We start from the raw sequence: 57,671 nt of genomic DNA, 5'->3' as shown, positions 1-57,671 counted from the left end.
AAGTAGTTCGTTCTCGGCGGCGATCGCTCGGTCCACGGCACGGGACAGGTCGTCGGGAGTGGTTCCTGCGGGCAGCCGGTGGCGTTGGATGGCGGCGAGGAAATGGCGGTGCAGACGCAGATTTCGTACGTCGCCGAGGAAGAGGGAGCCGCCCGGAGTGAGCAGGCGCAGGGCGTGGGTCAGGACCTCGTCGAGGTAGGCGCGGCTCGGGAAGTACTGGACCACCGAGTTGAGAATGATGGTGTCGAAGGAACTGTCGGGGAACGTTTCGAGCCGGTGTGCGGGTCCGGCGGACAGAGAGACCCGATCGCGCAGGGACGCAACCGTTTCCACCCGGGTGCGCAGATAGTCGATGGCAACGCCGGAAAGATCTGTGCCGGTGTATTTCTCGCAATGCGGTGCGACGTGGGCAAGAATATTGCCGCTGCCGACACCGATTTCCAGCGCACGGCGCGGGCGCAGGGCCAGGATGCGGGCGACGGCGGCGGCCCGCCATTCGCGCATGTGGGCGAGCGGGATGGCGGTGTCGTCGTAGCTGCTGTTCCAGCCGGTGAAGTCCTCGCCGATGACATCCCAGGAGCCGGTGTAGGCCGAATCGTAGAGGCGGCGCCAGTTCTCGATCCAATCCTGGTCCGCGCGACCATGATCGGTGGTGGCGCGCAATCGCTCGTCGGCGCGGCGCTGTTCGGTGTCCGCGTCCTCGATTTCGCTGTCCGGAACGGCATCCGGGAGGACGTCCTCGACGAAGCGCAGCGTCCGGTTGTGCCATGCGAGAGTGGTCCAGCCGGTGAGCAGCAGCCCGCAGACAGCGATCACCAGCGCGAGCCCCCGTCCGGGTCCGGTGCCGAGCACCGGACCGAGCGCATCCGCCAGCGCGCCACCGGGTTCCAGCATGGGCCGGAAGACGCGGTCGGCGAGCGGTCCGGTGACCAGATATCCCAGCGGCATCGCGACGGTGACGATCGTGATGAACAGCGCGAGCACCCGCCCCTGCAGTTCGAGCCCGACCTTGCGCTGGACGAGCGCGATCCAGTGCCCGTTGATGATCGACTCGGTGAACGCCATACCGAACATGCCGATCGCGATCAGCCATGGCGCGCCCGCGAATCCGATGAGTACCAGCCCGAAGTTGTTCGCGCCCATGAACAGCAGCATCCCGTCGGCGCGGCGGGCGGTGCCGCCCCAGATCCCCATGACCAGCGAGCCGGACAGCGCGCCGATACCGCCCGCGGCGAGCACGAACCCGAGCGTGTCGACACCGTAGTCGATCAGCACCAGCGGGGTGATCAGCGCGAAACCCGTTGCGTAGAGCAGATGGTCGACGACGAAGAAGCGCAGCATGGCGACCAGGCCCGGCCGCCGCAGCACATACCGCCAGCCGTTGACGATCTGCGCGCGCACCGTTTCCTCGCGCCGCTTGAACAGCCGATCGGGGAACCGGACGACGAGCAGCGTCACCGCCGCACCGGCGAAGGTGGCGGCGTCGACGAGCAGAATCGTCTGCAGCGGAACCAGTCCCAGCAGTCCCGCACCGAGCATCGGCGTGAACAGCGCACCCGCGCCGACTCCGAGCTGGCTCAGGCCGTTCGCCTGTCCGAGATAGGGTTTGGGCACGAGCTGCGCGATCGCGGCGAGGAACGCGGGCCGATGGAATGCCGCCGCGACCGAGGTCAGCGCGCACAGCGCGTACACCTGCCCCATCCCGGTGGCGCCGATATACATCGCGGCCGCCATCCCGGCGACGGCGAGACCGGACACCAGATCGCAGCAGAACATCACCGCGCGCCGGTCGTAGCGGTCGGCGATCGCGCCCGCCACCGGGCCGAGCAGGATGCCGGGCAGCAGCGCGATCGCCATCACGAACGCGAATTCGGTGATCCGCCCGGTCTGCTGGTACGCCCACAGGCTGAGCACCAGCTGGCTGAGGCTGCTGCCGACCTGCGAGGCGAACTGACTGATCGCGACGGCCGCGAACCGGCGCAGGCTCGGCCGCGGTCCCGGCGGCGCGGGGCGGATAGGTTCGGGTTCGGTCGGCGATGCGTCGCCGCGGGCCCAGTCCACCAGGATGTCGGCCAGCTGGCCGGTCTGATGTTTGAGGAAGCCGTGGCCCGCCTTCGGAATCACCCGCAGCTCAACGTGTTCGGCGTAGTGCTCCCATTCCCGGTAGCGCTCGGTGTACAGCTCGGTGACCCGATCCTTCGCACCGACGACGCTCAGCAGCGGCGCACGCAACCGCTGCGGTGACGGGTCGTCGAAGGTGCGCGCGAAGTAGTCCTCGGAGCCGCGCTCGTCGTGCCGGATGGCGCGCACCACGAAGGCGCGCTCCTCGGGATCGGTGAGTTCGCCGATGCCGCCGCCGAGTGCGCGGATCTCCTCGAGGATGGCGCGATCGGAGACGAGCCGGTCCATCGGCAGTGTGCGATGCAGCCAGTCGGACAGCCGGCCGGGGAGCCGGGCCATGGGGAACAGCGCGCCGATCGCGACACCGGCCAGTGGCAGCCCGGCCGCTTCGACCCGGCGGGCGAGTTCGATGGTGATCGCCGCGCCGTGACAGTGCCCGTACAGATACAGCGGTCCCGGCAGCTCGGCCAGTTCGGCGACGCATCGGTCGACGAGCGCGTCGAGCGGCAGCGCGGCCTCGTCCGGCCTGGTCCTGTCCCGGCCCGGCGGTTGCAGCGCGTACAGCGCCCAATCCGGCGGCAGCGCCGTGGCGAGCGGTTCGAACGCCACGGCTTGCCCGCCGGAGTAGGGAATTGCGATCACCGTGGCGACCGGGTTCCCTCGCGCGGGCGTAAACCTGTGCAGCAGAGACTGTTCCGTGCTCGACTCCGCGGAGTCGAGCTGCGCCGCGAGCCCGCGCACGGTGGGATTGCGGTACAGCTCGAGCAGTGCGACCTGAATACCGCAGCGCTGCCGCATGGCCCGCACCAGGCGAAGCGCGGTGAAGGAATCGCCGCCGAGTTCGAACAGTCCGTCGTCGAGTCCCACCGAAGAGCGATCGAGGATTTCGGCCCAGAGCGGCAGCAGCTGCTGTTCGAGCGCCGTCGCCGGTCCCACGGCCACCGCGGCGACCTGTTCCGGCGGCTGTGGCAATGCCGCCCGGTCCACCTTGCCGCTGGGGCCGAGCGGCAGCGCGGGCACGGTGATGGTTTGCGCCGGTATCGCATAGTGCGGCAACAACTTACCCAGCGTGCCGCGTATGTCCATGGCCGTCGTCGACGGCGCGACATAGCCGATCAGCCTGGCTACGCCGCGTCCGTCGACGCGCACCGCCGCGGCCGCCGCCTCGACGCCAGGCAGCGTCGACAGCGCCGCCTCGACTTCGGCGAGCTCGATGCGGTGACCGTGCAGCTTCACCTGATCGTCGAGCCTGCCGAGGAATTCGAGCACGCCGTCGGCGCGCCGCTTGGCGGCATCACCCGTGCGATACATCCGTGCCCCTGGCACCGAGGCGAACGGATCGGGCCGGAACCGCTCTGCGGTCAAGCCCGGGCGCCCGTGATAACCCCCGGCCACACCGGGACCGCCGATCCACAACTCCCCCGGCACACCGGGCGGTGCGAGCTCACCGTGCCCGTCGAGCACGTAGATCCTGGTACCCGCCAATGGCCGACCGATCGGCAGCGCACCCGGCCCCGCCGTATCGGCCGCGCCGTCGAAGGCGGTGCTGTCGATCGTCGCCTCGGTGACGCCGTAGCTGTTGAGCACCCGCCCACCCGCGCCGACCAGCGCACGCGCCCTTCGATATTCGTGCGGATACCAGACGTCCGCACCGCCGATCAGCAACCGCATGAACGACAGATCGGCGGTGTGCTGGATCAGGTTGCGCAGGACCGCGGGCGCGAGCTCCGCGACATCGACTTGTTCGTTCCGCATCAGCTCATCGAGCGCGGGCGGATCGAGCAGGGTTTCGCGCGGGCAGATGACGAGCCTGCCGCCGGTGCCGAGCGCACGCACGAGGTCTCCGACGAAGACATCGAACGACAGCGCCGCAGCCTGGAGATGGGACCAGCCGTCTTGCAGGCGAAACTCCGTGCGCCACATCGACAATGCGTGTGCCAGGTTGCCGTGGGTGACCACCACGCCCTTGGGCGCGCCGGTGGAACCCGAGGTGTAGCAGAGATACGCGGCGTCGTGCGGGGTGCGCAGCACCGGAACAACCGTGCCCGCGGGCGAATCCCAGGGAACCAGCCGGGCGTGCGCACCGAGCGCGCCGACGGTGGCATCGCCGGTCAGCACGATATCGACGCCGCTGTCGACGACCATGTGCCGCAGGCGTTCCGGTGGATAGTCGGGATCGAGCGGAACGAACGCGGCACCGCGCTTCCAGCACGCCAGTACCGCGGCCACCGCAGGCATCCCGCGGCGCACGCAGATTCCGACGCGATCGCCGCGACGGACGCCGTTCTCGTGCAGCAGCGCGGCGATCCTGTTCGCTGCCGCGTCGAGCTCGCCGTAGCTGCTCGTGCTGCCCGCGTGCGTGAGGGCCGGTGCGCCGGAATGGCTTTCGGCGTACGTCTCGAAGACATCGAGCACCCCGATATCGGCCGTGGCCCGTTCCGGATGCCTGAGGAGTTCGCGGCGCAGGGTGGCCGGGAGCAACGGCAGTTCGGCGATGGCGCGATCCGGCGTCGCCACCGCGGCATCGAGCAGTACCAGCAGATAGTCGAGTATCCGGTCGGCGCTCCCGGCGTCGAAGAGGTCGGTGGCGTAGTCGACCGTGAGCGTCGGCCCGGAATGGGGCAGATCGAGCGTGAGGGTGAGATCCAGTTGGGCGGTGCCGTTGCCGGTGTCACCGAGGTGTTCGACGGTGACGCCGCCCCTGGTCGCCGCGGCCACCGGGGTGTTCACCACGATCAGCATCACCTGGCTCAGCGGGCTGCGATTCGCGGAATGCGGAACCGCCAGCGCGGCAAGTAGTTCGGGGAACGACAGGTCTTGGTGACGCAGCGCCGCGAGTAACGACTCCCCCGCGCGGCGCAGCGCGGTGCGGAAGTCCGGACCGCCGGACAGATCGGTGCGCAGCGGCAGGACGTTGATGAACGCGCCGACGGTGCCGTCGTGTGCCGGATCGGTGCGGTGCGCGGTCGGCATCAGTACGGTGATATCGGTCCGCCCGGTCAACCGTGCGAGCACGGTCTGCACCGCGGCAAGCACGAACGCGGCCGAGGTGGTGACGGATTCGGTGGCCGTCGCCTCGATCCTGGTGAACAGTTCCCGGTCGAGCGGGCGCTCGATCCGCGCGCCCGCGAACGAGCGCACCGGGGGACGCGGCCGGTCGGCGGGCGGTTCGACGTCGGCATCGATGCCGGTGAGCCGGTCGATCCAGTGTTTTCGCGCGATCTCACGCGCCTGTTCGCCGACGCCTTGCGCGCGTAGGTGATCCGTGAACGGCGTCGCGGCAGGCAATGTTTCCTTGGCAAGCAGTGCTGCCAGATCCGTCGCGAACACCGACGCGGACCAGCCGTCGAACACCAGGTGGTGCACGGCCACGACCAGTTCCCACTCATCGGCCGCCAGACGCGACAGCGTCGCCGCCAGCAATGGCCCATTACGCAGATCGAAAACGGTGCGACCACGCGACGTGGCGAGCTCCGCCGCACGTGAAACCTGTTGCGCTGGTGCCAGTCCGGTTAGGTCATGAACGTCGACCTGCATATCGGACATCGTGCCGACGACCAGAACCGGCCCGGCATCGTCCTCGCGAACCGTCGAACGCAGCGCGTCGTGGCGATCGACCAACTGCCGCAACGCCGCAACGATCTCGTCGGCATCGACAGGCCCGCTCACCCGATACCGCAAACCGAGTGTGTACATCGGCGTATCCGGCTGCAGCTGCTCAGCGAGCCAGCACTCCCGCTGAAACCCGGTGAGCGACAGCGGTGCATCGGCGTCGACCGGCCGCGACACAGCCGGTCGGCGCACACCGGCATCGATCAGCTTGGCGATACCGCCGACGGTCGGCGTGGCGTGCAGATCCGCCAGATCCACCGTGACACCGAACTCGCGCCGAATGCGGGCCAGCAGCCTGATCGCGGTCAGCGAATGCGCCCCGAGCGCGAAAATCGACTCGTCGTCGTCCACAGCCGCCAACCCGAGCACATCCTCCACCAGCGCCGCAACGCGACGGACGCCACCTTCGGCTGCTCCGAGGGGCTCGATTGTCACTGCGGCTGATCCGGCAAGTCCGGTTGCCAGCACAACCGATCCGAGCGGTTCGACTGCCACCGCGACTGATCCGGCCGGTCCGGCGGGCCCGGTCGCCGACGCGAAGGATTCGGCCAGTGCGGCGCGGTCCACCTTTGCACCACGCGATGTCAGCGGGAATGCGGAAACCGCGACCAGCCGCGACGGGATCGCGTGTGCGGGGAGCAGTCCGGCTAGTCCGGCCCGAATCTCGGTCTCGTCGAGCGTGTTCCCTACCGGAACGACGTAGCCGGTGAGAGTGGCGCGCTCCTGGTCGTAGTGAACGACCGCGTCGTGCACGCCGGGTTGGGTACTCAAGGCGCGTTCGACCTCGGCTGGTTCGACGCGGAAGCCGCGCACCTTGACTTGCCGGTCCATTCGGCCGAGGTAGCCGAGCCGTCCCTGTGGCAGTGACCGGACGCGATCGCCGGTGCGGTAGTAGACCGTCCCATCCGGGCCGGGCACGAAGCGCTGACACGTCAGCCCCGGCATGCCGAGGTAGCCGTTGGCGACGCCAGGACCGCCGATCCACAACTCGCCGTTGTCATCGATGTGCGCGCGCACACCGGCCACCGGGTGACCGATGCTCGGGCCGTCCTCCGAATCCGGCGGCGCCAACGGCCCGGCCAGGTCGTCCCATGTGGCGACGACGGTGGTTTCGGTGGGGCCGTAGACGTTCACCAGGCGGATGTCGTCGAGCCCGATGGCTCGCCAGGTGCGCAGCCGCTCGGCACGCATCTCCTCGCCGCCGACGCTCACTATCCGCACGGCAGCGGGCAATTCGGCGTCACCCGCCGCCAGCGCGACCACCAATTCGTGCCAGTACGCGGTGGGAATGTGCAGGACCGTCAATTCGGTGGCGGCACACCAGTCGAGCAGCGCCGCGGGTGGCGGCACCGGCGCCTCGGGCCGGATCACGATGGTGGCGCCCGCGAACAGCGGCGGGAAGATCTCCTCGATACTGCCGTCGAAGGCGATCGAGGAGAACTGGAGCACCCGATCGCCGGGGCCGAGCCCATATCCCTCGGCGATGGCCCGGCTGAAGTGATCGAGTGCGCGCCGCGGCACACCGACCCCCTTGGGACGCCCGGTGGTTCCGGAGGTGTGGATGACGTAGGCCAGCGCCGCGGGCACCACCAAACCGGCTGCCGCGCTGGAACTTCCCTCGAGGGACCCGATCTCGGCACAGCGCAGCCCCGCACCGAGAAATGCCCCGTGCCACTGCGCGGGTGCGAGCACCGCCTCGACCCCCGCACCCGCCGCGACGGCCGCGAGCCGTTCCGGCGAATCCGCGGGGTCGAGCGGCACGAAAGCGCTACCGGCGCCGAGGATGCCGAGCATCGCCCGAATCGTGTCGGCGCCGCGGCGCGCGCACAGTCCGACCCGCGCGCCCGCATCGAGCCCCGCCGCGCGCAGCCCCTCGGCGACCGCGCGCGCAGCCGCACTCAGCTCCCGATACGTGACGACGACATCGCCGTCGACGATCGCGGCGGCCGAGCCGCGCTCGGCGGCATGCCGAGCCAGCGCGGACAACAGATCATCGTATGAATCAACGGACATGGCTGTGCTCCCTGATATTTCGGCCGCGCGCGGGGATCAGTCGGCGCGGCAGCGCAGCAGATAACCGAGTTCGAGGCCGGTCGAGTCGACCGCCTCGTCCGGGTGATCCAAGGCCGCGATCTCCAACCCCGCCTCGGCGAACAGCCGATCCCAGAATTCGCGGCGCTCCAACCGCTGCTCAGTGAGCGCATGCAGCAGGAAATACGGGTTGTAGTAGGCCTTTCCGAGCCCGTGCGCCATCGTGCGCGGATCGTCGAGCCGATAGTCGACCTCGACGACCAGCCAGTGCGCCCGCGGAAACGCACCCATCGTGTCGCGCAGCAGCGCGGCCACCGCGGGTTCGCCGTCCTGCTCCAGCATCTCCTGCAGCACGAAGGCGGTGAGGAAACAGAGCTGCCCGTCCGGCAAGTCGAGCAGGGAGACGTCGGCGGCGCGCCCGCGATGCACCGTCATCCGGTCCGAAAGCCCCTCCTGGACCACCCGTTCGAGCGCTAGCCCGCTGGAGATCGGATCCGGTTCCATTCCGATGCCGCGCAGCCGCGGCCGATGCCGCAGCAGGTCCGCCAGGAACGCACCGTCACCACAGCCGAGGTCGACGATGGTCAGTTCGCCCCCGGGCAGCCGATCCAGCAGTCGATCGACCATCGGCAGCACGTCGAGCCTGCTCATCCCGCACGACCCGGCGCCGACCTTGGCGCCGTCACGGCTCGCCCACGGCGCACCGGCCCGCAATGTCGCGCCGAGCTGGCCGAAGGTGCCCGCGTAGCCACCGATGAGCAGCGTGTACCACGGCATGAACGGTTCGAGCGCCTGCGCTTTCGCGGTGAGTCGCCAGCCGTCGTCGCTGGACAGGTAGCCCTCGTTGGCCAGATAGTGGCAGAGCGCTTGCAGGCGAGCGGGATCCATGTCGTGGCGCTTGGCGATCCACTCGGCCCCCGATCCCGGTTCGCCGCGGAGCGTTTCGTAGATGCCGGAGTCGAAGAGCACGTAGAGCGCCTGTGCCAGCGCGTGATAGCGGATGGGCTGGATGGCCTCGATGAGCCGCTGTTCGAAATCGCTCGCGGGCATCAGTATTCGCCTCCGGCGACCACCAGGTCGTCGCAGACCGCCAGCGCCGAGACCAGCCTGGTCAGATCCCCCGCCGTGCCGACCGTGATCCGCACCCAGCCGGGCAGGCCGAATTGAGCGCAGTCCTTGATCCACACCCCGAGCACGGCGAGCTGCCGGATCAACGTCGCCGCCTCGACGCCGGCGCCACATCGCGCGAGCACGAAATTGGCTTCGGTATCGCGCACTTCGGCGAATACCGGCACCTGCGACAGCGCCGCCACATAGCGCGGGCGTTGCGCGAGTACCAGATCGCGAATCCGTATCCGGTACGCGTCATCATCCAGCACACCGTCCACCGCGGCCAGCGTGATCGAATCGACGCCGTGAAACCTGCTGTGCGCGCGCAATGTCGCGATGAGCAGTGGCGCGCCGATCAGGACGCCGACCCGAATCCCCGCCAGGCCATACGCTTTGGAGAAACTGTAAAAGCGCACGACCCGTGGGTGCGCGCCGAGAGCATCGACGCGGGTGCCGTCGGCGACGAAATCCTGGTAGGTGGCATCGAGGAAGACGATGCCCGCCGTATCGGCGATCCGCGAAACCCATTCGGGCCGGAAGATATTGCCGGTCGGATTATTGGGCTGGGCCACGAACACGGCATCCTCCGGTCCCATCTCGTATTCGTGCGGCAGCCCGATCGGCTGCCAGTCCGCGTCGAGCGGAATCGACTCCGAGCCGCGCCGCAGCACCTCGGCTCGTGCCTGGTATCCGTCGAAGCCCGGCGTGACGAACCAGGCCGAGTCCACCAGCGTCAGCACCAGGTCGACCGCTTCGTCGACACCGGTGGTGAGCAGCACCGATTCCGGATCGACACCGTGGCGCCCCGCCACCTTCGCGGTCACCGACTCCAGCAGTCCGCGCGGGTACCGGTGCAACTCGGCGGCAGCGGCCCGCATCCGGCCGATCGCGGCCTGCGGCGGTCCGATCGGACTCTCGTTCCAATCCAGCCGTAATTCGGAGACACCTTCTACCGCGGTCATCGCCCGCACGCCCTTTCATGGATCTTGTCGTCACAGACAATTCGGGCGCGGATGACACTCGACGGTTGACGACGACGTTAACCTCACGTGCACAGCAGCCGACCGAAAACCCAACAATGTTGGTATAGAAGGGTTTTCGATCCGACGGCGGCACGCCGTCCCATGAATGTAGAAAACGCCTTTCGCACCGACCATCACTTTTTCGTCATTTTCCGAATGCGGCGACGTCATCGCCGAATAACTCGGCGGCATCGCCCTGACCGCGCCGATCGGCATGTCACGGATTTCGGTCGGCGTGGCGAACCGCTATCACGCCTGGTCGCCCATAGAATTCCGGCGAATTCCTGGCACCTGCTCCACCAATCGAGGCGAGACCCGAAGTGGTCTCGCGACCAACTGGCGTCGAGAGGGACAGACGGTGCGATGATCATCGATCCGAGTGGTCGAGGGCCGACGCGGCGGCAGCTGCTCGCGGCGGGCGCGTCCGGACTCGTTGTCCTGGCGGTGGTGCTCGGCTTCCTGATGGCGCGGTACGTCGGCTGGTTCGTGCCGACCATCGACGTCACCGCGAATATGACCTCGGTCGGCGACGGGCTGCCCGAGGACGCCGACGTGAAGTTCCGCGGTGTGCTGATCGGCGCGGTGAAGAACGTCTCGGTCACCGGCGCGGACAAGACCCAGCGGGTGCACATCGAGATGCGCCGCGACTTCGAGGGCAAGATTCCGGCCAATGTCACCGCCAGGGTGGTGCCCTCGAACCTGTTCGCGGTGAGCGCGATCGAATTCGTCTACAACGGGCCCGATACCCGATTCCTGCGCACCGGTTCGCGGATCGAACAGGACCGCAGCGACGGCACGGTGACCCTGCAGGCCACCCTCACCGCCGTGCAGGGCATTCTCGGCAAGATCGATCCGGTGCGGTTCGGCCGGGTGCTCGACACCCTGTCGACCGCGCTCGACGGCAGCGGGCGGCTGCCGGGATCCACCGTCGAGCGGGTGGATCGCTGGCTGCGTACGGTGCGCGCATCGATTCCGGACTTCGGCGGCCTGCTCGACGATTTCGCCACCTCGTTCCACGCGCTCGACGAATCCGCGCCGGAACTGATGGCGACACTGGCGGATTCGGTGCGCACGGCGCGCACCATCGCCGAACGCCGCGCCGCGCTCGCGGATCTCATCGTCGGCGGCACCGGCGTGGTGGACGAGGTCAACGACCTGTTCGCCCGCAATCCCGAGATCGGCAAGGAGGTGACGGCGGGCACCAGCGACACCTTCGGCGGGCTGGCCGCGGATCCCGGCGCCATCACCAGGGCGCTGGCGAACCTCAACGATTCGATCCGCAAACTGAATACGACCTTCCACTGGGGGCCGCAGCGCCAGCAGGTGTGGAACGTCGGGATCTCGTTCACGCCGTGGCGGCCGAACACCGTCGCGGACTGCCCGCGCTACGGCGCGCTCGCCGGGCCGAGCTGCTATACGGCGCCCGCGGTCGCCGATCCGGGCACGCTGCCGGAAAGTCTGCGGCCGCGGCACAGTGTGGCCGCGCAACTGCCTGTGCCACTGGATATTCCACCTAACCCGTTCGCCGGAACACCACTGGGATGGTTGTTCCCCGCATCGGCTCCCGTCGCATCCGCACCACGCACACTGACCGACGACGCCGCGATAGGCCCGTTGCTCGGCCGCCGCCCGACCACCGCCGAATGGCTGCTGCTGCGGCCGATGATGCGGGGCGTCCGGATCACCGAAAGCGTGGGCGCCCGATGAGCATTCGCAAGCCACTGCTCGGATTCGGCCTCTTCGCACTGGTTTCGGTGCTGGTGACCGCGGTGATCTGGAATACACTGGCGCGCCCGGTATCCGGCGCGACGAACACCTACACGGCGATCTTCAGCGATGTCCTCGGCCTGCGCGAGGGCGATGATGTGCGCATCGCGGGTGTGCGGATCGGCAAGGTCGGCCCGGTCGAGCTCGACCGCGACAACAACGCCAGGGTGACCCTGCTCGTGCAGCGCGACCAGCGGCTTTACCACAACTCGAAGGCATTGGTCCGCTATCAGAACCTGATCGGGCGGCGCTACATCGCGCTGACCCGCGCCGAGGGCGGCGACGCCGGCCCGCTACCGGCCGGCGCCGAGATCCCGCTCGCGCGCACCGAACCATCGTTCGATATCTCCACGCTGCTCAACGGATTTCAGCCGCTGTTCCAGGTGCTGACACCGCAACAGGTGAACAACCTGTCGGAAACACTCATCCAGGCGCTGCAGGGCGACGGAGTCTCGTTGAGCGCGTTCATCACCCAGGCCGCCACGCTGGCCGCGGACTTCCGCCGCCGCGACGCGCTGCTCGGCGACGTGATCGACAACCTCTCCGGGGTGATGGCGGGCCTGGCCAGGCGCGGTGCGGAGCTGGAAACCCTGGTGACGCAGACCCGGTCGCTGATCGGCGGACTCTACGAACAGGGACAATCGCTGCAGCGATCGACCGTGCAGATCGCCGCGGCGACCAGCTCGCTGGTCGACATGTTCGGCAAGGTTCAGCCGAAACTGCGCACCGCGCAGACCGCTACCCGCGACGCGCTGACCCTGCTGCTCGACAACGGCGCCAAACTCGACCAGGCCGCGATCGATCTCCCGGCAATCCTCTCCGACGCGGGGCGGTTCTCCTCGGAGGGCGCGTACACCAAGGCATATGTGTGCCGCCTCGATATCTCGCTGTACAACGTGCTCTTCCCGCGTGGGCTGATCTCCCAGATCGGCGGCAACGGCCAGTCGGCGGTGTGCAGGCCATGAAGAACAGGCAATTCTGGATCGGCATCGGCGGCGCCGCGCTTGTCGGCGTGCTGCTGTTCGTGCCGCGCTGCGCTCAAGAGCTCGGCGTCGGCGAGCAGTCCGTCGACGCCGAATTCGCGCAGGCCGCGGGCATCGAAGTCGGTGCGGCGGTGGATGTCTCAGGCATCCCGGTCGGCCGGGTGTCGGGGATGCGGCTCGATGGCGATCGGGTGGTGGTCACCCTGCGGATCGATCGCGATGTTCGCCTCGGGCCCGATGCCAAGGCATCGATCAAGATGGCGACGCTGCTCGGCACCCGCTTCGTCGACCTCGAACCCGGTGACGGCTCCGGGTTGAAGGACGGCCGAATTCCCAAGAGCAACACCGTCGTTCCGTACAACCTGGCCGATGTCATCGAGGTCGGTACGCCGACGTTCGAGGGGATCGACGCCGCACAACTCGCCGAATCGCTGAACGTGCTCGATCGGCAACTCGGGCAGTCGCCGCAGCTGTTCGCCGAGGCGCTCGACAGCGTCGGCGTACTGGCCGGGGTGATCGACCGGCGCAGAGACGAATTCGGCGAGCTGCTCCAGGATCTGGATCGGGTGACGAAGATCCTCGGCGACAACCGCAACAGCCTGCTGCTGGTGATCACCCAGGGCGAGGCCATCGCCAACCGGGTGATGGAACGCCGGAACCTGTTGCGCGAGCTGCTGGATACCATCGCGACGCTCACCAGGCAGCTGCAGGAGATCGGCGCGGAGAACGACGGCCTGCTCGGGCCGACCGTCGATCAGCTGGCGACGATGGCCGAGGGCCTGGAGAAGAACAGGGACAACCTGGACCGGCTGCTGTCGATCATGCCGCCGTCGGTGCGTTATCTGACCAACGCGGGCGGCAACGGCAACTACGCCGAAGTCGGCCTGCCATGGCTGTTCCCGGACAACTGGCTGTGTTTCGCCCAAGTGATCGAGGGGTGTCAGGGATGAATTCGCTCGCCCGTACCGCGGTGATCGCCGCGGCCGCGCTCGTCGCGGGCAGCTGCTCGCTGGTGCCGAGTTCGGTGCAGAACGCGCTGGGCGCCACCATGCGCATCACCGCCGACTTCGCCGGTGTGCCCGGCATCTTCGAGGGCAACAAGGTGACCGTGCTCGGCATGGCCGTCGGCCGGATCGACACGATCGTGGCCACACCGGAATACGCCGAGGTGCACCTGTCCATCGACCAGGGGGTGCGGATTCCGCGCGATGCCGTCGCCGCGATCGTCTCGCCGTCCATCGTCACCGACCGGCATATCGAGCTCACCCCCGCCTACACCGGCGGTGAAACCCTCACGGACGGTACGCATCTGCCGCTGGCGCGGACCCGGACACCGGTCGAGATCGACCGGTTGATCAAAACCATCGACCAGTTCGCCGTCGCACTGAAGCCGCCACCGGGCAGCGAGGGCGTCGGGGTGCTCTCCGGACGGGTGCTCTATCCGATGCTGGACGGGAACGGCGCGCGGATCCATGACACGCTCACCGCGCTGTCCGGTGCGCTGAAGGTCGGCGTCGACAACAAGGACGCGGTGTCGACGATCATCGTGAAACTGAACGAGCTCACCGCCATGCTGGCCGAAAACGACCAATCCGTGCGCGATTTCAGCGATCGGATGACCCAGCTGACCGGCCTGCTCGCCGACCAGGCCCCCGGCTTGCAGGCCACGCTCACACAGATCAACGACTTCCTGGCCAATACGAGCGCGTTCTTCAGCCAGCACCAGGACCGGCTGATCGAGACCATGACCAGGCTGACCACCGTCACGGATCAGCTGCGCCGCAACGCCTTCGGCGTCATCGAGGTCGTCGATCTGCTACCGCTGTTCATGCAGAACCTGGATCGCGCGGTGGACAGGCAGCGCGGCTATATCCGATTGCACGCCCTGCTCGGTGTCGCGCTGTCGACCGAGATCGTCAGCGTGTTCTGCGAGCGGATCCAGATGCGGGCCGACGGCTGCCGCACCGGGCGGATGACGGATTTCGGGCCGGACTTCGGACTGATCGCGGCGCTGCTCGGACTGACGAAATGAGGGCCGCCGGGACGCTCGCGACGTTGAGCGCGATCACGCTGTGCACAGCGTGCGGCTTCACCGTCGACAGTCTACCGCTGCCGAACCCGGGCACGGCCAGCGAAACCTACACGGTCCGAGCAGTTTTCGCGAACGTGCTCAATTTGCCCGACCAAGCGAAGGTCAAGCTCGGCGGTTCCGATGTCGGCATCGTCACCCACATCACCACCCGCGACTATCAGGCCGTCGTCGAGCTGACCATCGACAAGAACATCCAGCTGCCCACCGACAGCACCGCGCAGCTGCGGCAGGCGACCCCGCTCGGTGACGTGTTCATCGCGGTGACCCCGCCCGAGGTGTCCACCGGAATGCTCCGCGACGGCGATACCATCCCGATCGAGCGGACCTCGGCAGGAGCCACCGTCGAGGAACTGCTGGTGTCGATCTCGCTACTGTTCAACGGCGGCGGGCTGGCCGACCTCGGAAAGGTCACCGCCGAACTGGATTCCATCGTCGGCGGGCGGGCGGACCAACTGGCCTCGGTGATCACACAGACCACGCGGGTGTTCACCGGCCTGCACGAGAACACCGAGCGCATCGACGCGGCGCTCGCCGGGCTCGACGCGCTCACCAGCACGGTCGAGGCCCATCGCGCCGAACTCGGCGAGGTGGCCGATACGCTGCCGCAGACCCTCGGCGCGATCGCCGAGAACAACCGTGCGCTCGGTGATCTGCTGGCGAAGGTGGCCGTCACCAGCGCCGCGCTCGGCGACTACGCCGACACCTCCGCCGATCAGCTCAGCGGGCTACTCGACAACACGCGAAAGCTGATGGACGCCTTGGCCGCCACCGGTCCCACGTTCGGCGCGCTGCTCGACGCGCTGCACGAGATCCGGCCCGCGGTGGACGCCAGCTTCCGCGGCAGCAGCCTGGCCACCTACGCGACCATCACCAATCTCGATGTCGCGCTGCTGACCGCGCCCGGCACCAGTCAATTCCCCACCCTGCCCGACCTGGAGGACAACTTCGGCAGCCTGATCCAGATGCTGCAGATCATCCACGGCCGCATCACGGGCGGGCACCGGTGAACGCGCTACTGCGGCACAAGCTTTTGCTGTCCGCCGTCGGCCTGGTGCTCGTGCTGCTCACCGGCGGTACCTATCTGCTGATCGGCGTGATGCGGGTGGATCCGTTCCGCTCGACGTATACCGTCACCGTGCGGCTCGACGCCTCGGGCGGTGTGCAGCCGCGCGACGATGTGACCTTGCGCGGGTACCGCATCGGCGAGGTGGTCTCGGTCGACGTCATCGAGGCGGGCGCCGAGATCGCCGTCGAGACCAGGATCGAATCGAAGTACCGCATCCCCGCCGACACCGTTGTCGCGGTGGCTGCCCTGTCCGCCGCGGGCGAGCAATACCTCGACTTCCAGCCCGAAAAGGACAGTGCCCCTTATCTTTCTGACGGCGCGGTGGTTCGCTTCGATCCGGCGAAGACGGTCACGCCGACCCCGATCGCCACCGTGTTCATCGACGCCGGTGATCTGATCTCGCAGATCGATCCGACCAAGATGGGCGTCATCATCACCGAACTGGATACCGCGCTCAGTGGCGGGCCGGATCAGCTGCGGCACCTGGTCGACGGCCTCAGCCTGGCCGCCGCCGGCCTGGACGATCTGCTGCCGCAGACCACAAATCTCCTTGCCGCGCTGCGCACCGTTGCCGCGACAACCACTCAGGCGCAACCGGACCTCGGCACGCTCACCGGCAACCTGCATTCCCTGATCGACCAGCTCGACAACGCCAACGCGGAATTGCGCACCCTGCTCGATCGAACGCCGGGCCAACTGGTCGATCTCGGCTCGGCGCTCGACCGCTCCGCCGATCCCATCACCACCCTGATCACCAACTTCACCGCGATCGTCCGGGCGGCGCAATTACGCAATCCCGCACTGCGCGCCCTGTTCCCCGCGCTGGAGATCGGCGGGTCCGCACTGGGAGTTCCCGCGCATGGCAGCGAGTTCCACGCCATCTTCGACATCTGGCTGCGCCCGTTCTGCCAGTACGGATCGACGCCGATCAAACCCCAGGTCATCCAGGACGGCACGCTGCCGAAATGGAACTACTGCGACAATCCCCCTCCCGGGCAACAGGTTCGCGGCGCCGCCAACGCGCCACGCCCGGCGGTGCCGAACAACGGCGCGAACATGCCACCGGGCGTCGACCCGCGCGAACGCACGCTCCCTCCGGTTCGCTGACCGAGACCCGTTGGGGGTCACGCTATTTCGGTTCACCCCGGGTTCATTCAGCGGTCCGAAGCCTTTCCGTTTCGCATCTCGGTCGGCGACCATCGGACACGATAGGTCCTACGATTCCGTGACCCGGCGTCAGGTGCGGATCGCCAGCTATCGAGCAACCGCACTGTGCCAGGGGGAATTTCGTGAACGGACAAACATTGGACCGCGTACGCAACGGCGCTACGGCGACGCTGCTCAACCCAGCCGCGCGCGAGGCGCCGGCGTTCGATTCCACGGCGCCCGAGGTGACCGTGGTACTCGCCGACGAACACGCGGTCGTGCGCGAGGGCTTACGCGCGATGCTCACCGGCGCCGACGGGTTGCGCGTGATCGGCGAGGCCGCGACGGTGCACGAATTGCTGCGCCAGACCCAGCGCCAGCGGCCCGACGTCGTCGTCCTCGGTCTCCTGCTGCCGCGGCAGCAGACGAGTCAGGTGATCACCGACGTGCTGAAATCCTGTCCGGGCCTCGCGGTTCTCGTATTCAGCCTGACGGTCGACGAGGACGCGGTGCGTTCCGCGGTCGAGGCGGGCGCCCGCGGCTACGTCGGCAAATCGACCTCGGCGGAAGGGATCGTGCGCGCGGTCGCCGGCGCCGCGGCGGGCTGGGCCGTCTTCAGCCCGTGCGCGGCGGTGGCGCTCACCCGGATCACCGACCGGCCGGTCGCTGCCGCGCAGGCGTTTCCGGAACTCACCGAACGCGAACGGGAGGTACTCCAGCTGGTGGCCGCCGGACTGCCCAACGCCGCGATCGCGGGGCGGCTGCATCTGGCGTCGAAGACGGTGAGCAACTACCTGTCGAAGATCTTCCTGAAACTCGGTGTCTGCGACCGCACCAACGCGATCCTGCGCGCCCGCGAAGCGGGGCTCGGGGTCTGACGGGCTCGGGTCTAACGCAGCGGCGCATGACGCAGGCTCTCCCCCGTTCGCCAGAGCAGCCCGAGCACCTGCTGCTCCGGCGGATGACCGCAGCCGAGCAGCCGATTGCAGTGCATATGAACGAAACTGCGCGCCAGCTCCGGCAGCGAGCGGCCGAGTTCACCGCTGCCCGCCAGTGCCTGAAGCCGAGATGCGGCCGCACGCAGGCGAATCCGGCGCTCGGCGAGTACCGCCGCGATCGCCGCGCCACCCGGTTGTCCCGCCAGCCATTCCGGATCGCCGAGCAGCGCCCGGAATTCACCCTTCTGCTTGCGATACTCCTCGGCGGTGGCCTTCCGGTCGGCGACGCCGGTCCGGAACAGGTCGGCCCGTTCCGCCTCGTCCAGCCCGAGCGCGACGACCAGATCGTGCACGGTGTACATCCCCAGCCGGGGGCGGTCCAGCTCGACCACCCGGTCATCGATCAGCCGCAGCAGGTCGAGTACGGCGACGCTGTCGGCGGCGAACAGCTCCTCGGCCACCGCCGTGGCCGCCACACCGCCGTACCGCTCGACCTCCTGGTCGTAGGTGTCGAGGCAGATCCGGCGGCAGTAGCCCGCGGTCACCAGCGCGTTGCCCCAGCGCAGCACGGCGGGCGCCAGCTTGTCGGCGAGCAGGTCCGGATCGCCGTGCCAGCGGATCCGCAGATGCGGCTCGGGATCGTTGTAGCGCAGGAAGAACCAACTCTGTGCCGACCCGTCCTCGACGGCCTGCGCGCAGAACGTGCGGATCTCGTTCGCCAGCAGATCCTCCTCGAACGTCGGCACGTTGTAGAGCTTGGCGAACAGCCAATCGCTGCCCGGCGGGCGCAGGCGGTCGGCCGCCGTCGGGCGGGTGAGCCGCGCCGAGGTCGCCGACGGTGCGGCAGGAGCGTCCTCGACCGCGGAGAGCACAAGGGGCACAACGACTTCGCTGATGTAGTGCCCGTCGGGACCGGCCAGCCAGGCCTGCTCCGGCGCGGGCAGCGCCTCGCACAGCACAAGGGGGCCACGCGAATTCCCGCGCGCGGCGATGCGGATCTGCTCGACCTGGTCGGGAGCGTCCAGGTCGAGCAGCAGACGGTTGTCGGCCACGGTCAGGTACACGTAGCGCGGCGGCTGCCACAGCTCGCGCCACGCCGCGAAGGCGTCGGCGAACGACGCCGCCGAGGTCGGGGCCAGCACATCGGTGCTCACTCGCCACCTGGCCGGCGACAACACGATCCGGCCGACCTGAATCCGCGGCACGAACGCGAAACCGGTCGCGGGACCCCAGTCGAAGGTGGTCGGCATCGGCCTGCCGTAGCCTTTGATCTCGTCGAGGAAACGCAGCGCGGTCGGCGCCATCTGCGAGTTGAGCATATGCCCCGCGCAGGGCATGACCTCCTCGCCGGTGCGCGACCAGCGCACCACGAAACGGTTGTCGCGCACGCCGACAACGAGTTCCGACAGCGGGAGCACCCGGTCGGCCGGCGCGCTCGGGGTGGTGTCGAACGCCAGCTCCCACTGCCTGGCGAGCGGCCGGATCGTGACGTTCGCCAGCCGATTGGGGCGCGGCAGGTAGCTGACCTCGGCCCACACCCGCCCCGGCCTGGCCGCCGCCTCCGCGTCCGCCGAGGCACGCAGCGCGGCATCGGCCCGCGGCCCGATCACATCGGCGAACCGCCCGAGCACCCGGCCCGCGACCGAGGCCCCCATATTGGGCCCGACCACCACCTGATAGTCGCCCGCGTCGACGGCGGCGGCCGAGGTTGCCACCACGAACAGCGAAATATCGAGGGAGGTAGGCACTTTCGCCGACTCGATCGGCTGGATCTCCAGCTTGGCGATGGTCGCCGCATCGAGTTCGACGACCTGGGTGCGATCCCTGATCGCGGTCAGCGCCAGATCGGTGAGCGTCCGATCGCGCAGGTATCGGCGACTGTCGTCCGGGGCGGTGGTGACGCGTTCACCCGGCGCGCCGAGCCCGATCTCCGGATCGATCAGCTCCAGCAGCCCCACCTCGCGGTCCATGCCATAGCGCTCGAGGAAGGAGTTGCGGTAGCTGTCCAGGTGGGCGAGGCCGGTGGGCCACGAAGTCAGGCGCAGCAGCAGTTCGGCCGTGCGTTCCGCCTCGTCCGCGATAGCGCGGCTCACCCGCGTGCCAGCGAACGGTAGGCCCATATCCGTTTGGAACGGTCCCTTCTCGGTCTTCGCCGCGTGCACCGACTGCGCGGTGACCACCAACTTCGGGTGTGCGGCCGCGGCCTGGTCGTGGTCGAGTGCGTCCCATGCGTCGATCCGCTCGAGCAGGTCGTTCAGTGCCGCCGCGTCCGCCGCGGCGGCGGGGATGCTGGAAAGTCGTTGCGCCACATAACGTGCCGGTGCGGCGGCGGTGAGCGGCGGGCGCAGGTCGGTCAGCAGCAGTGTCTGCTCCCACAGCTGGTCTAGCAGGTGCGCGACGCGCTCGCTGTCGGCGCCGAGTTCCACGGTCAGCCGATCGAGCAGATCGTGATAGGGCACCGGGGTTCTCGCGCATTCCAGTGCCCGCCGCACCGCCGTCGTCGCCCGCAACGACATCGCCCGCTGCGCCGGTTCGGCATCATCGCCGATCGATGCGCGCTCGCTCAGGAATACCCGGTCGGCCTGCACGAACGCGGCCGGATTCGCGAACCAGCGCAACCCGGCACGCACCTCGTCACGCTTCTCCACGGTGGCAACGAAATCGAGCAGCCAGCCCATATCCGGCCTGGTGCGCACGATCGGCGGCGCATCGGCGATCGCGAGATCCGTCTGCGTCCCCCACTCGGCGAGACCGACGCCCGCGAACATGCCGAACGGGGTCGGCCTGCTCGACATCCGGATCAGGTACCGCTGCAGCTTGACCGCCAGTCGCGCACGGGCATCGGCGCCGGGGTGTTCCAGCGCTCGGATCAGGTCACCGCTACCCACTGTCAGTGCGCGCCGCACCCTTGGATCGGCGGGAAGCATTGTCCGCGAGGCGGTCTCGGACGGCCGGTCCGGCGCGGCGCCGAGCGCCAGATACTCCTCGACGGGCAGCAGCGGTGCGCGGACCATCAGCCAATCCAGCGCGCGGTACAGGTTCGAACCGGGCATCATCATCTCCTCAGGCCAGCAACAACATTCGATCCCACGACGGCGGGATGTCGGTGGCGGCGGCGAGCAGGGCGAGCGCGATACCGGCCGCGCCGTCGAGCAGGCTGGGATCGTCGGTCGTCGCGCCGTTCTCGCCGTTGGCGAGATAGCCGAATCGCGTTTCCGGCTGGAACATCTCGATCAGCTGGTCGGTCAGTACGGCGGCCGCCGCCGTGTACACCGGATTGCCGGTGTCGTCGGCGAAGCACAGGGTGATCTGCAGCAGTCCGGCGATGCCGTGGCAGAGGCCGGGCGAGGCATCGATGCGGCGGAACTCGGCGGGCCTGCGGTATACGGTCTTCAGCGTGCGCCCGGCGAAGTCGCGCAATCCCCTGTCACCCAGCGCGGTTCCGGCCAGCCACAGCGCCCGCGCGATGCCCGAGCTGCCGTAGCACCAGGCATTGTGGGTCGGGCCGTAGGCGGGCGGGGCGACTCCGCTCGCGTCCGGCAGCGGGATACCGGAGGACCAGCTCGGGCCCCAGTCGTCGTCGGCGCGATGGACGATCAGCCAGCGCGCCACTCGTTCGATCGCCGCCCGCTGTCCGGCCACCGAGATCCCCGCGAGCTCGGCCAGCGCGAGCAGCGCCATCGGGCCCGGAATGCCGTGTGCGAGACCGCAGTTCAATACACCAGTGGGATAGGAGCGTGCCATCGAGGTGCCGGGTGGGATGGCGGAGAACGGCGTGTGCCAGTTGGGCAACCCGTCCTGTTCGTCGCAAAGGGCGACCGCCCCGGTCAATATGGCCCGCAGCGCGGCATCGGCGTGCGGTTCGTCCTTGCGGCGCAACAGATATGCACCGACGCCCGCGATGCCGGAGATGAGATCGAATGCGGAGAACGGCAAACCGGCCGGCGTCGCCGTGACCGCATCGCCCAGTGCCTTCCCCGCGACGGCGATGGCGTCGTCCAGGCCGCCGAGCAGGCGTTGATATCGGGTGCCGTGCTCGGACAGCGCATCGGCGGCGAAGGCCACCTCGCACAACCCGCCGTAGAGACTCAACCGCCCATGCTCGGCCTGCTCGGCCTCCCGTGCGGCGGTGGCCAGGCAGCGATGTGCGCGCGCTGCCCAACCCTGGCCCGGCAACAGCTGGTCCAATTGCCCGAACAGCACGGCGCGCCCCGCGTAGTCCGGTGGCACCGGCGTCGATGCGGTGTCACACAGCCGCTCCGCGACCTCGGTCGCGACGCCGACCGCCGCCGCGGCCAGCTCAGCGGGCAGTACACTGCGCCACGGTGTCGCCGCGGCGGGGAGTTGATCGACGATCGTCGACGCACGGTCCGTATTCACTTGCTACGGTTTCCTTTCGGCGAATCAGCAGTCATGGGTCTGGTGGCAGGCCGAACCGCAAGTACCGCAATGCGATTCGTCACACCACTCAGAACCGGAAGTTCTGCCTGCCATGACCGGATCGAGAATTCGCGTCGCCACGCTGATCCGAATATCGAGATCGAAATCATCTACTGGTGCTGACATGGTTCTTCTCCTCTGGTTGATCGACTACAGGCGGTAGTCGGTTTGGCATCTCGGCGGGCAACTCGCGCAACCCGAAGCGCAGGTAGCGCAATGTGTACCGTCACAGGCTTCCTCATCCGATGATCTGGCCGCCACGACCGGATCGAACGTCCGAGCCGACTTGCCGACCCGGATATCGAGATCGAAATCATCTACTGGTGCCGACATTTCGGTCCTCTCGTGCCCTGTTCAGCAGCCGTCGTTCTCGGTTGTGCATATCGGCCACGCGGTGCAGTCGTCGGTGCGGCAGGGTGCGGGTTCGTCGGACCTGCCCCGGTTGCCCCTGAGCAATTCGTTGATGTCTTGCCGCAGCGCCTCGCCGAGGCGAACGTCCAGATCGAAATCATCTATCGGGGCTGACATCGGCTCGCTCTTTCTTTCGGGAGATGGCTCACAGGTCTCACCGTGCCGCGCGACCGCACCTGAGCGACAGGGGAATCGGCCGCGGGTCGCCCGGGATGTTTTCCCGCATTTTCCCGGGCCTTTCCCCTGCCTCGCGGGAATGCCTTGGCGCGAACCTGTAACCGTCGCCCCTTCAACCCCAGGAGGCAAAGCATGACAGCCGCACTCGACGATTTCGATCTGGATGTCCGGCTCGGTAAACCTCTCCGCGTCGATCACCTGATCGCCGCGTTCCCGCCGACCAGTGAAGGCGACGGCTGCGCGGAGTCGCACGCCTACACCTGTGGTGACGGCTGCCCGACCAAGCACACCAACAGATCCAACTGCTGCTGAGACGCAAGGAGATTCACGATGACCACCAAGGACGAATTCGATCTGGACGTGCGGGTCGGCATCGCGCGCAAGAACTGGTCGCTGATCGCGCTCGACCCGCCGACGGACACCGACTCACACGAGGCCACGTGCGGCAGCGCCTGCACGGGCTGGTGCCCCGACCGAGGGTAATTCGGCTCGCCGAGAACCGGTCTCGACCGCCTGGATGGGAAGCCCGCATGACGACAGCCGAATTCGGCGACGCACCGCTGGTCGGCGTGGACGGAATGACCACTCCGGCCTGGATGACGGTGGACCGGCAGGTCGCCGAGGCCGGGCTCTGGCGGACACTGCTCGCGCTGCCCGCGGGCGCGCGGGTAGTGATCGGCCTGGCCTGGCAGGCATCCCGGCGGTTGACCGCGCTCACCGCGTTCCTCGCCGTCGCGGGCGGGTGTGCGACGGCGTTCGGGCTGCTCGCCACCGCCGATGTGCTGTCGGTGCTGCTGGCGCAGGGGCCGACACCACAGCGCGTGGTGTCGGCGTTGCCGTCGGTGGCGCTGGTGGTCGGCGCGCTCGCGACGCGTGCGCTCATCGAAAGTGGCACCACCACAACGGGAGCCCTGCTCAAGCCCAGGGTCGAGCAGAGGGCGCGGGACAAGGCACACACCGCGATCGCACGGGTCGACCTGATCGCGTTCGAAGACAGCGACTACGCCGAACTGGTGCGCCAAGGGCTGCAACGCGGGATGGGCAGCATCGCGCGCTGCCTGGAGGCGATCACGAACGTCTCGGGCGCGGTCATCCACGGTGCCGCCGCGGTGTGCACGGCCGCGGTGCTGCACCCGGTGCTCGCGCCGCTGGTGCTGTTGGCGGTCGTGCCCGATATGTGGGCGTCGGCGCGGGCGGCGAAGCTGTCCTACCAGTCCTACGTGCGGCTGGTGACCCGTAACCTCCGCACGGCCGTCGCCAGCGACCTGCTCTCCGATCGGGAGACCGCGGCCGAACTGCGCGCGTGCACCGCGGGACCGGCGCTGCTCGACGAGTACCGGCGGATCAGCCAGCAGATCACCGAGGAGACCAGCCGGGTCGAATTCGCCAGGGCGCGAGTGCGATTGATCGGCAGGATGGTCGCGGGGATCGGCACCGGGATCGCCTACGGCGTACTCGGCCTGCTGCTCTATCTCGGGTCGCTGCCGCTCGCGCTGGCCGGTGCCGCGATCGTGGCGATGCGGATGGCCGCCGTCGCGCTGTCCAACACGATGAACGGCATCAACAGCGTCTACGAGAACATCCTCTACCTCGAGTTCTACTCCGATCTGCTGGAGCAGACCGAACGGCGCACCCGGCCGCCCTCCCCTGCGCTCGCACCCGCCGATCCGCGCGAGATCACCTTGCATTCGGTGTCGTTCACCTATCCCGGTCAGGACGAACCGTCGATTCGCGAGGTGAACCTGAGCATCGGGCGCGGCCAGATCATCGCACTGGTCGGCGAGAACGGTTCGGGCAAGACCACATTGGCCAAGTTGATCACCGGCCTGTATCAGCCCACCGAAGGCGAAACCCGTTGGGACGGTGTGGATCTGGCCACGGTCGACGAGCAGTCGATCTATCGCCGCATCGCGATGGTCATGCAGGCGCCCGCGCGCTGGCCGATGACCGCGCGGGACAACATCCGCATCGGGCGCATCGAGCGGCCCGATCCGCACGGACACGGAATCGCGGCAGCGGCAAGGGAATCCGGCGCGGATACCGTCATCGCCGATCTCCCGCACGGCGAAGACACCGTCCTGTCCCGCCGCTTCGCCAACGGACAAGACCTCTCCGGCGGCCAATGGCAGCGCATCAGCGTCGCTCGCGGGCTCTACCGGGACGCCCCCATCCTGGTCGCCGACGAACCCACCGCCGCGATGGATGCCAGAGCCGAGCACGCCGTCTTCGCCTCCCTACAGCACCTCACCCGCACCAACGGCCAGTCCGCGAACCGCACCACGATCCTGATCACCCACCGCCTGGCCAACATTCGCCACGCCGACAAGATCATCGTGCTCGACCACGGCCGCATCACCGAACAGGGCACCCACACCGACCTGATGGCCCTCGACGGCACCTACGCCCACCTCTTCACCCTTCAAGCCGCCCCCTACCACCCCGAAACCGCCCCGTCCTTCGCCCGCTAGAGGTCGGGCGTCCCTTTGCGGCGTGACGGCTTCACCGTGCCCGGTATGACGTCCTTGCCCAGGTGCTTCTTGATCAGGTACTTCAACTCCGGTCCGTCGATCAGCTGCATGCGTCCGTGCCGGAGAATGAAATCCTGGCTCGCCTTGCCGAACCAGGACGTGGTGACGAGGACACCGCGGCTCGCGTGCATATCCTCCATGACCCCCGCGAGCGCGCGCACCGCCTCGATCTCCACGACTTTGCGGTAGCGCTTCGCCTGAATGACGCACACCCCGCCCATGATCGGATCGGTATTCACCGCCACCGCGTCGACGCCGTCGTCCTTCGACGGTTGGGTCTGCCAGGAATTCATGCCCATGGCCTCGAACAGCTCCCGCACCAGCCGCTCGAACTCGTTCGGCGACATGTCAAGCAGGATCGGCCGGGCATCGAGAGTGCCTGCGACGTCGAGGGAGTCGATCAGCTTGTAGCGGGACAGGTCAGGATCGAAGATCGGTCGCACGGGTTCCATATCCCACGGGTGCGGAGAGACGAGTGCCTGCATCCGCTGCAGGCACGTGACGGCGTCGAGTTCGGCGAGCACCAGTTCGTCGAACTGCTCCCGTGTCGCGGTGACGCTGATCAGGCACAGATCCTCCGGCTGGCCGGTGGCCTTGTTCCGGCCGGCGAGCAATGCGTTCACACCCACCTGGTCCACCAACCCGCTGGGTTGGACGGCGAAGGCGTCACGCAAGGTGACCAGAACCAGCTGCGCGAGAAGATCGGCGTAGCGTTGCCGAATCTCCTTGACCGGACGCGTTATCGCGGTGATCTCGTCACGGTTGCGCACGTAGCGGTGATCCCGATTCGGCGGGATGACATCGATGCCGGGCAGCCGTCGGTCGATCAGCAGTCTGCGTGGATTCGGCTGATAGGCGACTTCCACCTCGATCGGCAGTTCGGCGGGCAGTCGGCTTCCCTCTAGAAACAGCGCGAAGCACTCCTCTACCGCCGCGGGCTCCCCCGCGGCGACTCCGCGCTCGAGCGCAGCCACCTGCGCGTTGTGTTCGGCGATCTCCCGCTGACTGGATCGTTCTTCGGCATTGTGCTGCTGTTCGGCGGCGGCGAGGGCGGCCGACCGCCGGCGTTCGTATTCCTCATGCTGCGCGCACGCCTGATCGAAGTATGTTCGCCGCGCTGCCAGTTCGCGCTTGTAGCCCGCGGTGAAGACCCGCCCCAATCCGGTCGGCGCCGGCGGCTCGTACTGCTCCCACACCGGGGCAGGCGCGGCGGCCGCAAGATTCGCGGGCGGGACGAAAGGGCGTGGTTGGAAGTCCTCGAACAGCTGCTCGACCGCGAACGTCCGCCCCTCGGCGGCATGCTCGACGAGCAGCAGCGCCAGTTCCTCGGCCCGGTCCCGATCCATCGCCGACAGATGCGCGGCGTACGCCAACTGCCGTGCGATATGACGTTCTCGCTCCTCTTTGGCCGCTTGGGCGGAGGCACGATCGGCCGCCTTCACCGCGCGCGCCTGCTCGCGTTCGGCCTGCGCCATCAGCCGCTGCTGCTGCATGACGAACCGCTGTTGCTCGCGCTCGCGCAACCGCATCTGATACTGGACCTCGGCCAGAAACCCACGCCGTGCCATCGCAACCCCCTTCGCGTCGCCCGCCCGAGCCGCGATCGGAGCCGCAGCCCGCCCCATCGATCTACCACATGGCGCCATGGTTGCGCGGTCGATCGCGGATCCGCGGGCGATTGCCGAACGACGTGCGGTACAGGTGGTTTGCTGATCGAAGACAGCGGCCGACCAGGTGACCGGCCGGCCGAAGCGCGACACCATGCCGGTGTCGCGCTTTGTCGTTATTCGGGAACCCGGATGATCCAGGGCTTCATATCGTGCGGCCGAATATGCCGCTACTCGTGAATGAATCCGGTCAAGTGGTTATCCGGAGAGCTGAAGTCCATGGCGATCCACCATCCATCGCTCGCGCTGCCGATTACGCGATAGTAGTCCCCCTTGTTGATTATTCCGTAACCACAAGCCATCCGGGGGCAACTATGTGCCCACCAGGTCAGCTCCGACGGGGCACCCGGACCGTATTCATCGCAGGACGTGCCGTACTCCGGAGCGGTCAATGCGTCGTCGGAGACGAAACCCACGATCGGGACATTCTGATCCCATGGGCTCGATGCGAGGATGAGGTTCCAGATGATTCCCTCGTTCCTCACGTAGCAGGCCACCTTGACGGGCTGGCCGGGGCCGATCTCATGGTAACCGCAATGCATGGCGGCGCACTGATGCACCCACGAGGTCGCGGCTGTTTTCGTGTCTCTGACCGCGGCAGCTGCCGGACCGGCCGGGGCGATCAGGGATGGCATATCGACTGTCGCACCCGCGTTCTGCATCGACATCGTGCCAAAGCCCAGAATAATCGCGGCGAATATGATCAGATATCTCAATCGGCGCACTTTTCGGCCTCCCCTTCTTAGCTGTCCCAATAGGGTGTTCGCGATAGTCCGACGCCACCCCCTACTCATGACATTGAACCCTCAGCCGCGTCCGCGTCAATGTTCGAAATTCCCCAGTTGTGGCGCGTTGGCTGCGTATCGTCTTGCCCTCCAGGGTGATTCATTCTGGGCGGGCTGAATGCGGTGGGGCTGGCCGAGGTCGGCTTCCGAGAACCCGGACAGTCCGGTAGCCGGGCATGGCTGAGCCATACCCGGCTATTGCATGTGGGTGCCGGGATTTTCAGGCGGTGTCGGGTTTGGGTTGTCGGAGTCGGCGTAGCCACGCCAGGTGGCGTTGGCGGTCCAGCTCGTTACGGTGGTGGATCCCGTGCCAACGTTTCAGCGAGTAGCTCACCCGGGTGATGGTGATGATTCACCCTGGGTCGTTGCTCGGGATCGATATGTGGTGGCGCGATCCACCCCGTCCGGCCCGGATACTTCGAATCCTTGCCCAGCACAATGGTTTTCCAGCCACCGGGCCCATCATGGATCAGGCCGTGGCAGTGATCACACGCCAACGTCAAATTCTCGATATCAGTAGGTCCGTCCTTGGCGTAATCACGGACATGATGCGCCGCGCTGATACTGGCCGGTGCCGTACACCCCGGACGCGAACACCCGCGCAGGGCGGCGATCAACGCCAACCGCTGCCCCGCCGACGCCAACCGTTTGCCCTGCGCGAAATGCAACGGCATCCCCCGCGAATCAATAATCGCCAGATACGGTTTCGCTTTCGCGACCATCGCGATCGCTTCGGCGATCGGCACCGTCCCACCGGTCGCAGTCGTCGCGACACCGGCCTCTGCCTCCAGATCCTCGAGGCGCATCGTCACGATCGCCGACACCGGCAACCCTCGATGCGACCCCAGACTATCCGGTGACATGCCGTGTTGCAGTAACGCGAGCACCGCGTCATGGCCGCGTTGCGCCGCGCTGCGGGTATCGCGTTTCGCCGCCGCCTTCAACACCTCCGCATCGACGGAATCACTGTTCCCGCGCGGGCTTTCCGGATCATCAGGATTGTTCATCCCGGGACGCCCGAGCTTCGCGATCACCGGCTCGAGCAATGCTCGCAACTCCGGAGTGATCTCACCATGGATCACCGACATCTTGTCCAACCGCTGACTCCCGATCCGCAACCCCCGCACCGCTTGCCGCACCGACACATCCGAACCATCAGGATTCAGATACCCCAAAATGTGTTCACCGATCCGGGCGACCTGCTCCGGACCCATCTCTCGCGCGTGACCCGCCAACACCGACTCGGCTGCCTCGTACTCCGGATGATCGGTACATCCCGGGATCCGCCTGAGTACCTTGCCGATCGTGCAGGCATGCTCCACCGAGATCGCGCCCTCGGCTTGCGCGGCAGCGGTCGCGGGCATCCTCGGCTCACCCAACCGACCATGCATATCGTGAAACGCCCCCAACTGCGTTGTCGCCGCGACCCGCCCACCCGCTTCCGCATTCGACAAATTCAGCGTCTCGATCAGAAACCGCTTCAAAGTCCCCGCACCCACACGAGCCGGAATCGATCGATCCGACACCTCCACATACAACCGATGCTCCAACGCCGACACCATCCGCCTATGCCGCTCCAGATCCCGCACCGCCGCCACAATGTCCTCATCGGTCAACGGCATCAGATCCCGCTCGAACACATCGGACATGGCGATATGCAAGGGGTCGACGACCCCCGCTTGCCCCGCCTCACCGCTCGAACACATGAGCGAATTCTATCGCACCCCCACTGGCACAGTCCAGCAAAAACCCCATCTGAACTGCACCTTTTCACACCACAGGCCACCCGCCGCCAGGCGACAGTGAACGTTCCATAGCCAACGAACGACACAGCCGCAGCACCTCACCGGCCGCCCTCCGCGATTCCGCGACAGGGCCGACAAACTCCTCCGGTGCGCCGACTGAGCGGTACGAACCGCCACCGCCCACAAACCTCGGGAGTCAGCTGCGACCGGTGGGCCGTCGGGCCGTTAGTTGTAGCCACCGGATCGGGGCGTCGAACGCTTCTGAGCCATAATGTTCGCGCAATGCGGTGGCCGCGATCGTGGTCGCGGATTCGAGGTCGAGGGTCGGATGGCGTTCGATTTCGCCGCGCAGCGGGGTGCCCTGGCAGAAGGCCACCGCGGCGGTCTGCGCTGTCGCATGGCTCGAACCATCGATGTATTGGCCGGAGGTTTCTTCGAATCCAGCAGTTGCGAGTTCACCGCGGATCTGGTCGATGTCGAAGTAGCCGTAGGGCGTTCGGCGAAAGAATTCGAGGGGCTCGTCGGGTGCTGCCGCGCACAGTGCTTCGGTGATGATCCAGGGGACGGTGTTGTTCTCGATGCGGTCCCAGACATTGAAGGCGAACATGCCGCCTGGCCGCAGCACTCGCAGCGCCTCGGCATATCCGTGCACCTTGTCGGGCAGGAACATGGCACCGAATTGGCAGGCCACCACGTCGAACGACCGGTCGGGAAACGGCAGGTTCTGAGCATCGGCCACCTGCCACCGCACCCGCTCGGACACCGATCGGCGCGCGGCCGCCACCACCATGGGTTCGTTCAGATCGGTGGCCACGATGTCGTGACCGCCGAGCCGGGCGAGCGCTCTGGTCAGTGCGCCCGTCCCAGCGGCAGTTTCGAGGATATCGGCGGCGTCGGTCGCGGCCACCGATGCCGCGAGCAGCCGGGCCGGTTCCTCGAAGATCATCGGAACCAGCAGCGCGTCATAGATCTCGGCGATCGACCCGGTGAAGGACGCGTCGCCGCCTCCGGTCCCGGTCATCGGCCCGGCCTCGGATCGCCAGTCACAGCAGCCGATGCTACCGCCCACGGCCAGGCACGAAGGCCGGACGCGCGGACGACGGCGGGCATGACCAGGCGTCGTCTAGCAGCACAACCGGTTCCAGCCTGGCGAAAGCGCAGCTCCAGGCTCGGGAACATTTGTTCAAGACACCGAGGGGCACCGGCGGCGACAGTCGGTGGATGACTTCATCTGTAATCGGTGTCCGCGGACACCGCTTCGTCGCTGCCGCCGTCGTCGGCGCGATCATCGTGCTGTTGCTGGGGAGCTCGGCGGTCACCGCACATCGAAGCGGCGCTGCGGCAAGCGAAACGACACTCACGATCGAGGGCCAGAGCATCCATGTCGGCGAGGACGGCGCCGCCGAAGCCCCCGCTATGGTGCTGATCCACGGGCTCGGCGCGTCGGCCCGCTGGTGGGATCAGTTGGTCCCGTTGCTGAGCGACTCTTTCCACGTCATCCGCCTCGACCTGCTTGGGCACGGCAGTTCGGCGAAGCCCGAGGGCGACGGCTACTCGATCCCGCAGCAGGGCAACAGGATTGCGGCGGTACTGGAACAACTCGGTGTCCAGCGGGCCATCGTGATCGGCCACTCGACCGGCGGCGCGGTCGCCACCTCCCTGGCCGAACAACGCCCCGATCTGGTTACCGCGCTTGCGCTCCTCGACACCGGCCCCACGCTCGGAGACGACATTTCCGAAACTCCCGCCAGCGGGCTGCTCACGACTCCGGTTGTCGGAGAAGCACTCTGGCTGCTGCGCACCGACGGCCTCCTCCGTCCGATAATGACCGCCGCCTTCGCCACCGACGATTTCCCGATCCCACAGCAGTTCATCGACGACCTGCGCGGCATGACGTACCACGCCCTCACCGCGACCTCGGCGGCCAGCAGGGATTACCTCAACCAGCGCACCATCCCACAGCGCCTGACCGCACTCGGCAAACCGCTGCTGGTGATCTTCGGCGAACAAGACCGCCGGTGGCGCTGCGCCACCTCCACCGCCGCATACCGCACCGTTCCCGGCGCGACGGTGGTCACCATGCCGGGCATCGGCCACTCGCCCCTGGTCGAGGATCCTGCCCGGACCGCCGCAATCCTGTTGTCCTTCACCGCCATTCACGCCTCTTGAGCATCACGCAAGGAAGCCGTTCATGCGAATTCTCGTCTCCGGCGCCAGCGTCGCCGGTCCGGTGCTGGCGTATCGGCTCACCAGGCACGGCTTTTCCGTCACCGTCGTCGAGCGCGCACCCACAGGGACCGGGTCACGGAGGGCCGGAATCGCTGAGCACAGCGAGAGGTGGCCTTGATTACCTGAATCATGTTGATTCCCAGTTCCATCCGCTCGAGTGACCCAGGAATCGGCGCGCACGATCGGGCATGGGAGGATCGCGAGGGTGATCAATCGACCCCTATCTGTTCTCGCGTCGGCAGCACTGCCCGTGCTGGCGGCAACCCTCGCCTCGGGCGCCACCGCTACCGCAGCACCGTCGCTCGCTCCGCCGATCATGGAGGAAGTCTTCTCGGTGCCCGGCACGGTGTCGGCCAAGTTCCGCAACCCGAACGACGGCGGGTTCTGCTGGGTGATCAACAGCGATACCGGTGAGATCTTCGGCGGCAACAACCCCACATCGTTCGCCATCGCCGACGGCAAGATGGTCCAGTCCTCGCTGGGCAACGGCGGGCTGCCCGCCGGGAAGATGCGCGTGGCGGGCGCCTGCGCCTTCGACCGCCCCGCCGGCGGCGACGGCAGGGACGGCAATGCCTCGTTCACCGAAGTGATCACGGTCGACGTGATCGGCAAGCCGAAGACCGGCAGCTTCGGGTAGCCACGTCGAAACTGTTGCACGGTAACGGGTCGGGTGGCACTGCCGGACCCGGCTACCTACTGCTCGAGTCCGTCGAGAAACTTTCGGATGAGCGGGTCGGTATGTTCCGGATGGGTCCAGGTCCCAGCAATCCCACGCAAGCCTGGAATGGTCGAATGGCACGCCCGGGTCGGTGGTGTGGCCGTGCCGAGCTCATCCGTCGAGCGCGGCATCAGTACAGTTCGTCGACTGAACCGATCGGGATGATGCCTTGCAGAGCAGGTGCGAGCTCGGGGTCCATGGTTATCAGCTTGTCTGCCTGTAGTTGGGTCAGGGCCACATACTCTGCTCGGTAGGTCGAGGGCCAGTCCAATTGATCGGCCACCTCCCAGGCCCGGCGACGGAGCACGGCGTCGCCGAGCAGACGGATGGGCATGTGGCCGATCCGGGCCAGACGCTCGCGCGCGATATCGGCAGGCAGGTCGCCGCGCTGGACCGCTTCATGCAGGGCCGAGAGGGTCTGGGACCGAAGCAGGGTCGGTGCGAGCAGCTGGTGCGCGGCGGCGACTGCCCGCTCCGTCTCCGCGAGATGCAGCACCGCGCTCAGGTCGACAACGAACCGAGTCATCCCACACTCCTCACCTCGATGGCACCACCGAGCCGACTCTATGCGACTCGCGCGCGGACCGGGCACGGCCAAGTCGAATACGAACTGCACCAGCGCGACCGGATCGCCCGGTAATGGTGTCGGTGGGCGATGGGATCATCGGCGGATGGTCAGCGTTGCGGACGTGCGGGCGGTGGTGGGGCCGCTGCCACGGTCATATGAGGTGGTCGTGGCGGATCGGATCAAGTTTCGGGTCGGTCGAATCGTGTACCTGGCGTTCTCCCGGGATGAATCGGTGATGGGGTTCGCGTTCCCGAAGGCGGAGCGGGCCGCGCTGGTGGCCGCGGAGCCGGAGAAGTTTCAGCTGCCCCGGCAGTCGGATCTGCGGTACAACTGGGTCGAGTGCCGGATGAGCGAGCTCGACGCGCGCGAGATGCGCGAGCTGGTGATCGATGCCTGGCGGATGGTCGTGCCGAAGTTCCTGCGCGACAGCGTGTGAAAGCCGTTGTCGCGGGCGGCAACCCCGATGGTTCGCTCAGCGAACCACACGCGGCGATCGGCTCGTGCGATCGCCACCGGTGCGGCATGATCACCACAAGTTAGAAACTGGAGATCACCGCATGACCGCAGTAGCCGATGTCGGCGCCACCCCTGGGTATTCCCGCGTCATCGCACCACCGGGCTGGAGCCGCTGGCTGGTACCGCCCGCCGCGCTATCGATCCACCTGGCCATCGGGCAGGCCTACGCGTGGAGCGTATTCAAGCCGCCGCTGGAAAAGGCGATGCACATCTCGGGCACCGGCAGCGCGCTGCCGTTCCAGCTGGCGATCGTCATGCTCGGCCTGTCCGCGGCGTTCGGCGGCACCTTCGTCGAGCGGCGCGGCCCCCGGTGGGCGATGACCGTCTCGCTCACGTGCTTCTGCTCGGGCCTGTTGATCTCGGCCCTCGGCGCCGCTACGAATGCCTACTGGCTCATCGTCCTCGGCTACGGATTCGTCGGCGGCATCGGGCTCGGCATCGGCTACATCTCACCGGTGTCCACCCTGATCCGCTGGTTCCCCGACCGGCCCGGCATGGCAACAGGTTTCGCGATCATGGGCTTCGGCGGCGGCGCGCTCATCGCCTCACCGTGGACCACCGAACTGCTCTCGCGCTTCGGCAAGGACCACACGGGAATCTCGCAGACATTCCTGGTGATGGGCCTGACCTACGCGGTGTTCATGTCGGTCGGCATACTGCTGGTGCGGGTACCGCCGCCGGGGTGGCGCCCTGCGGGCTGGACACCGCAGGCGAACGGTTCGAAGCTGGTGAGCGACCACGATGTCGCCGCCAACGACGCGATCCGCACACCGCAGTTCTGGCTGCTGTGGATCGTGTTGTGCTTCAACGTCACCGCGGGCATCGGCATCCTGGAGAAGGCCGCGCCGATGGTGATCGACTACTTCAAGCAGACCTCGACGCCGGTATCGGTCACCGCGGCGGCGGGTTTCGTCGCGGTGCTGTCCGCGGCCAATATGGCGGGGCGGATCGGCTGGTCATCGCTGTCGGACCTGATCGGCCGCAAGAACGTCTACCGGATCTACCTCGGCGTCGGCGCGCTCGCCTACGCGCTGGTGTGGTCGGTCGGGCAGACCAGCAAGCTGCTGTTCATCATCGGCGCCATGGTGATCCTGTCGTTCTACGGCGGCGGATTCGCCACGATCCCCGCGTATTTGAAGGATCTGTTCGGCACCTTCCAGGTCGGCGCGATCCACGGCCGACTGCTCACGGCCTGGTCGGTCGCGGGCGTCGCGGGCCCGCTCATCGTCAACGCGATCGCGGATTCCGGTGCGCGCCACGGTAAGTCGGGCCCCGAGCTCTACGGCGCCTCCTTCGCCATCATGATCACCCTGCTCTGCGTCGCCTTCGTGGCCAACGAGCTGATCCGCCCGGTAGCGGCGAAACACCATCGGAAAGGCACAGCGTGACCGACCAAGCAGGCGCCGCGCCGTCGCGCCGCATCCCGCTCCTGATCTTCGCGTGGCTCTGGGTCGCGACGCCGTTCGCCTATGGTGTCTACCGCCTGATCGTCAACCTGCTCAAGCTCTTTCAGTGAGCTAGCCGACCCGCGGGCAGGAACTTCCGGTGTTGAGGCCCGCGCCGACGACCTCGACGGAGATGTACTTCGACGACGTGTACTGGCCGGGCACGGACTGAATGGCGACCAGGTTCTGCGCGCCGACGCGATTCGGCGTCCAAGTGGCGGTGACCGTGTTGTTCTCCGGATGGTGCACCGCCTCACCGGGAATCCGTTCACCGTTGCCCGGGATGACGCCGCCGCTGAGGTAGAAGAACACCGTGCCGGGCGGTACCACCGGATCGGTGACCGTGGCGGTGACGGTGTAGTTGCAGCCGGTCAACAACCCGTCGGGTCCGACGGCGACGCTGACGCCGGTGACCTCGGCATACGCCGACGGCGCGCCAAGTGCGGCGGTGGCGGCCACTGCCGCCCCGCAGGCGAGGGTGCGAAAGAAGATTCTGCTCATCGTGCTACCTCCTGGACAGGTGGACGTGCGGAGCAAGCAATATCGTACGGTCAGCGCGCAGACCCGAGGTGATCGATGCCAGACTCGAATGATCAGCCGAGCCCAGCCTCGGTGCGCGACGGCACCGTCGGGGCATGGCGCCTGCTGCGCGGCAATCGCCCACTCGGTGCGCTGTTCACCGCGCGGATCGTCTCCTACGCCGGTGACTCGCTGAGCCTCGTCGCGTTGATGCTGCATGTCGCGAACACCACCGGCCAGGGCCTGGCGGTGGCGCTGCTGCTGCTCGTCGGCGATTTCGTACCGTCGCTGCTCAGTCCGCTCACCGGCGCGATCAGCGACCGATTCGACCGCAAGCGGGTGATGATCGCCTGCGAACTCGCCCAGTGCGCGCTGGTTCTGCTGATCGCGCTGTCGCTACCACCGCTGCCGCTGCTGCTCGCGCTGGTCGCCGCGCGCTCGATCGCCTCGAATATCTTCATGCCCGCCTCCCGCTCGGCGATTCCGGCGATGGTGGACGGCAAGGATCTCGAAACCGCCAACTCCGCCATCGGTTTCGGCGCCAACGCGGCCGAGGCGTTCGGCCCGCTGCTGGCCGCGGCACTGCTGCCCTTCCTGGGAATCAGGGGCGTGCTGCTCGTCGACGCCGCCTCGTTCCTGCTGTCCGCGTTCGTACTCCTCGCGACCGCCACGATGCCGCAGGCCCGTGACGACGCGGAGCCGAGTTCGCTGCTGGCCCAGGCGAAGACCGGCCTCGGCTACATTGTGCGCACACCGGCGATCCGCATCATCTCGCTCGGCTTCTGCGCGGTCGTCGCCTGTAACGGCGTCGACGACGTCGCCCTCGTACTGCTGGCCAAAGACACACTGCGCTCCAGTGATTCGTCGGTCGGGCTGCTGCTCGGCGCGGTCGGCATCGGCCTGCTGCTCGGCTACGCCCTGCTCGGCCGCACCGCGACCAGACTGTCGATGCCCGCGCTCCTCATCGGCGGCTTCTTCGTCAGCAGCGCGGGCAACCTGCTCACCGGCCTGGCCTGGTCGGTGGCCGCGGCGTTCACCGTGCAGGCCGTGCGCGGCCTCGGCATCGCGGGCATGGACGTCGCCACCAACACGATCCTGCAACGCCGCGTCCCCGAGGGCCTGCTCGGGCGCGTCTTCGGAAACCTCTACGGCGCGATCGGCATCGCCGCCGCGACCTCCTACGTCGGCGGCGGCCTGCTCCTCGACGCCACCGACGCCCCGACCACACTCATCGCGGCGGGCGCCACTGGCATCCTTGCGACAATCGTGGTCGCCCTCGCACTGCCCCGTGCCCTGCGATGATCTAGCGTGTTCGGATGCACAGATTGCTCCGGTACCTGACGGTCACGGTCTTGTTGACGATCGGCTGGCTCATCCCCACCGAATCGGTTGCGACAGCACAGGATTCACGATTGTTGACGGTACAGCAGGCAGGTGTGCTGCGAGTGTGCACGACCGGCGACTATCCGCCGTACACCGTGCGCGAGAACGACCGCTATGTCGGCGTCGACATCACCCTCGCCGCCGATCTCGCCGCGGCGCTGCATGTGACACCGCAGTGGATTCCGACGACCTGGGGCACGCTCATGGACGATTTCGCCGCGCAGTGCGATATCGGCGTCGGCGGCATCTCCGACACCGCGGCCAGGCGCCGCATCGCCGACTTCTCGGTGCCCACCTCCGTCGACGGCAAGACGCCGGTCACCCGCCGCGCCGACGGCGACGCCTATTCGACTGTGGCACAGATCAATCAGCCCGGCGTGCGGGTCATCGTCAATCGCGGCGGCACCAACGAGGCGTTCGCCCGCGCCAACTTCCCGGCCGCCGAACTCACCCTGTGGCCGGACAACATGACCATCTACGACCAGATCGAACTCGGCAACGCCGACGTGTTCGTCACCGATTCGGTGGAGGGCCGCTACCGTCAGCGCACCCATCCGACCTTGCAGGTCCTGCACCCCGACCAGCCGTTCGACTCGTTCACCAAGGCGTATCTGCTGCCCCGTGGCGACGCGCTGTTCAACACCGTGGTGAATCTCTGGCTGGAAACCCAGATCCGCAGCGGCAGAACCGAACAGCTGGTGCGGGAGTGGATCGGCTGATCATCGAATCGGCTGAGCCCTTACCGCTGCCGGTCCGTGCGCTCGGTGATCCGCAAGCCGACGGGCCTGGTGCATTCCGCGTCGATGCCGGCGTAGCGGTAGCCGAGCGCGCGATGGTCGGTCAGGTCGGCGGGCCGGACGAGTTCGGGCGCGACGGTCCACGGCTGCAGGCCGAACGGCTCCGCCGTCCCGTTCCACGGCCACATCGTGTCCCGCAGGTTGTGGCCGGTCGGGCCGCCACTCAGCGGCAGGAACGGCTGGAATCCGGGGACATCGTGATGCCGTTTCAGCCATTGCGACCACAGCCGGTCCACGTTGGCGTGGATGAGCCAGAACACCGGATCGCGCGGTGCGATCACCGGATTGCCGACGAAACCACCCACCCAGACGTGCGCGGCGCCGTGCGGGTTCTCGATCCGCCGGAAGGTGGTGTAGTGCGGGCTCGCCATGGAGGCAGCGATATCGCCGCCGGTCCCGGGGAAGCCGAAGCGGTTGAAAGAGTTGCGGATCAGGCCCCAGCCGGCGAACGGACCGTCCTTCACCTCACCGGTGTCGGCCTGACCCGGCCCGCCCATCAGGTCCGCGCGCCAGATCCAGCTCTCGGTGGCCGCCGGGTTCAGATTGCTTCTCGTCCAATCCCAGTAAGGCACAGTGACATTCGGGTCGATCGCCTGCAGGTCCTGTTCGAACCGCAGCAGGTACTCCCGATGCCACGGGAAGAACGCGGGACCGCCGTGTCCGTGCCCCATCGCACCGCGATGCTGTTCGACGTAGAAGTCGTAGCCGCCGTCGGCCTTCAGCTGATTGACGGCGTTGGTGAACGCCTTGCGCTCGGCGGCGGTCAAACTGGTCAGATTCTTTCGGCAGCCCATGTCAGTGCCCTCCCCCGTGCCCGTGCTGTCCTTCGTGCCCGTGCTGTCCCTCGTGCCCGGCGGCCGGGCGGACCACCATGCCGTCGCTGTCGACGACGATCCGGTTCGGATCGTCGAACAGGTATCCGTAATCAGCGAAATGCCGTGCCAGATCCTTGATGTCGGGTGCGGCGAAGTAGGCCTCGTCGCACATCCACATGGCCAGCCCGTTATCACCCGCGCCGGGGTGGTGGTGACAAGCGAATTCGCGCCCGTCTACGCTGACCGACGCATGCGGATCCGCGCGGCGCACCACGATTGTTTTGCCCTTGTACTGGAATTCGATAACCCCCATGGCACGATCGTCACAGCCGCGGCGGGCCGTCACACGAGTAGTCGACCACTCGGGTTCCGCGCGCCGCGATACTCGCCCCGCGCGGCGCGGCCGGGTGTTCTCGCGATCGAATCCGTGTCGTAACCATCCGAAGCGTTCGACAGCCAAATCGACGCGCGTGATCTTCGACATTCCGCTGTGCTCCCCGCGTTTCGCGGCCTACGATCTATGACGTCTGGAATGCACTGTCGCATAAGTTAATTCGGACGAATGATGTGTTTTCGCCGGTGCGGCCACCGGCTGGGTGATCTTTCCATCTCGAGGTGAGGACCACGCATGACCATCGAAATGCCAGTCCAAACGGATACTCACACGCGAAGTGTGCTCGACAACGTTCCGGCTGCGCGCCGAGCAGATTGACCGAGGCGTTTCCCGCTGCCCGCCGGTGCTTTCATGCGCCCGCGCGGCGACAACGGAAGGTGTGTGCACACCGATGGTCGAGCTCTCTCCGGCGTCCTCACGGCGCCGGGCCGATGAAATCCTGACCAGTGTTCGCCAGATGTGCGATCCACTGCTCCGCGAGGCCGTGACCTCGCTGCCCGATCCGCTCTGCCTCATGGGCGGTTACCATTTCGGCTGGTGGGACGTCACGGGCGCACCCACCCTCGCCGCCTCCGGCAAGTCATTGCGCCCCGCCTTGACCGTCTGCGCCGCGGTTGCCTGCGGCGCGGCCCCGCACACCGCGCTATCCGCCGCTGCCGCAGTGGAATTGGTGCACAATTTCACGCTGCTGCACGACGACATCATGGATGCCGACCGGGCAAGGCGCGGCAGGCCGACGGTGTGGACGGTATGGGGCACCGCCGACGCGATGCTGCTCGGCGACGCGCTGCACGCGCTGGCGGTGCGCGTGCTCGTCACGGATCTGCCCACGCATATCGCGACCTCGGCGGTGGCCAGGCTCGAGCGCGCGGTCATCGAGATGTGCCGCGGCCAGCACGAGGACTGCCTGTTCGGCAACGGCAGGCGCGCCCACGTCGCCGATTACGCGCGCATGGCCATGGGCAAGACCGGCTCGCTGATGGGCTGTGCCTGCGCACTCGGCGCGCTGTGCGCCAAGGCGGACGTGGCCACCGTCGCGGCGATGGATACCTTCGGGCGCGAGCTCGGCATGGCCTTCCAGTTCGTGGACGACCTGATGGGCATCTGGGGTGATCCCGCGGTCACCGGCAAACCCGCCGACGATCTGACCCACCGGCACATGTCGCTGCCGGTCGTCGCGGCGCTGGACTCCGGCACCAGCGCGGCACGCGAGCTGGCCACCATGTACCGGACCGCCTCGGTGGATGCCGCGCGCGCCGCGGCGCTGGTCGAATCGGCGGGTGGCAGGCAGTGGACCCAGCAGCACGCCGAACAGCGGGTGCGCGAGGCGATCGCGGCGCTATCCGATCCGATCGCGGCCGAGGACCTGGTGGCGCTGGCCCATCTGGCTTCCCGCAGGGACAAGTGAGGAGATGACGTGCAGCCCTTCGAACTTCCCGATTTCTACATGCCGTATCCGGCGCGGCTGAACCCCCATGTCGATCAGGCCCGCGCACACGCCGCGCGCTGGGCCGCCGCGATGGGCTTCTTCGAAGACCAAGAGGGTAAACATATTTGGGACGCGGCCGAGCTGGCCAGTCACGATTACGGCTTGCTCTGCGCCTATACCCACCCGGAGTGCGACAGCCAGGAGCTGAATCTCGTCACCGACTGGTACACCTGGGTGTTCTATTTCGACGACCACTTCCTCGAATTGTATAAACGCACGCGAGATACGGTGGGCGCCAAGGCATATCTCGATCGGCTACCGCAGTTCATGCCGATCGAGGGCGCCCCCATGCCGGAGCCGACCAATCCGGTCGAGCGCGGTCTCGCCGATCTGTGGCTGCGCACCGTGCCGTCGATGTCGGTGGATTGGCGCCGCCGCTTCGCCGCGACAACCCGTGCGCTGCTGGAGGAATCGCGCTGGGAGCTGGCCAATATCGCCGAGGGCCGCATCGCGAATCCGATCGAGTACATCGAGATGCGGCGCAAGGTCGGCGGCGCGCCGTGGTCGGCGAATCTGGTCGAGCACGCGGTCGGCGCCGAGGTGCCCACCGGGCTGGCCGCGACCAGGCCGCTGAAGGTGTTGCGCGACACCTTCGCCGACGCCGTGCACCTGCGCAACGACATCTTCTCCTATCAGCGCGAGGTGCAGCAGGAGGGCGAGAACGCCAACGGCATCCTGGTGCTCGAGCGGTTCTTCGGCTACGACACCCAGCGCGCCGCCGATGTCGTCAACGATCTGCTGACCTCGCGACTGCACCAGTTCGAGCACACCGCGCTCACCGAATTGCCGCTGCTGTTCGCCGAATTCGCGATAGGCCCGAAAGAGCAGGCCGCGGTGGCGGCGTACGCGAAAGGCCTGCAGGACTGGCAATCCGGTGGCCACGAATGGCATATGCGATCGAGCCGCTATATGAACAAGGGGCACAACGGATTCAAGCCCACGGGCCTCGGCAGTGCTGTCGCCTCGCTTACCGCCATATTCGGACCTGACCGGATGAAGAGTTTTCTGCGTCCACGGATCGAACAGGTCGGGCCGACACCGCTGCCGGAGATCTTCATGCCGTATCCGCTCCGGGTGAATCCGCTGGTGGACGACGCACGCGCGAACCTGCTGGGCTGGGCCGAGCAGATGGGCATGCACGACCTGGTGCCCGAGCTCGGCAAGGCGCTGTGGAGCCCGGACGACCTGCGGGAGTTCGACTTCGCGCTGTGCTCGGCGGGCCTGGATCCGGACGCCACCCAGGACCAGCTCGACCTGTCGGCCGACTGGCTGACCTGGGGTACCTACGTCGACGACTACTACCCGCAAGTGTTCGGCGGCCGCGGGGATATCGCCGGCGCCAAGCTCCAGGGGAAACGATTCCAGGAACTCATGCCGCTGGGCGACGGGTTCCCGGCGGACACCACGACACCACCGGTGACCAACGCGATGGAACGCGGCCTCGCCGACCTGTGGGGCCGCGTCATCGCCGTATTCGGTGTCGAACAGCGGCGCGAATTCCGTGCTGCCATCACGGATTTCCTGGCGAGCCTCGAATGGGAAGTTGCCAACGACATCACCGGCCGCATCCCGGACCCGGTCGACTACGTGGAGATGCGCCGCGACACCTTCGGCTCCGGCCTGACGATGACCCTGTCCAGGCTCTCGCACGGCAATCTTGTTCCGCCGCAGGTGTATCAGGCACGCCCCGTCCTGGATATGGAGCACACCGCGAGCGACTACGCCACCATGCTCAACGATCTGTTCTCCTATCAGAAGGAGCTTCAGTTCGAGGGCTGCTTCCACAACGCGGTCCGGGTGCTGCAGAACTTCTTCGACTGCGACCGCGACGCGGCGGTGGGGATGGTCAACGATCTGATGACGGCGCGGATCCAGCAGTTCGATCGCATTGTCACCAGCGGATTGCCGGTGCTCTATCAGGAATACGAGCTCGACGATGAAGCCCGCGCGGTCCTGGACCGGCGAGCCGATGAGCTGCGCGACTGGATGGCGGGAATCCTGCACTGGCACACCGAATCCGGGCGCTATCCGGAGGAACGGTTGCTGGCACGCTTCGGTGCGCCCGCACCGGAGCCGATCCCGCGATCGGTGCTAGCTCGTCCGACGGGCCTCGGCACCGGTGCCGCCAGGATCGACGAGGTTCTCACCTACCGGACCGTTGCGAGGCCACGATGACCCTCACCGATCTCGGACTGCCCACCGCACCGGCCGGGCACCGGACCCGCAGGCTGAATATCGGCGGCGTCCCGGTCGGCGGCGGCGCGCCGATCTCCGTGCAGACCATGACGACCACCCGCACCGCCGATGTCGATGCCACACTGCGCCAGATCGCCGAGGTGACCGCGGCGGGCTGCGATATCGTCCGGGTCGCGGTGCCGACACCCGAGGACGCGGGCGCGCTGGCCGCGATCGTCGCCCGCTCACCGCTGCCGGTGATCGCCGACATCCACTTCCAGCCCCGCTACATCTTCGCCGCCATCGACGCGGGCTGTGCCGCCGTGCGGGTGAATCCGGGCAATATCAAGGAGTTCGACGGACGCGTCCGCGAGATCGCCGCGGCGGCGGGCGCCGCGGGCATCCCGATCCGCATCGGCGTCAACGCCGGGTCCCTGGACCGCCGACTACTAGACAAGTACGGGTCGGCGACACCGGCGGCTCTGGTCGAATCCGCGCTGTGGGAGGCGTCGCTGTTCGAGGAGCATGGCTTCACCGACCTGAAAATCGCTGTCAAACACCATGATCCGCTCGTCATGGTGGCCGCCAACCGGCTGCTCGCGCGCCGCTGCGACTATCCGCTGCACCTCGGCGTCACCGAGGCGGGGCCGATGTTCCAGGGCACCGTGAAATCGGCGGTGGCCTTCGCGCTGCTACTGGCCGACGGGATCGGCGACACCATTCGCGTCTCGATCTCCGCGCCGCCGGTCGACCAGGTGAAGGCCGGATGTCACATCCTGCAGTCGCTCGGGCTGCGCCCGCGCAAACTCGAGATCGTGTCGTGCCCGGGATGCGGCCGGGTCCAGGTGGATATTCATCGGCTGGCCGAGCAGGTGGAAGCGGCGTTCGAGGGGTTCCCGCATCCACTGCGCATCGCGGTCATGGGCTGCGTCGTCAACGGGCCGGGCGAGGCGCGCGAGGCCGATCTCGGCGTCTCCTCCGGCAACGGCAAGGGGCAGATCTTCGTCAAGGGACAGGTCATCAGGACCGTGCCCGAGCACCTGATCGTCGACACGCTGCTCGACGAGGCGCTATCGCTGACCGAACACCTGAATCAGATACCGGCGGAAGGGAACTGATGACCATCGCGCACGCACGGCCGGTGGATCTTGCGGCGATCCGCGCCCAGGTCGACCTGGCACTCGAACAGTTCTGGCAGGCGAAATCCGGTTCGGACAGCGAACTTCGGCTGCCCGAGGAGGTCACCGCCACCCTGCACGCTTTTCTTTTCGCCGGCGGCAAGCGGATTCGCCCGCTGCTGTGCGTGCTCGGCTGGCTGGCCGCCGACGGCGATCCCGAGGTGCCGTCGCCGGTCGTGCGGACCGCGGCGTCGCTGGAAATGTTCCACGCCTCGGTGCTGATCCACGACGACATCATCGACGCCAGCGAGACCCGCCGCGATCACCCCACCGTGCACCGCGCGCTGGCCGTGCGGCATCGGGAACGTCCCGATCCGGACCGGTTCGGCAGCAGCGCCGCGATCATCCTCGGCGATCTGGCGATGGTCTGGTCGGCCGAACTGCTGCACACCGCGCGGCTGAGCGCCGCCCAGCTCACGTCGGCGCTCACCGTGATCGATGCGATGCGCGCCGACGTGATGTACGGCCAGTACCTGGACCTGCTCACCACCGCGTATCCGACCAGTGATCTCGACAGGGCGCTGGAGATCATCCGCTTCAAGACCGTCTCCTACACCTGCGAACGTCCGCTGCATCTCGGCGCCGCGCTCGCCGACGCGCGCCCCGATGTCCGCGCGGCGCTGTCGGCCTATGCCCGCCCGCTCGGCGAGGCTTTCCAGCTGCGCGATGATCTGCTCGGGGTATACGGCGACCCGATCGAGACCGGTAAATCCAATCTCGAGGATCTGCGCGAGGGCAAACACACCGCCCTGGTCGCCCTCGCGCTGCAACACGCGAGCACGGCCGAAACGACTCAGCTGCGCACGCTGCTCGGCAATCCGGAACTCGACGCCGACCAGGCCGCCACCTGCCGCGAAATCCTCACCGGCACAGCCGAACCGAGGGTCGAGGAGATGATACGCACCCGCTGGCAGCAGGCCATGCTCGCGCTGGATCACGCCCCGTTCCCCGCCTCGGTCGTCGAGGCGCTGCGCGACGTGGCCGCCGCGGCGGTCGCCCGGTCCCGCTGATCAGCCGTAGAGCTCTTCGATGGCCGCGGCGTAGCGCTCGTTGATGGGCTTGCGGCGCAGCTTCATGGTCGGGGTGAGCACCTCGGTGCCCGGCTCCCAGAAGTCGGGCACGATGGTGAACTTCTTGATCTGCTCGATCCGCGACAGTTTGGCGTTGGCCTGCTCGACGGCGCGTTCGATCTGCGCGTGGATCCCCGGATCCTTCGCCAGCACGGCGGGATCGGCTGCGACGCCGGACTTTTCGGCATACGCGGCGGCGGTGTCCGGATCGAGCGAGATCAGCGCGACGTTGTACTTGCGGTTGTCGCCGATGGCGACGGCCTGGCCGATCAACGGGGAGAAGGCCTTGACCCAGTTCTCGATGTTCGACGGCGACATGTTCTTGCCGCCCGCGTTGATGATCAGTTCCTTCTTGCGGTCGACGATCTTCAGGTAGCCGTCGGCGTCGAGTTCGCCGATATCGCCGCTGTGCACCCAGCCGTCGGCGTCGATGGCCTCGGCGGTCTTCTCCGGCTTGTTGCGGTACCCCTTCATCACGATCGGCCCGCGCACCAGCACCTCGCCGTCCTCGGCGATGCGAATCTCGTTGCCGGGCACGATGAGTCCGACGGTGCCGAGGCGGACCTGTCCCGGCGGGCTCATGGTGGCCATGCCGGACAGCTCCGACATGCCCCAGGCATCGGAGACGGGGACGCCGACACCGTTGAAGAAGCGCAGCACATCCGGCGAGACCGGCGCGGCGCCGGACATGGCGAACCGGACGCCGTCCAGCCCGATCGCGGCGCGCAGCTTGGACAGCACCAGTGCGTCGGCGACGCGCTCCTGGATCCGCAGCGCCGCGGCAACCGGCTTGCCGTCCAGCCTGGCGTCGGAGGCCGCGCGGCCGACGCCGAGCGCCCACTGCGCGAGCGTCGCCTTCAGGCCCGACGCGTCGGCAACCTGCTGCTCGATGCCCGCCTTGAGCTTCTGCCATACCTGCGGCACCGCGCCGAGGATGGTCGGGCGCACGTCGACGAGGGTGGCCAGGAAGTCGGCGCGGTCGGCGACCGTGGTCACCTGATCGCCGATCACCTCCAGCGCGTAGAGCGCGGACCAGCGGTCGGCGATATGCGCCGACGGCAGGAACGAGACCATCCGATCCTTGTCGTCCGCGTCGACCAGCCGCTCGGTGGCGTCGACCATGGCGAGGACGTTGGCGTGGGTGAGCTGCACGCCCTTCGGGTCGCCGGTGGTGCCCGAGGTGTAGATCAGCGTCAGCACGTCGTCGGATCGCACAGCGCGCCAGGCGGATTCGAAGTCGAAGTCGGGATCGCCCTGGGCGACAACGTCATCGATCGCGACGGTGCCACTGGGGTTTCCGTCGATGCATACGACGGCGCTCACCGCACTGTCACCGGCGCTGGCGATGATCTTCGCCGCGTACTGCTCCTCGCAGACAACGACTTTCGCACCGGAATCGGTCAGCAGATAGCGGATCTGCTCGGGCGAGGAGGTGTTGTAGAGCGAGAACGGCGCCGCGCCGAGATGCTGCAGCGCCACGTCGATCGGGTAGAACTCGGGCCGGTTGGCCATGACCAGCGCGACGGTGTCGCCGTGGGAGACGCCGAGCGCGGCGAATCCGGCGGCCAGCGCGCGCACCCGCTTGTCCCACGCACCGAAGGTCATGGTCTCGCGATCACGCAGGGTGCGCACCGCGACCTTGTCCGGATTCCGGGCAACCGTGGCCTGGAACGCGGCGCACATCGACGAAGCATGCGCGGCGAAAGTATCGCTCATCACCCTGGTCCTCTGCACTTGATTGACGTGATCGTGCTCATAGTGCACTCTTGGGCCGATAGAGTGCAAATTTGGCGATCGGCCATCCGATGTCAGCGGCGACGGCAAGGAAGAATGTCGACGGTGAATAGCAGTCGAGGCACTTCGGTGCGCGCGGCGACGCGGGAACTGGTGCGCGAGCGAATCCTCGGGGCCGCAACCGAGTTGGCGAGCAGTACCGAGTGGAGCAGTGTCCGCATGGCCGATATCGCCGACCGGGCAGGCGTCAGCAGGCGGACGGTCTTCAACGAATTCGAATCCAAGAACGGCGTACTCGAGGCGGTGGCCTGGCGCAACACCTCCCGCTATCTGGAGGGCGCGGCCGCACGGCTGGCCGAGCACACCGACGATCCGGTCGCCGCGGTCACCGCGGTCACCGAATTCGCGCTCAGCACCATCGCCGACGACCCGCTGGCCCATGCGGTGCTCAACGCGCAGCCCGGCACTGCCGACGAGATGCTCTCGCTGGTGACGACCCGCTCCGCACCGTTCGTCGCGGCCGCCACCCAGCTCAACATCGCCTTCGCGCAACAACATTGGACCGGCCTGATCCGAGACGACATCGACCTGGCCTTCGTCGCGGAAAGCCTTGTCCGGCTGCTGTTCAGCCACATGATCCAACCCTCGGCACCACCGGAGCAGACCGCGCGATCGTTCGGGCAGCTCGTCCGGGCCATGCTCATCTGACGTCGGCGGCCACTAGCGCACCGGGAAGTCGAAATAGTGGTCGGGGAAGGGTTCTTGGCGCAGGGTGAAGTGCCACCATTCTTCGGCGAGGTTCTTGAAGCCGTATTCGTCCATCAGGTCGACCAGCAGGGCGCGCAGGCCGCGCTGGGTGCCGCCGACGACAGGGTTGGCGGTATTGGCCAGCGGATCGAAACAGTCGTAGCCGGTGCCGAAGTCGAGGATGTTGTCGCGGTAGCGCTGATCGGCGGGCAGTGTGCATTCGCGCAGCGGGTCGCCGTCCCGGTACGGCTCGGGGACGGCGGTGGGGATGGCGACGATCGCGAGATCCAGTGTGCTGCCCCGGCTGTGACCCGACTTCTCGGCGATGTAGCCGTCCCGGAACAGGTTCGCCTTGTCGACGGACGGATAGAACTCCTTCTTCATCTTCACATCGCCGAGATCCTTTGCCCAGGTGACGAAGTGGTCGACGGCGCGCTGCGGGCGGTAACAGTCGTAGGTCTTCAGCGTGAGGTTCATCGGCTGCAGTTCCTGCTGCACCTTGGCAAGCGCCTCGGCGGCCTGGCGGGTCAGCAGGCATTTGGGCGCCTCGTACCCGTTGACCCTGGTGCCCATGAAGTTGTGGTCACCGTAGTAGCGCGCCTCGACGAGGATGGTCGGCGCGATATCGGTGATCGACACGAACGCCGACTCATCGGCCACGGGCGGCGGTGGCGGCGCCTGCTTCCCGGCCGATTCATTCCCGCACGCGGCCATCGCCATCACCACCGCCAACGCCGACGCCAGACAGCCGATGCGCCGAAACAACGGAACAGACTTCATGGTTCTCCTCGCGATCTCGACGTGCCCGAACTCAGACGAAAGCTATCGCAACCCAGCGCGATTCGTAGGATGTCGAGCTCGGCCGCAGCGTCAGGCAGGCGCGAGCCGCTGGCGCTCGACGATAAAGGCGCAGGCGCGGCTCATCTGCCTGCTCGCCGCCTCGTCGAGCAGCCGCCACGCCGCCACCGAGGACGTGTGCAGTTCGTTCAGCAGATCCAGTTCGTAGATGCGCGCCCAGATGTTGTGCACCACTTCGTGTTTGGCCTCGGTCTCGGCGCGGATCCGGCGGGCGTGGCCCAGCGCGCCCTCGGTGTCGCCGAGCATCCGCTGATAGGCCACCAACCGCAGCTGCCACCCGGTCGGGCCGAAATGTTCGGGCAGTCCGGCGCTGGCCGCCGTGAAATACGCGGCGCTGGCGGGTGCGTCGCCCTGGTGGTGCCTGCACAGCGCGAGGGCCGAGGCGATCCGCGGATACAACCTGCTGCCCGTGCCGCTCGATGCCTCGAAGCTGCCGGTCAGATAGCGGTCGGCCAGCGCGTAATTGCGGTGATGCAGATAGAAGGTCCCGGCGGCGAGGAGCAGCTGCGCCCGCGACTGTCCCGCACCGGGATAGCGCCTGCCACAGACGTCGTCGAGGAAGCCGGAATCGGTGTGCATGCCCGCGTAATCGCTGAGCTCGCCGCGATTCCAGAATTTCCATGCCGCACACGCCAGGCGCAGATCGAGCCCGACGAAGAATTCGGCGGCCCGCCGCTGCGCCGCGCTGGCCTGCTCGACCCGGCGCAACCTGCGCATCGACTCGGAGAACCAGCCGAGCGTATTCGCGTAGAAGCTACTGAACACGTCGTCCAGCGCGGCCCAGGTGCCCGAACTCGCCGCACCGGCCAGCAGATCGTCGGTGTGCTCGAACCGTCCGGTCAGCCAGCGGTTGTGCCGCAACAGCAACCGCGCCAACTCGGCAAGATCATGGTCACCGATAACGCGGGCCCGCGCGGCCATCCGCTCGAGCAAGCGATCGAGCGCCGCATACTCCCGCTGCCGCAGCAACTCGAACCGCACATTCCGCAACAGCAACGCGAACCCCCGCGCCCGCCGATCCCGATCCCCCGGCGCGACCCCCGGCAACGGAAACAACGCACCGGCCCGATCGAGCCGCTCGATGCGCTCGGCGAGCTCGATCCCGGCATCCAGGCGAATGTCCCCCATATCCGCACTCCTCAGTCGCTACACCGTTGCCGAATGCTGTTGTTCGCCAGTGTAACTACCGCATTGTCGGCCAGGTCGCATTCCGCACATCGTCACACCCGGCCGTTTCGTCGAATACGGTCGAATGGCCGTACGACACGCCATAATTGAGGGCCAACTGACTACGCTCGGCGGATCGCGACTACCCGGAGGACACTGGACGCGGCCAATTGTCACACTCGGCCACGCGGCGTCGTCTCTTCATCGACCTGTCGAGGATGTGGAGGAACGATGCGGATTGCGGTAATCGGGGCCAGTGGTCGGATCGGCCGCGAGGTGATCGACGTGCTGAAGAATCAGGGCCATGAGGTCGTGGCGATCACCCGCTCCGGCGGCGTCGACGTCTACACCGGCGACGGTCTGGCGCAGGCGCTGGCCGGGGTGGACGCGGTGGTGGACGCGGTGAACGCGTCGACCACCGACACGGACGCGGTGACGGACTACTTCCGCACCATCGCGCACACTGTGCAGCGCGACGCGGCCGCCGCGGGCGTGCGGCGGATCGCGGTGGTGTCGATCATCGGCACCGACAGGTTCACCGCGGGCCACTACGCCGGAAAGGTGGCGCACGAATTGGCCTACCGCGAGGGTCCGGTGCCGGTGCGGGTCCTGCGCGCCGCCCAGTTCCACGAATTCACCGAGATGATGCTGGAGTGGACCACCCGCGACGACGTGGCCTACGTGCCGCGCACGCGCACCCAGCTCGTCGCCGCCCGCACCGTGGCGGAGCGGCTGGCGGAGCTGATCGTGGCGGACACCGCACCCGATCTGATCGAGGTCGCGGGACCGGAGGAGCTGAACCTCGCCGCCGCTGCGGCGAAAGTGGCTGCGCGCCGGGGCAATCCGGCTCGGGTCGAGGAGATCCTCGACACCACCGACCCGAATCACGAGCAGCAGGCCGATGGCGCGCTGCTGCCAGGGCCGGCGGCGATCATCGCGGGCCCGACCTTCGACGAGTGGCTGGACCAGCGCTACCCGGCCTGACCGCTACGGGGTGACGATCGCGAAATTCGGATCCGGTTTGTCGATCAGCGATTTCAGCGTCAGCAGCACGGCGGCATTGCCATCAATGGTGATGTCGCCCTGCTGCATCGCGGTTTTGATATCGCCACCGGCCAGCACGGTGCCGATCAGCGCGCCACGGGTCAGCGTGACCGTGGCGTCGGGCGCGGGCAGCCCGTCGTCGGGCCGACGGTCGTAGTGGATCAGCGTGCCGTTGCGTAGCTCGGCGCGGTGGACGCGATTGTCCTCGTCGCGGAAGCGCCAATCGGTGACGGCCTTGGCGTCCCATGCCTTGGGCCCGTTGATGAACAGGGCCATGGCGTCGAAGGCCTGCTCGACGGTGAGCGCGCCGAGCAGGCTCTTCGACGACGACTGTGTCGGTGTGCCGAACGCACCATTGCGCAGCTCGTAGGCGCCGCTGAGGTAGAAGTTGCGCCAGGTGGCGTTCTCGGCGCCGTAGGCCAGCTGCTCGAAGGCGCTGGCCTGCAGATCTTTTGCCGCTTCGTTGTTCGGATCGGCGAAGACGACGTAGTTCACCATCTGCGCGACCCACCGGTAATCGGCCGCGTCGTAGGCCTTTCGCGCCTTCTTCAGCACCTCGCTCGCACCGCCCATCGCGTCGACGTGGCGCTTGGCGGATTCGACCGGCGGATGCTCCCACAGGTGTGCGGGATTGCCGTCGAACCAGCCCATGTAGCGCTGGTAGATCGCCTTGACGTTGTGGCTGACCGACCCGTAATAGCCATGGGTCGACCAGTTTTTCGTGAGCTGCGGCGGTAGCTCGATCATCTCGGCGATCTCGGCGCCGACGTAACCCTTGTTCAGCAACCGCAGCGTCTGATCATTGAGGTAGGCGTACATATCGCGCTGTGCCGACAGATATTCGACGATCTTGTCGGTGCCCCAGGTCGGCCAATGATGCGAGGAGAACACCAGATCGGCGTTGCGCGCGTACAGGTTGATCGACTCGGTCAGGTATTTCGACCACATGTGCGGATCGCGCACCAGCGCACCGCGCAGCGTGAGCAGATTGTGCATGGTGTGCGTCGCGTTCTCGGCCATGCACAGGATGCGGCGGTCCGGGAAGTAGAAGTTCATCTCCGAGGGCGCCTCGGTACCCGGCGTCAGCTGGAACACCATCCGCACACCGTCGATCGTCTCCTCCTGCGCGGTGTGGGTGATGTCGCGGGTCGGCGCGAGCAGCGTCGTGGTGCCGATCGAGGTCGTCTGGCCGAGTCCCGCGCTCACCTGCCCCTTAGGGCCGCGTGGCAGCGCGGCGCCGTACATGTAGGCGGCCCGGCGCGCCATCGCGGTGCCCGCGTAGATGTTCTCCGACACCGCGTGCTCGAGAAATCCGGCGGGTGCGAGCACCGGGCAGCGGCCCGCCGCGACGTCCTCGCGGGTGGTGACGCCCAGCGCGCCGCCGAAATGGTCGATATGGGAATGCGAGTAGATCAACCCGGTAACCGGCCGATTGCCGCGATGGGCGCGATAGAGCGCGAGCCCGGCGGCCGCGGTCTCGGTCGAGATGAGCGGGTCGATGACGACGACGCCCGAATCCCCTTCGATCAGCGTCATATTCGACAGATCGAGCCCACGGATCTGATAGAAGCCCGGCGCGATCTCGTAGAGGCCCTGCTTCACCGTGAGCTGGGCTTGCCGCCACAGACCCGGGTGCACCGACAGCGGGCACGGTTCGCGCAGGAAGTCGTAGGAGTCGTTGTCCCACACCACCTTCCCGGTGCCGTCCTTGACCACACCCGACTCCGGCGCGGCGATGAACCCGCGATCGGCGTCGGCGAAATCGGCGGTGTCGCCGAACGGCAGCTTCGCGACCGCCTGCTTGTTGGCCTCGGCGATCCGCTCGCTCGGGTCGGTCTGCGTGGCCGAGGGACGCACGTCATCGGAATCGCCGCACGCGGTGAGTCCGGCGCCGACACCCGCCACCGCCAATGCCGCCGCGCCCGCACCGAAGACGCCGCGCCGCGAGATGCCGCGCCCTCGCTGCCCACGATTCGCACCGTCGTCGTTCCCGCGCTCATCACCGGCCATCAGCGGTCTCCTGTTCCGATCCAATAGCAAAATATTGGCTATCGGCACACTCTAACACGCTATTGCAGTCACGCTGCAATAGCGTGGTGATGCGCGCCTCCCACGGACCGACCCGCCGAGGCGGCTCGGCACCGCCCGCGAACCGCTGTGATCGGATACAGAGATGATCGGAGGCAGAGATGACTGACGGTGCCGCCCGGCGTCGACGCAACCCCGAACAGACCAGGGGCGCGATCATCGACGCGCTGCTGGAGTTGCTGAAGGGCGGGGACTACAACCCGACGACCAAGAGCATCGCCGCGCGCGCCGGGGTCTCCGAACGCAGCATCTTCGTGCACTTCCCCGGCCGCGACGATCTGCGCGTCGCGGCGACCGAGGTGCAGTCCGATCGGGTCGAGGCGCTCATCGCGCGACCCGATCCGGCGCTACCGCTGGCGCGGCGGGTGGACGCGGTAGTCGAGCAGAGCGAGGCGATCTTCGACAGGCAGCGCAATCCACGGGTGCTCGGCTTCCTCGAATCACAGTCGGTGCCCGGCGTCGACGCGCGAATGCGATTGACCGACAAGCGTATTCGCGACAGCCTGGCCGCGACCTTCGAACGGGAGCTCGGCAGCGGCGGCGAAATCGACGCCGAGCTGCTCGATCTCGTCGATGCCACCGCAGGGTGGGCGCTGCGCCACCATCTCGTCGAGCGCCGCGGCCTGTCCAGGGCCGACGCCTCGGCCGCGGTCCGGCGCGGGCTACTGGCGCTGCTGGGCTGAGGCCGTAGCATGGGTGCTCATGCCCGCCGAGCAGCTCGCCACGAAATTCCGCGCCGTCGACACCACCGCGATCTGCGATGCCGACAAGTCGACCCGGGTGCTGGACAGCGCGATTCGGCCGCGCTCGGCCGCGACACGGATCTGCGGCCCGGCGTTCACCGTCCGCTGCCGTGGTGACTTCTTCGCGGTGCTGCGCGCCATCGAGACCGCCGAACCGGGCGATGTCATCGTCGTCGACGGCGGCGGCGCCGAAATCGCACTCGCCGGTGAGCTTTTCGCACGCGGCGCACTGGTCAGGCAGCTCGGCGGCATCATCGTCGACGCCGGCTACCGCGACATCACCTACGTCCGCGACTGCCCGCTGCCGATCTACAGCCGCTTCGTCACCCCGATGGCAGGCACCACCGCCGAACTCGGTGAGCTGCAGATCCCGGTGACCTGCGGCGGTGTTCCGGTCGCGCCGGGTGAGCTGATCCTCGCCGACGACGAAGGCGTCCTGGTCATCGATCCCGCACGCGCGGACGCGCTGCTCGAATCCGCAACGGCCACCAAGGAAGCCGAGGCGCGGGTGATCGCGAAGCTGAATGCGGGCGCGACCCTGAGCGACGGCATCAACGTCGCCGCGCACACCGCGGCGCTACTGCGCGGCGAGCCGTCGGCGCTGGCCTTCCTGGACTGAAACACCCGGACCGAAACGCGACGCGGCCGGTGGCATCATGCCACCGGCCGCGACTTGCCTTCGCCGACTTCAGTGTTCGCCGACGAGCTCCGGTTCCTTGTCGCCCATGACCGCTTCACCGCGCGCGATCATGCCCGCCTCATCGGACAGCTTCAGCTGCGGAATGAACAGCGCCAGTCCGAAAGCGATGACCGCACCGGGGATCAGGTACCAGAACCCCGGCACCAGCGCGTTGACGTACGCCCCGACGATCCCGTCGTGCAGCCGCTCGGGCAGATGCTTCACCACCGTCGGCACCAGCGCCGACAGATCGAGCTTCGCCGCAAGGACCTCCGGGCCGTTGGCCGTGAACACATCGGTCAGCCCCTCGGTCAACCGGTTGGTGAAGATCGAGCCGAACACCGCGACGCCGAGCGCGCCACCCATCTCGCGGAAGTAGTTGTTGGCGCTCGTCGCGGTGCCGATCTGATCGGGCGACACCGCGTTCTGCACGACGAGCACGATGATCTGCATCATCAGGCCGAGCCCGGCGCCCATCACGAACAGCATCGCCATCACCTCGACCATCGAGGTGTCCGCGCTCAACTGGGTCAGCCACAGCATGTCGATGATGATCAGCGCCGCGCCCAGTGGCGGATACAGCTTGTACTTACCGGTTTTGGTGATCATGGACATCGAGATGATCAGCGCGGCCATCAGGCCGATGACCATCGGGATCAGCAGCAGCCCGGATACCGTCGCCGACGAACCGGTGGCCATCTGCAGGTAGGTCGGGAAGAACGCGAGCGCCGCGAACAGCACCAAGCCGACCAGGAAGCCGATCGCGGAGGTCAGCACGAAGGTCCGGTTGCGGAACAGCCACAGCGGCAGCATCGGCTCCTCGGCCCGCGACTCCACCACGATGAAAGCGGCGACCGCGGCGACGAGCGCGACGATCATCGCGATCATGGTCGCCGAACCCCAGGCGTACTGCTTGCCGCCCCAGTCGGTGATCAGGATCAACAGCGTTGTCGCCGTGGACATCAGCAGGACACCGAGGTAGTCGGGCTTGGTCTTCGGGCGGTGACTCGGAATGCTCAGGTAGCGGAACGCGATGACCAGCGCCGCGAGACCGATCGGCACATTGATCCAGAAGCACCAGCGCCAGCCGAGATGATCGGCGAAGAAACCGCCGAGCAGCGGGCCCGCCACCGAGGTGACACCGAAGATCGCGCCCATCGGCGCCATGTACTTGCCGCGATCCTTCGCGGGCACCACATCCGCGATGACGGCCTGCGCCAGGATCATCAGGCCACCGCCGCCGACGCCCTGCAGCCCGCGGAACACGATGAACTCCCAGAAGCTCGTCGACGCGGCCGCGCCGATCGAGGCCGCGGTGAAGACCGTGATCGCGAACAGGAACGGCCAGCGCCTGCCGAACAGGTCACCGAACTTGCCGTAGATCGGCATCATGATGGTGGTCGCGAGCAGGTAGGAGGTCGCGGTCCACGCCATGTGCGAGACGCCGCCGAGGTCGCCGACGATGGTCGGCATCGCGGTGCCGACGATCGTCTGGTCCAGGCTGGCCAGGAACATGCCCGCGATCAGCGCGGAGAAGATCAGCGCGATGCGCTTCTGAGTGAGAACGATGGGGGCGGGCGGTGATTCAGCCGTGGTCATCGGCACGTCTCCTTTTCGTGTCGTCCGGCCGGTCGAAGAGCCGGGCGGCCATTGCGCAGTGTTCGCTGAGGGCGGTTTCCAGCGAACCGGAAGGGTCGTCCGCCAAGGACATCGCTGACCTCGACGTGATGGTCGTCATGATTCCCGTGGTGAGCGCGACGAATTCGGGCGTCACCGGGCCGAGGCGCGCGGTGAGCAGCTCCCCGACGGCGGCCTCGAATCGGACGCCGGAGGCGACGAAGGCCGCGAGCACCCGCGGCTCGGATTTGATGATCTGGGTGACCAGCGAAATACCTTCGCGCACATCGTCATCGCGCTCGAAGCCGAGCAGCTGCAGCCAGGTGAGGTCGTTGATCAGGATTCCGGACGGGCCGCCCGCGACGAAGCGTTCCCGCGTTTCCGGCGTGCCGACCTCGTTCATCGGCCCGACGACCGCGTCGATCTTCGTGTCGTAGTAGTTGAAGAACGTGCGCGGCGAGACCCCGACGGCCTTGGCGATGTCGTCGACGGTCGTCGCGTCCAGCCCGCGCGCGGCCGTCAGCCGTCGCGCGGCCAGGCACAGATCGAGCTGTGTCTGACGCTTCTTCTGTTCGCGCAGGCCAACTGTCGGCTCTTCGCGCTTCCCCTCGGGCATGGTCGAAAAGTTAGCACAAACTGCAAAATTTCAGAAACTGCAATTTCGTTCAGCGGACCAAATGTGGCGCACGCCTCAGCTCGATGCCGGAAGTTCGCCGGCCGATGTCCCGGCCGTAGGGTCATGCCGGTGGAACTGCGCCAGCTCAGGTATTTCGTCACCGTCGCCGAGGAGCTGCACTTCGGGCGGGCCGCCGAGCGGCTGCACATCGTGCAGCCCGCGGTCAGCCAGCAGGTGCGCCACCTGGAACGCGAGCTCGGCGTCGAGCTGTTCGACCGGTCGCCGCGGCGGGTGGTGCTCACCGAGGCAGGTGCGCGCTTCCTGCCCGAGGCGCGCGAAGTGCTCGCCGCCGCAGCGCGGGCGAAGGCCGCGATCACCGGATATGTCGCCGGGGCGACGCTGCGGCTCGGCACCAGCACCGGCCTCGGTGACCACCTGGATCGCCTCATGGAACGGCTGGCGCCACAGGTGCGAGTGGAGACGGTGTCGGCCGCGACCCGCACCAGGGTCGAGCAGGTGCTCGACGGGCGCCTGGACGCCACGTTCGTCCGCGGCCCGTTCGAACATCCTGAGCTGCAACGCATTCCGGTATGGGACGACCCGTTGCTCGTCGCGCTCGCGGCACGGCACCCGCTCGCGGACACACCGGAGATCGCGCTCCCCGATCTCGCGCCCTATCCGCTGCGGCTCACCGAGCGCCGCGCCAACACCCCACTGGTCGACCTCGTCGTCGGCGCCTGCCACGAGGCCGGATTCGAACCGGTGCCGGGCCCGGTGAGCACCGCGCTGGGTGACACCTTGGCGATGATCGGCTCGGACACCAGCTGGACGGTCGTGTACGCCGCGCATGCCAGGCAACTGCGCAGCGCTCGGGTGCGGTTCTGTCCGATTGCCGGAGAAGGGCTTTCGCTCACCACGGCGCTGCTTGTTCGCCGGGCCGCGCCGCCACCGGCGCTGGAGATCCTGCTCGCCGCCTGCGAATTCGACGATCACGATTCGTGATCGCTGCGCGAGCGGATCGGGTCTTGGACGAAGGCCGGTCCCACGGCAGATTTGACGGTAGTTCCGCTCCACACCGTGAGCGGGCAAGGAGAAGGGATTTCCGTCATGCCGAACGTCATCGTCCAGCAGCTTCCCAAGACCGATGAGGCCAAGCGCGAGCTGGTCCGACGCATCACCGACGCCTTCGTCGACGCCTACAAGTCGCCCGCGGAATCGGTGCACGTGTGGATCGAGGAATACCCGGCCGACGGGTACGCGGTCGGCGGGAAGTTCATCGCCGACAAGTAGCCGCGTCGCGGTAGGCCGCTGAAGACCCCGCCCGGTCGTCATCGACCCGGTGGGGTCTTTGCCGTCAATGGCAATCCGTTGGCAATCGCGGTGAAACGCGCTCGTGCGCAGTCGATTCCGATCCGATGACCCTTGACATCCGGTCGTCATG

Annotated in this window: 47 protein-coding genes and 1 pseudogene (1 of these 48 running past the window's edge); 28 read left to right on the top strand and 20 right to left on the bottom strand. The window is 67.4% G+C overall.

Translation table 11 applies throughout. From position 1 onward, the window contains the following. The 3 genes in view from ACIG5A_RS03130 to ACIG5A_RS03120 are tightly spaced (at most 36 nt apart) and all read right to left on the bottom strand, a layout consistent with a single transcriptional unit that may run on beyond the window. Positions 1–7,746, bottom strand: the 5' portion of a protein-coding gene (locus tag ACIG5A_RS03130; protein ID WP_397237108.1) for an amino acid adenylation domain-containing protein. It extends 498 nt beyond the left edge of the window; the window shows 7,746 of its 8,244 coding nt (coding positions 1–7,746); it begins with the start codon at positions 7,744–7,746; its stop codon lies off the left edge, out of view. Positions 7,747–7,782: 36 nt separating this feature from the next. Continuing rightward, entirely contained in the window at positions 7,783–8,814 is a 1,032-nt protein-coding gene (locus ACIG5A_RS03125) for a hypothetical protein (RefSeq protein WP_397237106.1), read from the bottom strand. Next, on the bottom strand, positions 8,814–9,836 hold the full coding sequence (locus ACIG5A_RS03120) for a pyridoxal phosphate-dependent aminotransferase (protein ID WP_397237104.1): 1,023 nt from the start codon (positions 9,834–9,836) through the stop codon (positions 8,814–8,816). Before ACIG5A_RS03120 ends, ACIG5A_RS03125 begins: the two co-directional genes overlap by 1 nt. 423 nt (positions 9,837–10,259) lie before the next feature. On the opposite strand from ACIG5A_RS03120, the gene ACIG5A_RS03115 reads away from it, so the two are divergent. From ACIG5A_RS03115 to ACIG5A_RS03085, 7 genes are all read left to right on the top strand, one after another. Next, positions 10,260–11,603: an MCE family protein gene (locus ACIG5A_RS03115; RefSeq protein WP_397237102.1), complete on the top strand. Its 1,344-nt coding sequence runs from the start codon at positions 10,260–10,262 to the stop codon at positions 11,601–11,603. Continuing rightward, the gene (locus tag ACIG5A_RS03110) at positions 11,600–12,628 is read left to right on the top strand and encodes an MCE family protein (RefSeq protein WP_397237100.1); all 1,029 of its coding nucleotides are present in this window, start codon (positions 11,600–11,602) and stop codon (positions 12,626–12,628) included. Before ACIG5A_RS03115 ends, ACIG5A_RS03110 begins: the two co-directional genes overlap by 4 nt. After that, a complete protein-coding gene (locus ACIG5A_RS03105; protein ID WP_397237098.1) occupies positions 12,625–13,596 on the top strand; it encodes an MCE family protein in 972 nt (323 codons plus the stop codon). The genes ACIG5A_RS03110 and ACIG5A_RS03105 overlap by 4 nt, the downstream gene beginning before the upstream one ends. Continuing rightward, positions 13,593–14,678: an MCE family protein gene (locus tag ACIG5A_RS03100; protein WP_397237096.1), complete on the top strand. Its 1,086-nt coding sequence runs from the start codon at positions 13,593–13,595 to the stop codon at positions 14,676–14,678. Before ACIG5A_RS03105 ends, ACIG5A_RS03100 begins: the two co-directional genes overlap by 4 nt. Beyond that, entirely contained in the window at positions 14,675–15,745 is a 1,071-nt protein-coding gene (locus tag ACIG5A_RS03095) for an MCE family protein (RefSeq protein ID WP_397237094.1), read from the top strand. Before ACIG5A_RS03100 ends, ACIG5A_RS03095 begins: the two co-directional genes overlap by 4 nt. Beyond that, complete coding sequence (locus ACIG5A_RS03090) at positions 15,742–16,911, top strand: MlaD family protein (RefSeq protein ID WP_397237092.1); 1,170 nt, start codon at positions 15,742–15,744, stop codon at positions 16,909–16,911. The genes ACIG5A_RS03095 and ACIG5A_RS03090 overlap by 4 nt, the downstream gene beginning before the upstream one ends. A 182-nt stretch (positions 16,912–17,093) precedes the next feature. Beyond that, positions 17,094–17,828, top strand: a complete 735-nt coding sequence (locus ACIG5A_RS03085) for a response regulator transcription factor (protein WP_397237090.1) — start codon at positions 17,094–17,096, stop codon at positions 17,826–17,828. 11 nt (positions 17,829–17,839) lie between these two features. Here the strand turns inward: ACIG5A_RS03085 and ACIG5A_RS03080 are convergent, their stop codons facing one another. The 3 genes from ACIG5A_RS03080 to ACIG5A_RS03070 form a co-directional block, all read right to left on the bottom strand. Continuing rightward, the gene (locus tag ACIG5A_RS03080; RefSeq protein ID WP_397237088.1) at positions 17,840–20,941 is read right to left on the bottom strand and encodes a lantibiotic dehydratase; all 3,102 of its coding nucleotides are present in this window, start codon (positions 20,939–20,941) and stop codon (positions 17,840–17,842) included. A gap of 10 nt (positions 20,942–20,951) precedes the next feature. Further along, positions 20,952–22,268, bottom strand: a complete 1,317-nt coding sequence (locus ACIG5A_RS03075) for a lanthionine synthetase C family protein (protein ID WP_397237086.1) — start codon at positions 22,266–22,268, stop codon at positions 20,952–20,954. A 414-nt stretch (positions 22,269–22,682) separates the two neighbouring features. Beyond that, positions 22,683–22,856 (bottom strand): hypothetical protein, encoded by a 174-nt coding sequence (locus ACIG5A_RS03070; RefSeq protein WP_397237084.1) that lies wholly within the window; start codon positions 22,854–22,856, stop codon positions 22,683–22,685. A 192-nt stretch (positions 22,857–23,048) separates the two neighbouring features. Between ACIG5A_RS03070 and ACIG5A_RS03065 the strand changes: the two genes are divergently transcribed. The 3 genes from ACIG5A_RS03065 to ACIG5A_RS03055 are packed head-to-tail and all read left to right on the top strand — an operon-like array spanning position 23,049 to position 25,384. Continuing rightward, on the top strand, positions 23,049–23,228 hold the full coding sequence (locus ACIG5A_RS03065) for a hypothetical protein (protein ID WP_397237082.1): 180 nt from the start codon (positions 23,049–23,051) through the stop codon (positions 23,226–23,228). 18 nt (positions 23,229–23,246) lie between these two features. Then, entirely contained in the window at positions 23,247–23,399 is a 153-nt protein-coding gene (locus tag ACIG5A_RS03060; RefSeq protein WP_397237080.1) for a hypothetical protein, read from the top strand. Between the two features lie 47 nt (positions 23,400–23,446). Continuing rightward, a complete protein-coding gene (locus ACIG5A_RS03055; protein WP_397237078.1) occupies positions 23,447–25,384 on the top strand; it encodes an ABC transporter ATP-binding protein in 1,938 nt (645 codons plus the stop codon). Here the strand turns inward: ACIG5A_RS03055 and ACIG5A_RS03050 are convergent. The 4 genes from ACIG5A_RS03050 to ACIG5A_RS03035 all read right to left on the bottom strand — a co-directional run bounded on the left by ACIG5A_RS03050 (position 25,381) and on the right by ACIG5A_RS03035 (position 30,662). Next, positions 25,381–27,012 carry a restriction endonuclease gene (locus ACIG5A_RS03050; protein WP_397237076.1) on the bottom strand — a complete coding sequence of 544 codons (1,632 nt, stop codon included), beginning with the start codon at positions 27,010–27,012 and terminating at the stop codon, positions 25,381–25,383. The genes ACIG5A_RS03055 and ACIG5A_RS03050 overlap by 4 nt on opposite strands. A gap of 269 nt (positions 27,013–27,281) precedes the next feature. Then, positions 27,282–27,827 carry a hypothetical protein gene (locus ACIG5A_RS03045; RefSeq protein WP_397237074.1) on the bottom strand — a complete coding sequence of 182 codons (546 nt, stop codon included), beginning with the start codon at positions 27,825–27,827 and terminating at the stop codon, positions 27,282–27,284. 359 nt (positions 27,828–28,186) lie between these two features. Next, the gene (locus ACIG5A_RS03040) at positions 28,187–29,458 is read right to left on the bottom strand and encodes a DUF222 domain-containing protein (RefSeq protein ID WP_397238789.1); all 1,272 of its coding nucleotides are present in this window, start codon (positions 29,456–29,458) and stop codon (positions 28,187–28,189) included. Positions 29,459–29,837: 379 nt separating this feature from the next. Continuing rightward, positions 29,838–30,662 carry a class I SAM-dependent methyltransferase gene (locus ACIG5A_RS03035; RefSeq protein ID WP_397237072.1) on the bottom strand — a complete coding sequence of 275 codons (825 nt, stop codon included), beginning with the start codon at positions 30,660–30,662 and terminating at the stop codon, positions 29,838–29,840. Between the two features lie 200 nt (positions 30,663–30,862). On the opposite strand from ACIG5A_RS03035, the gene ACIG5A_RS03030 reads away from it, so the two are divergent. From ACIG5A_RS03030 to ACIG5A_RS03020, 3 genes and pseudogenes are all read left to right on the top strand, one after another. Beyond that, entirely contained in the window at positions 30,863–31,810 is a 948-nt protein-coding gene (locus ACIG5A_RS03030; RefSeq protein WP_397237070.1) for an alpha/beta fold hydrolase, read from the top strand. A gap of 22 nt (positions 31,811–31,832) precedes the next feature. Continuing rightward, positions 31,833–31,934, top strand: a pseudogene (locus ACIG5A_RS03025) (NAD(P)-binding protein); the annotation flags it as partial. Between the two features lie 141 nt (positions 31,935–32,075). Further along, on the top strand, positions 32,076–32,507 hold the full coding sequence (locus tag ACIG5A_RS03020; RefSeq protein ID WP_397237068.1) for a hypothetical protein: 432 nt from the start codon (positions 32,076–32,078) through the stop codon (positions 32,505–32,507). A 211-nt stretch (positions 32,508–32,718) separates the two neighbouring features. Here the strand turns inward: ACIG5A_RS03020 and ACIG5A_RS03015 are convergent, their stop codons facing one another. Then, positions 32,719–33,114, bottom strand: coding sequence for a type II toxin-antitoxin system VapC family toxin (locus ACIG5A_RS03015; RefSeq protein ID WP_397237066.1), 396 nt, complete (start codon positions 33,112–33,114; stop codon positions 32,719–32,721). A gap of 145 nt (positions 33,115–33,259) precedes the next feature. On the opposite strand from ACIG5A_RS03015, the gene ACIG5A_RS03010 reads away from it, so the two are divergent. The 3 genes from ACIG5A_RS03010 to ACIG5A_RS03000 all read left to right on the top strand — a co-directional run bounded on the left by ACIG5A_RS03010 (position 33,260) and on the right by ACIG5A_RS03000 (position 35,188). Next, complete coding sequence (locus tag ACIG5A_RS03010) at positions 33,260–33,592, top strand: MmcQ/YjbR family DNA-binding protein (RefSeq protein ID WP_397237064.1); 333 nt, start codon at positions 33,260–33,262, stop codon at positions 33,590–33,592. A gap of 121 nt (positions 33,593–33,713) precedes the next feature. Beyond that, positions 33,714–35,060, top strand: coding sequence for an OFA family MFS transporter (locus ACIG5A_RS03005; RefSeq protein ID WP_397237062.1), 1,347 nt, complete (start codon positions 33,714–33,716; stop codon positions 35,058–35,060). Continuing rightward, complete coding sequence (locus ACIG5A_RS03000; RefSeq protein ID WP_397237060.1) at positions 35,057–35,188, top strand: hypothetical protein; 132 nt, start codon at positions 35,057–35,059, stop codon at positions 35,186–35,188. The genes ACIG5A_RS03005 and ACIG5A_RS03000 overlap by 4 nt, the downstream gene beginning before the upstream one ends. Position 35,189: 1 nt before the next feature. Here ACIG5A_RS03000 and ACIG5A_RS02995 read toward each other — a convergent pair whose 3' ends face one another. Continuing rightward, positions 35,190–35,618: a hypothetical protein gene (locus tag ACIG5A_RS02995; protein ID WP_397237058.1), complete on the bottom strand. Its 429-nt coding sequence runs from the start codon at positions 35,616–35,618 to the stop codon at positions 35,190–35,192. A 75-nt stretch (positions 35,619–35,693) separates the two neighbouring features. On the opposite strand from ACIG5A_RS02995, the gene ACIG5A_RS02990 reads away from it, so the two are divergent. Both ACIG5A_RS02990 and ACIG5A_RS02985 read left to right on the top strand, forming a co-directional pair. Next, a complete protein-coding gene (locus ACIG5A_RS02990; RefSeq protein WP_397237056.1) occupies positions 35,694–36,938 on the top strand; it encodes an MFS transporter in 1,245 nt (414 codons plus the stop codon). 14 nt (positions 36,939–36,952) lie between these two features. Beyond that, the gene (locus ACIG5A_RS02985; protein WP_397237054.1) at positions 36,953–37,738 is read left to right on the top strand and encodes a transporter substrate-binding domain-containing protein; all 786 of its coding nucleotides are present in this window, start codon (positions 36,953–36,955) and stop codon (positions 37,736–37,738) included. A 20-nt stretch (positions 37,739–37,758) separates the two neighbouring features. Here the strand turns inward: ACIG5A_RS02985 and ACIG5A_RS02980 are convergent, their stop codons facing one another. Both ACIG5A_RS02980 and ACIG5A_RS02975 read right to left on the bottom strand, forming a co-directional pair. Further along, entirely contained in the window at positions 37,759–38,610 is an 852-nt protein-coding gene (locus ACIG5A_RS02980) for a tyrosinase family protein (protein ID WP_397237052.1), read from the bottom strand. Position 38,611: 1 nt separating this feature from the next. Next, positions 38,612–38,944 carry a hypothetical protein gene (locus ACIG5A_RS02975; RefSeq protein WP_397237050.1) on the bottom strand — a complete coding sequence of 111 codons (333 nt, stop codon included), beginning with the start codon at positions 38,942–38,944 and terminating at the stop codon, positions 38,612–38,614. Positions 38,945–39,416: 472 nt separating this feature from the next. Between ACIG5A_RS02975 and ACIG5A_RS02970 the strand changes: the two genes are divergently transcribed. From ACIG5A_RS02970 to ACIG5A_RS02955, 4 genes are read left to right on the top strand one after another with little or no spacing between them, the layout of a single operon-like run. Beyond that, on the top strand, positions 39,417–40,433 hold the full coding sequence (locus ACIG5A_RS02970; protein ID WP_397237048.1) for a polyprenyl synthetase family protein: 1,017 nt from the start codon (positions 39,417–39,419) through the stop codon (positions 40,431–40,433). Positions 40,434–40,442: 9 nt separating this feature from the next. After that, positions 40,443–42,689, top strand: coding sequence for a germacradienol/geosmin synthase (locus ACIG5A_RS02965; protein WP_397237046.1), 2,247 nt, complete (start codon positions 40,443–40,445; stop codon positions 42,687–42,689). After that, positions 42,686–43,807, top strand: a complete 1,122-nt coding sequence (ispG, locus tag ACIG5A_RS02960) for a flavodoxin-dependent (E)-4-hydroxy-3-methylbut-2-enyl-diphosphate synthase (RefSeq protein WP_397237044.1) — start codon at positions 42,686–42,688, stop codon at positions 43,805–43,807. The genes ACIG5A_RS02965 and ispG overlap by 4 nt, the downstream gene beginning before the upstream one ends. Further along, complete coding sequence (locus ACIG5A_RS02955) at positions 43,807–44,877, top strand: polyprenyl synthetase family protein (protein ID WP_397237042.1); 1,071 nt, start codon at positions 43,807–43,809, stop codon at positions 44,875–44,877. The genes ispG and ACIG5A_RS02955 overlap by 1 nt, the downstream gene beginning before the upstream one ends. On the opposite strand, the gene ACIG5A_RS02950 is transcribed toward ACIG5A_RS02955, so the two are convergent. Further along, positions 44,878–46,653, bottom strand: coding sequence for an AMP-dependent synthetase/ligase (locus ACIG5A_RS02950; protein WP_397237040.1), 1,776 nt, complete (start codon positions 46,651–46,653; stop codon positions 44,878–44,880). Positions 46,654–46,776: 123 nt separating this feature from the next. Between ACIG5A_RS02950 and ACIG5A_RS02945 the strand changes: the two genes are divergently transcribed. Further along, positions 46,777–47,379 (top strand): TetR family transcriptional regulator, encoded by a 603-nt coding sequence (locus ACIG5A_RS02945; protein ID WP_397237038.1) that lies wholly within the window; start codon positions 46,777–46,779, stop codon positions 47,377–47,379. Positions 47,380–47,391: 12 nt separating this feature from the next. Here ACIG5A_RS02945 and ACIG5A_RS02940 read toward each other — a convergent pair whose 3' ends face one another. Beyond that, the gene (locus ACIG5A_RS02940; protein ID WP_397237036.1) at positions 47,392–48,198 is read right to left on the bottom strand and encodes a M15 family metallopeptidase; all 807 of its coding nucleotides are present in this window, start codon (positions 48,196–48,198) and stop codon (positions 47,392–47,394) included. Positions 48,199–48,288: 90 nt separating this feature from the next. After that, on the bottom strand, positions 48,289–49,404 hold the full coding sequence (locus ACIG5A_RS02935; protein ID WP_397237034.1) for a hypothetical protein: 1,116 nt from the start codon (positions 49,402–49,404) through the stop codon (positions 48,289–48,291). 270 nt (positions 49,405–49,674) lie between these two features. Here ACIG5A_RS02935 and ACIG5A_RS02930 point away from each other — a divergent pair, with 270 nt between their 5' ends. After that, a complete protein-coding gene (locus ACIG5A_RS02930; RefSeq protein ID WP_397237032.1) occupies positions 49,675–50,427 on the top strand; it encodes an SDR family oxidoreductase in 753 nt (250 codons plus the stop codon). Between the two features lie 3 nt (positions 50,428–50,430). Here ACIG5A_RS02930 and ACIG5A_RS02925 read toward each other — a convergent pair whose 3' ends face one another. Then, the gene (locus tag ACIG5A_RS02925; protein ID WP_397237030.1) at positions 50,431–52,497 is read right to left on the bottom strand and encodes an alkyl/aryl-sulfatase; all 2,067 of its coding nucleotides are present in this window, start codon (positions 52,495–52,497) and stop codon (positions 50,431–50,433) included. Positions 52,498–52,676: 179 nt separating this feature from the next. On the opposite strand from ACIG5A_RS02925, the gene ACIG5A_RS02920 reads away from it, so the two are divergent. Together ACIG5A_RS02920 and ACIG5A_RS02915 are read left to right on the top strand one after the other, a co-directional pair. Beyond that, positions 52,677–53,258: a TetR/AcrR family transcriptional regulator gene (locus ACIG5A_RS02920; RefSeq protein ID WP_397237028.1), complete on the top strand. Its 582-nt coding sequence runs from the start codon at positions 52,677–52,679 to the stop codon at positions 53,256–53,258. 19 nt (positions 53,259–53,277) lie between these two features. Next, positions 53,278–53,937, top strand: coding sequence for an RraA family protein (locus ACIG5A_RS02915; protein WP_397237025.1), 660 nt, complete (start codon positions 53,278–53,280; stop codon positions 53,935–53,937). Between the two features lie 69 nt (positions 53,938–54,006). Here the strand turns inward: ACIG5A_RS02915 and ACIG5A_RS02910 are convergent, their stop codons facing one another. Both ACIG5A_RS02910 and ACIG5A_RS02905 read right to left on the bottom strand, forming a co-directional pair. Next, on the bottom strand, positions 54,007–55,596 hold the full coding sequence (locus tag ACIG5A_RS02910) for an MDR family MFS transporter (RefSeq protein WP_397237023.1): 1,590 nt from the start codon (positions 55,594–55,596) through the stop codon (positions 54,007–54,009). After that, positions 55,583–56,230 (bottom strand): TetR/AcrR family transcriptional regulator, encoded by a 648-nt coding sequence (locus tag ACIG5A_RS02905; RefSeq protein ID WP_397237021.1) that lies wholly within the window; start codon positions 56,228–56,230, stop codon positions 55,583–55,585. The genes ACIG5A_RS02910 and ACIG5A_RS02905 overlap by 14 nt, the downstream gene beginning before the upstream one ends. Positions 56,231–56,359: 129 nt before the next feature. Here ACIG5A_RS02905 and ACIG5A_RS02900 point away from each other — a divergent pair, with 129 nt between their 5' ends. Next, positions 56,360–57,232 (top strand): LysR family transcriptional regulator, encoded by an 873-nt coding sequence (locus ACIG5A_RS02900; protein WP_397237019.1) that lies wholly within the window; start codon positions 56,360–56,362, stop codon positions 57,230–57,232. A 105-nt stretch (positions 57,233–57,337) separates the two neighbouring features. Continuing rightward, positions 57,338–57,520, top strand: coding sequence for a 2-hydroxymuconate tautomerase family protein (locus ACIG5A_RS02895; protein ID WP_040738949.1), 183 nt, complete (start codon positions 57,338–57,340; stop codon positions 57,518–57,520). The last annotated feature ends 151 nt before the right edge of the window (positions 57,521–57,671 follow it).

Origin of the sequence: Nocardia sp. NPDC052566 (genome assembly GCF_044547285.1) — a bacterium.
Taxonomy (GTDB): Bacteria; Actinomycetota; Actinomycetes; order Mycobacteriales; family Mycobacteriaceae; genus Nocardia.
Note: the sequence above shows the minus strand (reverse complement) of the source record. Positions and strands in the feature narration are given on the sequence as shown.

Excerpts from the sequence above, each read along its gene's own strand:
- ACIG5A_RS03030 (WP_397237070.1), top strand. The coding sequence starts at position 30,863 with ATGACTTCATCTGTAATCGGTGTCCGCGGACACCGCTTCGTCGCTGCC.
- ACIG5A_RS03040 (WP_397238789.1), bottom strand. The coding sequence starts at position 29,458 with ATGGTGTCGGCGTTGGAGCATCGGTTGTATGTGGAGGTGTCGGATCGA.
- ACIG5A_RS03060 (WP_397237080.1), top strand. The coding sequence starts at position 23,247 with ATGACCACCAAGGACGAATTCGATCTGGACGTGCGGGTCGGCATCGCG.
- ACIG5A_RS02940 (WP_397237036.1), bottom strand. The coding sequence starts at position 48,198 with ATGAAGTCTGTTCCGTTGTTTCGGCGCATCGGCTGTCTGGCGTCGGCG.
- ACIG5A_RS03125 (WP_397237106.1), bottom strand. The coding sequence starts at position 8,814 with ATGCCCGCGAGCGATTTCGAACAGCGGCTCATCGAGGCCATCCAGCCC.
- ACIG5A_RS03015 (WP_397237066.1), bottom strand. The coding sequence starts at position 33,114 with ATGACTCGGTTCGTTGTCGACCTGAGCGCGGTGCTGCATCTCGCGGAG.
- ACIG5A_RS03080 (WP_397237088.1), bottom strand. The coding sequence starts at position 20,941 with ATGCCCGGTTCGAACCTGTACCGCGCGCTGGATTGGCTGATGGTCCGC.
- ispG (WP_397237044.1), top strand. The coding sequence starts at position 42,686 with ATGACCCTCACCGATCTCGGACTGCCCACCGCACCGGCCGGGCACCGG.
- ACIG5A_RS03005 (WP_397237062.1), top strand. The coding sequence starts at position 33,714 with ATGACCGCAGTAGCCGATGTCGGCGCCACCCCTGGGTATTCCCGCGTC.
- ACIG5A_RS02910 (WP_397237023.1), bottom strand. The coding sequence starts at position 55,596 with ATGACCACGGCTGAATCACCGCCCGCCCCCATCGTTCTCACTCAGAAG.
- ACIG5A_RS03100 (WP_397237096.1), top strand. The coding sequence starts at position 13,593 with ATGAATTCGCTCGCCCGTACCGCGGTGATCGCCGCGGCCGCGCTCGTC.
- ACIG5A_RS02990 (WP_397237056.1), top strand. The coding sequence starts at position 35,694 with ATGCCAGACTCGAATGATCAGCCGAGCCCAGCCTCGGTGCGCGACGGC.
- ACIG5A_RS02920 (WP_397237028.1), top strand. The coding sequence starts at position 52,677 with ATGACTGACGGTGCCGCCCGGCGTCGACGCAACCCCGAACAGACCAGG.
- ACIG5A_RS02935 (WP_397237034.1), bottom strand. The coding sequence starts at position 49,404 with ATGGGGGACATTCGCCTGGATGCCGGGATCGAGCTCGCCGAGCGCATC.
- ACIG5A_RS02925 (WP_397237030.1), bottom strand. The coding sequence starts at position 52,497 with ATGGCCGGTGATGAGCGCGGGAACGACGACGGTGCGAATCGTGGGCAG.
- ACIG5A_RS02930 (WP_397237032.1), top strand. The coding sequence starts at position 49,675 with ATGCGGATTGCGGTAATCGGGGCCAGTGGTCGGATCGGCCGCGAGGTG.
- ACIG5A_RS03010 (WP_397237064.1), top strand. The coding sequence starts at position 33,260 with ATGGTCAGCGTTGCGGACGTGCGGGCGGTGGTGGGGCCGCTGCCACGG.
- ACIG5A_RS03120 (WP_397237104.1), bottom strand. The coding sequence starts at position 9,836 with ATGACCGCGGTAGAAGGTGTCTCCGAATTACGGCTGGATTGGAACGAG.
- ACIG5A_RS03115 (WP_397237102.1), top strand. The coding sequence starts at position 10,260 with ATGATCATCGATCCGAGTGGTCGAGGGCCGACGCGGCGGCAGCTGCTC.
- ACIG5A_RS02895 (WP_040738949.1), top strand. The coding sequence starts at position 57,338 with ATGCCGAACGTCATCGTCCAGCAGCTTCCCAAGACCGATGAGGCCAAG.
- ACIG5A_RS02915 (WP_397237025.1), top strand. The coding sequence starts at position 53,278 with ATGCCCGCCGAGCAGCTCGCCACGAAATTCCGCGCCGTCGACACCACC.
- ACIG5A_RS03095 (WP_397237094.1), top strand. The coding sequence starts at position 14,675 with ATGAGGGCCGCCGGGACGCTCGCGACGTTGAGCGCGATCACGCTGTGC.
- ACIG5A_RS02995 (WP_397237058.1), bottom strand. The coding sequence starts at position 35,618 with ATGAGCAGAATCTTCTTTCGCACCCTCGCCTGCGGGGCGGCAGTGGCC.
- ACIG5A_RS03110 (WP_397237100.1), top strand. The coding sequence starts at position 11,600 with ATGAGCATTCGCAAGCCACTGCTCGGATTCGGCCTCTTCGCACTGGTT.
- ACIG5A_RS02970 (WP_397237048.1), top strand. The coding sequence starts at position 39,417 with ATGGTCGAGCTCTCTCCGGCGTCCTCACGGCGCCGGGCCGATGAAATC.
- ACIG5A_RS03050 (WP_397237076.1), bottom strand. The coding sequence starts at position 27,012 with ATGGCACGGCGTGGGTTTCTGGCCGAGGTCCAGTATCAGATGCGGTTG.
- ACIG5A_RS02980 (WP_397237052.1), bottom strand. The coding sequence starts at position 38,610 with ATGGGCTGCCGAAAGAATCTGACCAGTTTGACCGCCGCCGAGCGCAAG.
- ACIG5A_RS03035 (WP_397237072.1), bottom strand. The coding sequence starts at position 30,662 with ATGACCGGGACCGGAGGCGGCGACGCGTCCTTCACCGGGTCGATCGCC.
- ACIG5A_RS03105 (WP_397237098.1), top strand. The coding sequence starts at position 12,625 with ATGAAGAACAGGCAATTCTGGATCGGCATCGGCGGCGCCGCGCTTGTC.
- ACIG5A_RS02985 (WP_397237054.1), top strand. The coding sequence starts at position 36,953 with ATGCACAGATTGCTCCGGTACCTGACGGTCACGGTCTTGTTGACGATC.
- ACIG5A_RS02955 (WP_397237042.1), top strand. The coding sequence starts at position 43,807 with ATGACCATCGCGCACGCACGGCCGGTGGATCTTGCGGCGATCCGCGCC.
- ACIG5A_RS02905 (WP_397237021.1), bottom strand. The coding sequence starts at position 56,230 with ATGCCCGAGGGGAAGCGCGAAGAGCCGACAGTTGGCCTGCGCGAACAG.
- ACIG5A_RS03070 (WP_397237084.1), bottom strand. The coding sequence starts at position 22,856 with ATGTCAGCCCCGATAGATGATTTCGATCTGGACGTTCGCCTCGGCGAG.
- ACIG5A_RS02975 (WP_397237050.1), bottom strand. The coding sequence starts at position 38,944 with ATGGGGGTTATCGAATTCCAGTACAAGGGCAAAACAATCGTGGTGCGC.
- ACIG5A_RS03065 (WP_397237082.1), top strand. The coding sequence starts at position 23,049 with ATGACAGCCGCACTCGACGATTTCGATCTGGATGTCCGGCTCGGTAAA.
- ACIG5A_RS03055 (WP_397237078.1), top strand. The coding sequence starts at position 23,447 with ATGACGACAGCCGAATTCGGCGACGCACCGCTGGTCGGCGTGGACGGA.
- ACIG5A_RS02950 (WP_397237040.1), bottom strand. The coding sequence starts at position 46,653 with ATGAGCGATACTTTCGCCGCGCATGCTTCGTCGATGTGCGCCGCGTTC.